Raw genomic sequence first — 57,671 nt, forward strand, 5'->3', positions numbered from 1 at the left:
GAACCTCCGGCGGGGATGCTGCTGCGCTCGCCGTTCACCGATCTCGCCGCCGTGGCCCGGCACCACTATCCGTTCGTCCCCGCCGCCGTGCTGAAGGACGAGTTCCCGGTCGCCGAGCTCGCCGCCCGCATCGACGTGCCGATCACGGTCGTCTACGGCACCGCCGACACCATCGTCCCGCCGGCACAGAGCGCGGCGGTCGCCGATGCCGCCCGGCAGTTGTCCGAGCGGGTGCAGCTCGACGGTCTCGAACACAACGACCCGCCGATGTTCGGCGCTCCCGTGGTGGAGGCGCTGATCCGGCTCACAGCAGGCCTGTGAGCCGCGCCGCGCCGGCGTGATCGCTCGTGCGCGGAGCGCCCCTACAGGTCCTCGAGGTACGGGATGTCGAGCACCGCACGATCACTCATCCACTCGCGCAGCACCTTCGTCGCGATCACGTCGTCCTCGTTGTACTCGAGCAACCGCAGGCGCTGCGCCGGATCGGGCTCGCCCGCCATGCCCACGGCTTCGCGGTACCAGCTCATCGACGCCTCTCCCCCGGCCTCGGCGTCGCGCCAGTGATGCCCCGCGATCGGCGCGATCTTCTTCAGCCCCTTGCCGTTCGGGCACACGAACTGGTCGGTGACGGCCTGGAAGATGTCGACCCACTCGTTCGAGCCGATGAACGCCTTGATCTCCGCGAGCTCCGGCACACCCGGGAATCCGTGGAACCGCCGTGCCGACGACAACAACCACTTGTCCTCCGCCGACCGCGAATAGCAGTAGGCCGCAAAGGTCTTCCCCCGCCGTTCGGCGGCGCGCCGCTGATCCGACAGCCAGCGCCAGAACTCGGCGAACGAGCGTGCCTCGTCGTCGGTCGGCACGGGCTCCCACGTCGCGAACGGGATGTACTCGGACGACGAGCCCGCATTGAGCAGCGTGCCCCACAGATAGGCGCCGTGCTCGTGGTAGCTCTCCATGTCGATGTCGACCTCGACGTCGGCGCGGTGGACGTGCACGTGCCGGTACCGACGCACGAGCGGCGCACCGGCGAGCCAGGCCCGCGCCGTGACGATCGCGTCCTCGAACGAGCCCTGCGGCCACGCCTCGGGTTCCTCACCCTCCCACCGGGCGAGTCCGTCGATGGTGTGGACGTCGAGTTCACGCAGCACGGCGGCGCGTTGCCCCGGCGCCACCAGCGACACGTCGCGGCTCACCGTGAGTTCGGCGCGGCAGCGATCCCACCACGGGCAGGTCTTGCACTCGCCGATCTGCGACGGGGAGGTCGGGGTGCGGCCCCGGGCGATCTCGAGACGGTCGGTCAGACGGGCGTCGTAGTCGTCGAGGATCGGGTCGAGGTCGTGCACGAGGATGCAGTCGCCGCCGTACCCGATCGCGCCGGCGACCTTCGCGGAGCTTGCGAGCCCGTGCCGCTCGAGCATGCGGTACAGGTGCGCGAGCCGCATCTGGTCGCGCACCTGACTGCGCACCTTGCGGGTCTCGTCCACAGCGGGTGCCCACGCGAACAGATCGGTGGTGAGCGCGCCGCGTCCGGGATCGGTGACCTTGTGGTTGACGACGATCACCGGGATGTACCCACCGTGCTCGGCGTCGCGCAGCAGGACCTCCGACCGTCCGCGGCGTCCGGTGTCGGGTTCGCTCGGTAGTACCGCACCCCAGATCCGGTCGGCGCCCGCGCGGCACGCATCGAGCGTGCGTTCGGCGCGCTGCCGCATCGGTCCTTCGGGAGCGACGAGCACCCACCCCTCCGGGTCGGCGTCGAACAGCTTCTGACGGATCGCCTCGCGGTGCGCAGCCGCTGCCTCCTGACGTTGCCGAGCACCGGGATTCTCGGGTGCACCTGCGAGTTCGTCGGGGAAGGTGGCGTCGAGATAGACCCGGTGGCGGCACCTCGTCAGCGCAGCGGCCTCGAGGGCGACGACTGTGCGCTGTGACACTCCGCGTTCGGGCCGCGGTAGTTCTCCGGTTGCGTCCACGACATTCCAGGGTATTCCCTGCACAGGCGACGGCTCGCAGCACCGTCACGTTAGGCTGACGCGGGGCGCCGGAGCGTCGTGTCGTACCGAATGGAGGGTGCTGTTCGATGGGGTTGTTCACACGGAAGCGTCGCGCGACTCGCAGGGCGGAAGCGAAGGCCTTGCGGACGAAGGCGAAGCTCGAGGCCAGACTGGTCGCGAAGAATCGGCTCAAGAACGACCGGCGGGCGGCGAAGGTCAGAACGAAGATCGACAAGAAGCTTGCGAAGTCGCAGGTCAAGCTCGATCAGGAACTCGTGAAGTCGCAGGCCAAGCTCGAGAAGGAACAGATCGCGACGCTCAAGGCGCAGAAGAAGGCCGCCGAGAGCCAGGGCCTCACCGCGGCGAAGGTGCGCCGTTATCTCGGCGTCGCACGCCTGCTCGCGCCGGTGCTCGTCCCGATCGTCTACCAGGCCGTCACGGCGCTGCGCGGTCAGCTCGACGCTCGTCGCGCGCAACAGCTCGGGGTGCCGATCGACGAGCTCGGTTCGTTCACCGGTCACGGTGCTCGTCTCAGTGCCCGCATCGCGGGGGCGGAGCACTCGCTCGCGAAGGTCGAGCAGCGCAACCCCAAGGACGCGGAGACGCAGAAGTTCGCCGCCGCGACCCGCGAACGGCTCACCGACCTGACCGCGGCGGTGCAGACGGCCGAGCAGATGCCGACCGCACGCCGGAAGTCGGCGCACGCGGCGATTGCCTCGGAACTCGACGGCATCGAAGCGGATCTCCTCGCACGCCTCGGCGTGCGCTGACCGAGCGGGATCGAGCACGACTGCAGTGACCAGGTACCCGACCGTTCTCGGCACCACCGCAGGCATCACCACCGCGGTGCTGGCGGTGGCCGCCCACGGCACCGCCGGCGGTGGTGTGCCGACGGGACCGGTCGCGGTACTGCTGGTCGCGGTCGCGGCGATCGTCGGGATTCTCGGCGCGCACCAGCCGTCGCTGCCTCCGCTGGTGCTCCTCGCCGGCGGACAGGCGGCCACACACGTCACGCTCACCGTGGTGGCTCCGGGCCACGAGCACATGTCGGTGTCCATGCTGGCCGCACACATGATCGCCGTGGTGGTGTGCGCTGTACTGCTCACCGCCGCGGTCCGCGTGTACGCGGCGTGCGGCACCGCGCTCCGGACGGTGCTGATGCGCGGTCCCGGTGTCGACGCGCCCGCCGTGCTCGCGCCGACCTCCTCGACCGACCGTCTCGTATGGGGACGCGCGCCTCCCGCCATCTCGAGGAGAGGACCACCGCTCGCCGCGACCGTGTCGTGACGATCGATCCTCTTACTACGAGAAAGACCCCATACATGTTCGAGTTCTCCCGTCGCGCCCTCGTGGGCGCGACAACGACCGCTGCACTGATGGTCGTGGGCGCCGGCATCGCCTCCGCCCACGTCACCGTCGTCGCACCCGGCGCCGAGCAGGGCGGCTACTCCGTTCTGACCTTCCGGGTCCCCACCGAATCCGAGACCGCCGGCACCACGGCCGTCACCGTGGAACTTCCGGGCCTGCGCTCGGCGCGCACCGAGCCGCTGCCCGGCTGGACCGCGACCGTCGAGAAGGATCCCGAGTCGCAGCTCGCAACCTCCGTGACGTGGACGGCCGGACCCGACGTGCAGGTCGGGCCGGGGCAGTTCCAGCAGTTCGTCCTGTCCGCCGGTCCGCTGCCCGAGGAGGACGAGGTCGCCTTCCCCGCGATCCAGACCTACAGCGACGGTGAGGTCGTGACGTGGGACGAGATCGCGACCGGCGACGCGGAGCCCGAGCGTCCTGCTCCGACCCTGACCCTCGCAGCGAGCAGCGGTGACGGCCACGGCGGCGGCAGTGGTGACACGCACGCCACCGACACCGGGCAGACCGTCGGCGCAGCGGAGACCGGCACCACCGACAGCACCGCGCGCTGGCTCGGTGGTATCGGCCTGGTGCTCGGCGCGCTCGGTGCCGCACTCGGCCTCGGCGCCGTGATCCGGGGGCGGCGGGCATGAAGCGCATCCTCGTTCTCCTCGCCGCGCTGACCGCGGCGCTGACCCTGTCCGTCGGTTCCGCGGCCGCCCATTCGGTGGTGCTGTCGAGTTCGCCGGAGGACGGCGCGCAGATCGCCGAGGCACCCGATCGGGTGACCGTGACGTTCAACGAGAACCTGCAGGAGCAGTTCGCGGCCCTGACCGTCGTCGGGCCCGACGGCAACCTGTGGTCGAAGAGCGACCCGATCATCGAGGGTGCGACCGCGGCCGTCGAACTCGACGGTCTCGGACCCGTGGGTGAGTACACCATCGCCTACCGGGTGACCTCCGCCGACGGGCATCCCGTCAGCGGAACCCGCACCTTCACGCTCACCCGGGAAGGAAGCGGAACGCCCGGTGATGCGGCGTCCGGTGACGCAGCATCCGGCGAGACCGGCTCGGAGTCGGGCGAGGGTGACGGCAGCGGACCCGCCGTGTGGTGGTTCGTCGTCGCAGGTGCCGTGGTGGTCGCCGCAGGTCTCGCCTTCGCGTTGCGCAAGCCGAAGGCCTGACCCGCATGATCCCGGAACGCCGGCAGTGGCTCGTCGTGGCCGCTGCCGGCGTCGCTTTCGGAACCGTCGCGGGTATCGCCGTGGCGGGTTCCCTCGCCCTGCCCGCCCCCTCGAGTTCGGTCCGGGCCGTCGGACTGTGTGTCGGCTCCACCGTGCTCGGACTCGCGGTGCTCGCCGTCCTGGTGCAACGGCAACGTCGGCCCTCGGTCACCCCCGAGACGCTGTGGCGGACGATCGCCGCGCTCGGCGGTGTCTGGCTCGCGCTCGCGAGCGTCGACCTCGCCTGGGCCGCAGCCGCGGCGGCCGACGTTCCCGCCGCGGAACTGGACGTGGGACGCTTCGGGCAGTTCCTCGGCACCCCCACGGGACGCGTGGATGCGGCGGCGTGGGTGTGTATCGCCGCGATCGTCGCCGTCGCCGCGGTGGCGTACCGCCGGTCGGCGTCGTGGTCCACCCTGCCGGTGCTCGTCGCCGCGGCGCTCGCGCTGATCGCCCGGCCCGTCACGGGCCACATGGCGCAGCAGCCGCTGGGGTCGCTGTTCAACGCGGTGCACGTGCTCGCCGCCGCAGTGTGGTTCGGGGTGCTCGTGGCGCTGGCCGTGACCGTCCGGGGCCGCGGAGCGTGGGCGGAGCTGCTGCCGCGCTATTCGCACCTGGCCCTGCGATGCGTGGTGGCGTTGGTGGTGACCGGCGTGATCGACGCGGCGGTGCGGCTCGGTTCCGTCTCGGCGCTGCTGGGCACCGGTTACGGACGCATCGTGCTCGCGAAGGCGATCGTGCTGTGCGCCCTGCTGGGACTCGCGTGGAACTGGCGACGGAACTGGATTCCCGCTGCCGCGTCCCATCGTCTCCCGGAGGAGGAGTCGCTGCGCAACGCCGTCCTCGAGGTGTGCGCGATGTCGGTCGCGCTCGGGCTCGCGGCCGGGCTCGCGACCACCGGCTGAGCCGTCACAATGTGGCCGCGCGTTCCAGATCGTGTACGAACGAGCGGAACATGTCGTCGCGTTGCGATTTCGCCCGCAGTACCGCCGACGGGTGCACGGTGACGACCACCGCCGGATCGCACGACCCGCACAGCTCCTCGGGCAGGTGCAGGACCTCCCCGCGGTGCTGTGTGAGCTTGAAATCCTTGCCGAGCAGCGACTGCGCCGCCGTGGCACCGAGACACACCACGACGTCGGGACGAACGGCGTCGAGTTCGGCCTCGAGCCACGGCCGGCACGCGGCGACCTGACCCCCCGACGGTTTCTTGTGGATCCGCCTGCGGCCGTTGGCGGATCGGTCGAAACGGAAGTGTTTGACGGCGTTGGTCACGTACACCGTCCCGCGGTCGATCCCTGCGCGTTCGAGAGCCTTGTCGAACAGATGCCCGGCCGGGCCGACGAACGGCTCTCCCGCGATGTCCTCCTCGTTGCCCGGTTGCTCGCCGACGAACAGGATGCGCGCGTCGCGCACTCCGGCGCCGAATACGGTGCGTTCGGCCGCCTTGTAGAGATCGCATCCCCGGCACCCCGCGGACGCGGCGGCGAGGTCGGCGAGGTCGCGGCTGTCGGGTACGTACTGCTGCGCGCCGGGATGGATCACCATGGCTGTCGCATACCCGGCTTCACCGCTGTTGCACCAGTCGCGCGATCCAGGTGCGACTGTCGGCGGGATCGATGACGTCGTCGAGTTCGAAGCTCGTCGCCGCCTGCAGCGCCTTTCCCTGCTGGTAGGCGAGGGCGACGAGCCGGTCGAACAGTTCTTCGCGTTCCCGGGGTGTCTCCGCGGCGTCGAGTTCCTTGCGGAATCCGAGCCGCACGGCCCCTTCGAGTCCCATCCCGCCGATCTCGCCCGTCGGCCACGCGACGGTGAATTCGGGTGCGTGGAAGGATCCGCCGGCCATCGCCATCGCGCCGAGCCCGTAGCCCTTGCGGAGGATGATCATGCCGAACGGGACGGTCAGACGTGCGCCGGCGACGAAGAAGCGCCCGAAGCGGCGCACGGTGGCGTCCTTCTCCGATTCGGGGCCGACCATGAATCCCGGTGTGTCGCACAGACTCACCACGGGAAGCCGGTGCGATTCGCACAGCTCCAGGAAGTCCGCGGCCTTGTCGGCGGCCTCCGCATCGATCGCTCCGCCGAGATGGGCGCTGCTGTTGGCGAGGACGCCGTAGGAGGCACCCTCCACTCGCATCAGGGCGGTGACGATGCCGACGCCGTAGTCCGGCCGCAGCTCCAGCACCGATCCGACATCGGCGATCGCGTCGATCGCCGACCGCACGTCGTAGGCGCGGAGACGGTTCTCCGGCACCACATGTCGCGTGAGACGCGGGTCGGGTGCCTGCCGGTCCTCGTGCGGCGCGGTGAAATAGGCGAGATATCTCCGGGCGACGTCCACGGCATGTGCCTCGTCGCGTGCTGCGACGTGCACGACGCCGTTGCGGCGTTGCACGTCGATGGGCCCGATGTCCTCGGGGCGGTGCACGCCGAGTCCTCCCCCCTCGATCATGGCGGGACCGCCCATGCCGATGTTGGCGTCGGGGGTCGCGACGAGCACGTCGCACACCCCCGCGAGTGCGGCGTTGCCCGCGAAGCAGCGGCCGGAGACGATCGCGACGGTGGGCACGCGTCCGCGCAGCGACGCCATCGAACGGAAGGTGGGCAGTTCGAGGCCCGCACCGGGACCGGCGTCGACGTCCCCGGGTCGTCCGCCGCCACCCTCGGCGAACAGCACGAGCGGCACCCGCCGCCGGGCGGCGAGTTCGAGCAGCCGATCGGTCTTGCGGTGGTTGTTCCGGCCCTGGGTTCCCGCGAGAACGGTGTAGTCGTAGGACATCACGACCACCTCGGCCCCACCGATCCGCGCGGTACCGCCGACGAGCCCGTCCGCCGGGGTGTTCGCGATCAGGTCCTCCTCGCTGCGGCGGCTGCGCTGGGCCGCGAGGACGAGCGGCCCGTACTCGACGAACGTGCCGTCGTCGACGAGATCGGCGATGTTCTCCCGTGCCGTGCGCCGTCCCTGCCGGTGCCGTCTCGCGATCACGTCCGGCCGCGCCGCGTCGGCAGTGGCCTCGTGACGGCGACGGACCTCGTCGAGATCGTCACGGCCGGTGTCGGGATCGACCGCGGCGACACCGCCCGTCGCGGTGTCCGCGTCGAGTACGCGGACCACCGCGAGCACCGTGCCCGGGTCGACCGTGCGGCCCGGTTCGACGAGTACGCGTTCGATCACGGCGTTGCCCGGCGCCCGGATCTCGTGCTGCATCTTCATCGCATCGAGCACGGCGATCGGCGCACCCGCCGGAGTCGTGTCGCCGGTGCGGGCGATCTCCACGACGGTGCCGACCATCTCGGCGCGTACCGCGTGTTCGTCGGCGCGCAGATCCGTGTACTCCACCGGAGCTGTCGTGGTGGTGTCGACGAAATCCGGGAGTCGCTCCCCCAGCCACGTGGTGTGGACGGTGCCGCACCGGAACTCCTTGTCGTCCACTATTTTCCGCAGAAGTTCGCGGTTGGTGCCGAGACCGTCGACGACGAACTCGCCGAGCGCCGTCGACGCCTTGCGCAGGACCGCCGCCCGATCACCGGACCGCACGTACGCCACGACCTTGGCGAGCAGCGAATCGTAGCGGCCGGTCACCTCGAGACCGGGCCGTCCGTGGGTGTCGACGCGGATCCCCGGACCGGTGGGTGGCGTGAACGCGGTGAGCGTCCCGGCGGTGGTCAGGGCGATCCCGTCGGCGCGCGGCGTCTCGGCGTTGACGCGCACCTGCACCGCGATGCCGTGTGCCGCAGCGGGACGTCCTGCGATGGTGTTGCTGTCGAGAGTGATTCCCGTCGGCAGACCGAGTTCCTCGAATGCCGCCCCACGGGCGATCGCCAGCTGGATCGCCACGAGGTCGACGCCCGTCACCTCCTCGGTGACGGTGTGCTCCACCTGGATTCGCGGGTTGACCTCGAGGAACACGAATCCGTCGTCGTGGACGAGGAATTCGACGGTGGACAGTCCGTGGCAGCCGACGTGCCCGATCAGCCGGACGGCCGCGCCGTGCAGCGCCTCCCGCAACGACTCCGGCAGGTCGGGCGCAGGCGCGATCTCCACCAGCTTCTGGTGCCGGCGCTGCACACTGCAGTCGCGGTCGCCGAGTGCGACCGCGCGAGTACCCGATTCCGATTCGGTGGCCACGACCTGCACCTCGACGTGCCGGGCACGCTCGACGAGCCCCTCCGCGTACAGCCTGTCGTCTCCGAAGGCAGCCAGTGCTTCGGCCGCGGCGAGCCGCAGCGCCTCGTCGAGGTCGGCGGCGTCGCGGACCACACGCATGCCGCGACCGCCACCACCCGAGAGCGCCTTGACGACGATCCCGTTCGGATGGTCGAGCAGGAAGGCCCGCACGGAATCCGGATCCCTGGCCTCGACGGCGGCGATCACCGGGATGCCGAGTTCGTCCGCCACCTCGCGGGCGGCGCGCTTGTCGCCGAGGACGCGCAGCGCCTGCGGGGACGGTCCGACGAAGGTGAGCCCGGCATCCGCGCAGGTCTGCGCGAAGGCGGCGTTCTCGCTGAGGAATCCGTAACCCGGGTGCACGAGCGTGCACCCGGTCGCCCGGGCGACGCCGACGATCGCGTCGGGGTCGAGATAGGCCGACGGACCGGTGCCCGGAAGGGCTTCGGCCCGCGTGGCGGCGCGAACGTGCGGAGCGTCGGCGTCGTCCGTGGCATGAACGGCGACCGTGTCGAGTCCGAGGTCTCCGGCCGTGCGGACGATCCGCAACGCGATCTCACCCCGGTTGGCTACGAGCAACATCGACGATCCTTCCCTCGGCAGCGGTTGTATCCACTCCTACTCCGGTCGGCACCCGCACCGCAGACCGCCGTCTCACGCGACGACCACGGGACGGTACCGCAGGGCGCGGCCGAGACCGAGCGCCATCGACACGGACGTGATGGAGGCCGTCGCCATGATCGCGGCGAGCACCACCACTTGGAACCGTCCGGCCTCGACCGGTGACAACCCGCCGAAGATCGCGCCGACGAAGGCTCCGGGCAGGGTCACCAGACCGGTGGTCCTCGTCTGATCGGTCGACGGGATCATCGCCGCGTGCACGGCGAACCGGGCGGATGAGAGCGTCGCCTGCCGCATGGTCGCGCCGAGCGCCAGCCAGCCCTCCACCTCGGACCAGTGGTCGTCGACGGTGTCGTGGAAGCGGCGACCGGCGAGGGTCGCGACCGTCATCGTGTTGCCGATGATGATGCCGCCGAGCGCGAGCGCGTAACGCGGGGTGGCCTCCACCGCGCCGGTCGCGAAGACGACACCCGCCGAGACGAGCACGCCGGTCAGCATCGCGGCGGCCGTCACCCCGCGCACGACGGCGTCGCTCCCGATGCGTCGGCAGGCCGTCCACCACGCGACGGTGAACATCACCACGAGCACCACGGCGACCCAGCGGGCGTCGGCGATGACACCGGAGAGCACGACGCTGATGAGTGCGAGCTGGACCGCGCCGCGGGCGATGGCACCGACCGGCGCGAATCGGTGCGGGGCGCGGAACGCCCACAGGACCGCCGTCGAGATCGCAGCAAGGGCGAGGACACCGACGATCGTGCGGATCAGGACGGACGGGTCGATCACGGGGTCGACGTTAACGACCCCGTTCACCGGATGCCGCCCTATCGACGCTCGGGCGCGGCGTGTGGAAGATCCGCGGCGGACGCCACCGGCCAGCGCCGCGGATCGGGACCGAGCTCCCGGAGCTGCCCGACCTGCTCGCGGCACCACACCGACACGTCACGGCGTCCCTCGACGACGTCCTCGGAGAACTCCCCCCAGTCGACCCATTCGGTGTCGTGCACCTCCGACGGCTCGGGGGTGGGCTCCGGCCCGTCGTACAGCACCCGGAAGACGGGGCAGATCTCGTTCTCCACGATGCCGTTGTCCATCACCGCCCGGTATCGGAAGGACGGCAGGACGACCTCGATGTCGTGCACCTCGAGTCCGAGTTCCTGACCCAGCCGGCGGCGCACGGCCTCGGTGAGCGGCTCGTCCGGAGCCGGATGGCCGCAGCAGCTGTTCGTCAGGACACCGGGAAAGGTCGACTTGTCCAGGGCCCGCCGGGTGAGCAGAACGTGTCCGTGGGGATCGAAGACGTACGACGAGAAGGCGAGGTGCAGCGGGGTGTCGGTGGTGTGCACCGTCGCCTTCGGCTCGATTCCGACCGCGCGGCCTGCGTCGTCGAGCAGCACGACCTGTTCCATGTGATGTCCTGTTCTGTATTCGTGTCCGAATGCCGGCTCGGCCGGGCAGGTGTCACCGGTCCTGCGGCGCGGTGACCACTCCCAGTCTCGACCGTGTGCGCAGTGTGGTCCAACCGGCCGAGGCCAGCTGGGGTGCCGCCACCGACAGGCGCCGGCACCGCGACACGCGTGCGCGCTGGTGGAGTACCCGGTATCCGCTCTCCTCCACCGCTCTCAGGATGTCGCCGTAGAGCACGAAGGCGGTGCGCATCGCGGGCCGCACCTCGGGGTCGAGCAGGTCGATGCCCGGTTCGGCCACACGGTAGATCGAGCGGGTGTGCGCGATCAGATGCGCCAGGGCGCGCTCGAGCCGCACGTCGCGCTGCCCGGTCCGCCGGCAGTGCCACAGCAGCTCCTCGTCCACGTCGAAGGCGGCGAGCACATCGGTGGGCAGGTAGATGCGGTCGCGGTCGAGGTCCTCCCCCATGTCGCGGATGAAATTGGTGAGCTGGAAGGCCTCACCGAGTGCGGCGGCGGGGGCCTCGGCCCGCTCGCGTTCCGTCTCGATCCCCAGGATGGGCAGCATCTGCAGTCCGATGACGGCAGCCGAGCCGTACATGTACTCCGACAGTTCGTCCATCGTGCGGTACCGCGAACGGAACAGCTCGGTGCCGGGGATGTCCATCCGCATCGAGCGAAGGAAGGCGTAGTAGTACTCGTGCGGGATGTCGTACCGCTGCGTGGTGTCGACGAGCGCTCGTAATACGAGACCGAATTCGTCGTAGGTCGGTGGTCGGCCGCCGAGCGCATCGGTGAGCCGGCGTTCGAGTGCGTCGAGAACCGGTGCCGCGTCGACCGGTTTCACGTCGACGATGTCGTCGACCATCCGCGCGAAACCGTAGAGCGCATGCACCCCGGCACGTTTGGACGCCGGGAAGACACGGGTCGCGAGGAAGTAGGTCTTGCCGTGGCGCCGGTTGAGTTCACGGCACAGCCGGTACGCCTCGTGCAGGCCGGGATCGATTGCGTCGAGTTCACCCATGAGCCGTCGCACCCATTTCCATCGGGACCGGCACCGGCGTGGAACCGGTGAAGTTGCTACCCGAGATACGTTCCGCGGCAAGCCGTCCCGAGATGATCACGGTCGGGACGCCGACTCCGGGCGTGGTGCCCGACCCGGCGAGAACGAGATTGTCGACCCCGGGCACGAGGTTGGGTCGGCGGAAGGGACCGGTCTGACGGAAGAGGTGTGCCGCCGAGAACGGGCTGCCGTCGAGCATCCCCTTGTCCGCCCAGGTCTGCGGGGTGTCGAGATGGTCGATGCGCATGGCACTCGTCAGATTCCGGTAGCCGCGACGCTCGAGGACCTGCTGGATCTCCCGCATGTACGGCCTGCCCAGACGGCCCCAGTCGAGAGGCGCGGACGCGAGATTCGGGCACGGTGCCAGCACCGAGACCGGCTCGCACTCGACGCCGCCCCGCACGATCCGCAGGGACGGATCGGTCACGGCGGGTCGCGTGATGAGCAGCGACGGATCCGCCATCAACCGGCCGTGACCGCGCGGCGCCGTGATCCGGGCGAAGGTCTCCGACCACTCGGCACCGAAATCGATGGTGTGGTGGGAGTCCGACGGCCAGGCCCGGGTCACGTCGGTGGGCACCGTGCCGTGGAAGACGACGGCGGACGGCGACGCGACCGTCGTGCTCCGGCTGCGTCGGCGTGGCAGGACCCCGGCGCGGAGGAGCAGATCGTCCACCACGGGCAGATCCGCGGTGAGGACGAAGGCGTCGGCGGTGAAGTACCGGCCGTCCGCGGATCGCACGCTTGTCGCGCGGCCGTCCTCGACGCGCAGTTCCGCCACGTCGATCCCGGTGTGCACCGTGCCGCCGTTGCGTATCAGGGCGTCCGTCATGGCAGCGGCGATGGCGGACATGCCGCCCTTCGGGAAGTAGACGCCGAGCGAGGTGTCCATGTGGGCGATGGCGCCGTAGACCGCGAGGGCCGTCGCCGGGGCGGTTCCCGCATAGAGCGCCTGGAAGGTGAAGATCCGCCGGAGCCGGTCGTCCTTCACGAAGGACCCGACGCGTGATCCGAGGCGACCGAAGCCCCCGAGCCGGACCAGGTTCGCGGTGTCCCGCAGCGCCGCGGGCGTCGATACCAGGTCGAGCGGCGAGTCGAAGTTGGAGTCGATGTAGCGGTCGAACTCGGCGTCGAAGATCGACGCGAGCCAGCGGCGCAACCGCCGGTATCCGCCGGCTTCGTCGGGGCCGCACACCCGCGCGATCTCGGCGGTCATCTCGTCCGGATCGGCGTACACGTTCAGGGCGGTGCCGTCGGCGAAGCGCGCGTGGTAGCCGGGTGCGAGCGGGGTGAGGGCGAGCGCCGGGGCGGTCGAGTCGAAGGATTCACCGACGGCGGCGAGCGCGTCGGCGATCAGGTCCGGCATCGTCAGCACACTGGCCCCGTTGTCGATGTCGTAGAGATGCCGGCCGTCCTCGAAGACCGGGTACGTACCGACGCGACCGCCGACCGTGTTCTCGCGTTCGAGGACGGTGACGCGTTTGCCGGCTCCGGTGAGATGGAGCGCTGCGGACAACCCCGCGAGGCCCGCCCCCACCACGACGACGGACTCGGCGGGGCCACTGACGAATCTCATGCCTTCCCTCCCTGTACGCGTGGCGTCACCTGCTCCACGCGGGTGCGCGCTTCCATGAACAACTGGAGAAAACCTACGGACGGATGCGGGTGCCGGTTGTCGTTCGGCCGGGCTTCGGATGGGTGCATGTCGGTGTTCCTCTGGTCGCCGCCGGAGCTGTTCGGATGTCGTATCGGTTCTTCTCGGTCGGTTCGGGTGACGGCCCTCACGCCGCCTCGTCCCGTATTCGGAGCCGGGTGCCGGGCGGATGGGTCCGGTTCCCGGATCTCTGCCCGACCGGTCCGGTCCCTTCCTTCGAACGGCGCGATACGGTCGACCTATGGCTGCCCGCAAGACCGCTGTGCTCCGACGCCCACCGGAGACCGACGACTATCTCTACGAACCCACCGATCGCCGGATCAGGGGTGAGTGGTTCGGCCGGACCGTGGTCGACAGCAGCCGGGCCGTACTGGTGTGGGCACCGGGCAAGCCCGTCCCGTTCTATGCCTTCCCCCGTGAGCACGTCCGGCTCGACCTGATCTCGGCCTCCGTGTCGCCCAGCCGTTCCCGGCAGGACGTGTGGCAGTGGTACGACATCGTCGTCGGCGACCGGCGGGCCTATTCACCCGTCTGCCAGCTCGACGTCGACGGGCTCGACGACCGCCTCGTCTTCCAGTGGTTCCGGTGGGGTGAGACGGGGCCGGGCGAGGACCTCGACGAGGGCGAGCGGTGGTTCGAGGAGGAGACCGAAGTGTTCACCCATCCGCGCGATCCCTTTCACCGAGTCGACGCATTGCGCAGCTCGCGCCACGTGCGCGTGACCATCGGCGACGTCGTGGTCGGCGAGACCCGCAATCCTGTGCTCGTGTTCGAGACCGGCCTGCCGACCCGCTACTACCTGCCGCCCGAGGACGTCGACTTCTCGGTGCTCGAGGAATCGGAATGGCGGACGAGCTGCCCCTACAAGGGCATCGCCCGGTACTGGTCGTTCTCCGGCACGCCGCCCGAGGACAACGTCGCATGGTCGTATCCCGAGCCGTTCCCCGGCATGGAGTTCATCGAGGGATACGTGTGCTTCTACGACGACGCCGCGGAGATCACGGTCGAGGAGTGAGGACGTGAGCAACCGTCATCGGCGCAACAGATGTGTGACCAGGCGGCCACCTTCCTCGAGCGACATGTGCGGCAGATAGGCACGACCGACCGCGATCCCGATGGCCGGCAGCGCCGCCGGGTCCGGGAACACCATGTACAGCGGCCGGTAGCGGGGCTGGAACTTCGCCTTGAACGCCAGCAGCGAGCGGAATCCGTAGACGGGTTCGAGAGTGCGGCCGAGCAGGTCGAGCAGGGCGTCGAAGGCCCCGCGGTCGAGTCCGGACGCACCGTCCACGCTCGCGAGCGGGGCACCCGACAAACTCAGGAATTCGAGGCCCTCCTCTGCGGCGGAGCGTGCCGCGGAGGCGATGAGGAATTCCATCGCGGGCCGGAACCCGTCCGAACGGCGCCGCATGAAGTCCAGTGTCAGACCCACAGCCTTCCCGTCCCGGTAGACCGGCATCCACGACGTGACGGCATGGACGTGCTCGTTCGCGTCGACCGCGAGCAGCAACCGGACTTCGGGGTCCCGCAGTTCGGCGAGTCCTCCGAGCGTGAATCCCATCTCCGGCAGTCCCTTGTCGGCCACCCATTCCTCGGAGATGTCGACGATCTGCTCGGTCACCGACAGCGGCGCGGCGGCGAAGGTGGTCCACTTCGCTTCGATCCCGTCCTTGGCGGCACGGTTGAGCGCGGTCCGTACGTCCTGGAACTTCTTGCCCTTGAAGGCGAGATCCGCGAGATCGACGACGGTCTCCTCGGCGACCTGCAGGCAGGTCCAGCCGTGCTCCCGGGCGATCGCTGCGGTGTCCTCGCCCACCGTGTAGAAGCACGGGGTCCATCCGTTGCCGAGGCAGTAGGCCGCGAACTCGTCGATCGCTCCGGTCAGCGACGAGCGCTCACCGATCGGATCGGTCGTGGTCAGCGCGACGCCCGAGTGCACCCGATACGCGACGGCGTGCCGGCCGTCGGCGCTGAACCAGTACCGGTTTCCTGCCCAGGTCGTCATCCACGCCATCGAGCCGCCGCCCGGACAGTGCAGGAGTTCTCGCACCCGCTGCTCGTCACCGAGGTCGACCCCGAGCGGCGGAACGAGGAAACTGCGCAGCATCAGGGCACAGAAGACGACCCAGACGATCACACCGGTCCACTCGAACAGCAGGGTGGCCGCGGTGTCGAGTGGCATCACGGGAGGCTCGAAGAGCTGGAGACAGACCGGTGGAAGGAGCCGGCGGGGAGCGTCGCGGAGCAAGGTGCCGACGCCCGGATCACGGTCGAATCCGTCGGCGGCCAGCGTGCCCGCCACCAGGTACGTCACGAGCGCGATGCCTGCGGTGGCCGCGGTTCCGGCCCAGACCCGGCGATAGGTTCCCCGCGGTGCGCGGACATCGAACAGGGTGCGGGTCAGCAGCAACACGGTGAGCACGGTGACCAGGGCGAGGAGCGGCGCGAGTTCCATGGCTACGGAGCTGTGCCGATGGATCCCGTACAGCAGCGACCGGGTCTCGTCCTGTTCGGCCACGCGCACGATCGTGCTCGCGGCGGCCACGGCGATCAGCACGATGTGTCCTCCCACCGAGAGGAACCATGCCGCCCGTCGCCCGCGGCGCAGTCCTTCGGCACCGATCAGCAGCAGTATCGACGGCAGGAGATCGGCCACCAGGGGACCGATTCCCGACAGGCGCAGGGCCTGCTGCCCTTTCCGGCATTCGTCGTGGAGCGCCGGATCGGCGCAGACGTCCACCAGTTCTCGCGGGCTGTAGGGAACCTGCTCGAACAGTTCGCGTAGCGCGGACAGCGGACCGATCGAATGTGGGGAGAACGCCGCGAAGATCGGGCCGAGCACGCTCGCCGCGACGACGAGCGCGACGAGCGTGCGGCGTTCCCGGATGGTGCCGCCGAGCGTCGGACGGCGCACACCGCGACCGAACAGGAGCGGGCCGACGAGCAACCCGGCGAGCGCGACCGTCACCCTGTTCACGTCCTGCAGGTGCCCCGCGAACAGAGCTGCGGTCACCAGGAACACCAGCAGAAGGGTTCGTATGCGGCGACGCCACAGGGTGCCCATTGCAGTGGTGGACGCGAGCAGGACGCCCAGCACCCAGGCCAGCGGGTCCTCGGTGAGATGGGTGTGCAGTTCCCGCCCCCACAGGTTCGGCACGAGCGAAGCGATCCGGGCCACGAGCAACGCCAGTGCCGCCCCCAGGCCCTGGGAGACGAGTGCGGCGAGCGTGAACCTGCGACTGCCGATGCGACGTTCGACCGGCACCGCGACGGCGAGGATCGCGATACTTCCGACCACGTATTCACCGAGGCCGGAAGCGAACAACCCCGAGGTCCACAGTGTCCACAGGTGCCCGTCCGCGATGTTCGGGATCCCGAGCGAGACCTCGGACGCCGTCGCGCGCGACGGGCCGCTCCGCGTCGAGCCGGTGGTGACCGCCAGGAACCAGAGCAGCACGAGGAGTCCGCACGAGACGGGTGCCCGGAGCACCGCCCTCCCGAGGCGGGACGTCAGTTGCCGAGCCCGAGCCGTTGTGCGAGCCATGGCAACTCCTTCTCGAGCGCTGCGGACCACAGGGCGAAGCTGTGGGTACCCGGCAGTTCGGTGAGGTGGACGTCCATCCCTGCCTCCCGGGCCGCCGCGGCGAGTTGTTCCACCCCGGCACGGTATTCGGAATCGTCGAGTCCCACCACGAAAGCACCGGCGGAGTCGGGATACCGGTTGCGGGCGAGCAGGTCGGCAGGATTGTTGCGGGCGAATGCTTCCGCATCGCCGCCGAACACGTCCCGGATCGTCGAGGCCCGATCACCGATGGTGGGTTCGGCCTGTCCCGACATGTCCAGGAAGGTCGGGTAGACGTCGGGGCGGGTGGTGGCCAGTTGCAGTGCGCATGTTCCGCCGTACGACAATCCGCCGACGGCCCACGCCTTCGGATCGTCGTCGACCTGCAGGCCGTCCCGTATCCAGGACGGCACGTCGACGGCGAGATAGGTTGCCGCATTGCCGAGATGCGAATCCGTGCACAACGGGTTGTCGAACCGGCCTCCGGTACCGTCCGCGAGCACGACGACCGGTGCCAGGCCCCGGTGCTCGGCGGCGTAGGCATCCATGGTCTGTGCGAGACGCCCGCCGACGAGCCAGTCCTCCGGGCTTCCCGGTTGTCCGGCGAGCAGGACGAGCACGGGCAGTTCGGGTCTCGGATCCGAGAAGTACGCGGGCGGAAGGTAGACGCGTGCCCCCCGTGCCCGGAATCCGGAGACCGTCCCGGGAATCGTCACCGAGGTGACCGCTCCGGTCGCGGGCTGGTCGGCCGGCGCCGACCAGTTCTCCAGCGGTACGGTCCGCGACGCCCGGACGGACGGATCGTCGAAGGGGACGCTTCGGTAGTCGCTGATGCCGAGTGCCGCCCGCACGGTCGGATAGGCGTCGTAGACCGCGTTGATCCGGCCCGCGGCCGCGATCACGACGAGCACCGCCACCACCACGAGTGTCACCGCGACGAAGGGCCGACGCCGATCGCGCCGCCGTACGAACCATCGTCCGATCAGCAGTGAGACGGCGAGCAGTGCCACCGCCACCCATCCGTACACCACCCATGGCAAACGGTCCGGGAAGGGTTTCCACACCTTCTCGACCAGGAGTGCTGCCACGGCGGTGAGGGCGACAGCCGTGAGCGCTGCGACGGGGGCGCCGCGCACGAACCACGAGCGGTGCCTGCGGGCGAGCAGCACGACCAGGCCTGTCACCACGAGAACGGCGAAGATCGCGACCGCTGGTCGCGTGGTCAGCGGTGTACCCAGCACCGACTCCTCGATCCCGGCCCAGGACATGACGATCAGTATGCGCGACGCCCCGGGTCGATCGATCGGATCTCTAGCGCCCCGGCAGCCACTGCATCGACTCGACGAAGGGGGCGAGCATCTTCGCCCACACCCGCCGCGGGAGCCCGCGCGGACCGTCGAGGTTGAGCAACCGTGTCGTCGCGATCGTCTGTGCCTCGGTGTACTTGTACAGGCCTTCCGCGCCGTGGCGGCGGCCCATGCCGGAGATGCCCATGCCGCCCATCGGGGCATCGGTGCTCCCCCACGCCGGTGCGTACCCCTCGTCGACGTTCACCGTGCCGGCACGCACCCGCGCCGCCACGGCCTCGCCCTGCGCCTTCGTCGCGGCCCACACCGACGCGTTGAGTCCGTACTCGGTGTCGTTGGCCTCGCGGATCGCTTCCTCGACGTTCTCCACCGGGTAGATCGACACCACCGGCCCGAACGTCTCGCCCCGGTAGCACTCGGCGTCCTCGGGCACGTCGGTCAGCACCGTGGGTTCGAAGAACAGCGGGCCGAGATCGGGCCGTGCCTTTCCGCCCGCGACGACGGTCGCGCCCTTGGCGACGGCGTCCTCGACGTGCCGGGTCACGGTCTCGACCTGGCTCTCGCTGATGAGGCATCCCATCTCGGTGCCGAAGTCGTAGTCGGCACCGAGCGCCATCTCGCGCACCCGGGCGCCGAACATCCGGACGAACTCCGGCGCGATGGACTTCTCGACGTAGATCCGCTCGATCGAGATGCACAGCTGGCCGGAATTGGAGAAGCACGCCCGCACCGCGGCGTTCGTGACCTCGCGCAGGTTCGCCCCGGCCGTGACGATCATGGGGTTCTTGCCACCGAGTTCGGCGGAGAACCCGATCAGGCGCCGGCCGGCCTGCTCGGCGAGCAGACGTCCCGTCTCCGACGAACCTGTGAACATCAGGTAGTCGGCGTTCTCGACGATCGCGGTGCCCACCACGGTTCCGGGACCGGTGACCACGGCGAAGACGTCGCGGGGAACGCCGGCCTCGTAGAGGAGTTCGACGACGGCGAGCGCACAGTACGGGGTCTGGCTGTCGGGCTTGAGCACCACGCTGTTGCCGGCGAGCAGGGCGGGGATCGCGTCCGACACCGCCAGCGTCATCGGGTAGTTCCAGGGCGCGATCACGCCGACGACGCCCTTGGGATGGTGCAGGACGGTGGTCTTCGTCAGGATCGGCAGCATGCCCGTCGCCTTGCGGGGACGCAGCAGCTTCGGCGCGACGCGCGCGTAGAACCGCGCGGTCATCGAGATGTCGAGCACCTCTTCCTGCGCGGAGACACGGGACTTGCCGGTCTCGGCCTGCGCCATGTCCATGAGCTGCTCGCGCCGGGAGAGCACGAGCTCGCGGTACCGGTGCATGATCGCGGCGCGCTCGTCCACGGGCAGCTTCGCCCAGGCGACCTGCGCGGTGCGGGCCCGGTCGATCGCGGCCTTCGCGTCCTCGGCCGTGCCGACCGGGACGGTGGCCAGTTCCCGGCCGGTGAAGGCCTCGACGACGGGGCGGGTGGTCCGCTCGGCGGCGTCGGGGATCGCGATGAGGTCGGCAAGACGCTGGAAGGTCGCAGCGCTCGGAGCTGGCATGATGCACCCCTACCGGTGAGTAGTACTTGCAGTTTCACCAAACCTACCCGGGTGGGTGTGTGCTGTCACACAGGCGTGACGTCGATGCCCGTCTCCCGATCGTCGCGTCGCTCGGGACCCGCTTCGACGATTCCCTGGGCGACCTCCGCGAGGGGGACGTTGCTGTCCTGCGAGAGCCGGCGCAACAGTTCGAAGGCCGCGACGGCATCGACACCGAAACGCTCCATGATCATGCCCTTGGCCTGCCCGATGATGTCGCGGGTCGCCAAGGCGGACGCGAACTGCCCCTGACTGCGTGCCGCGCTCATTGCCATCGCCGCGTGAGCGGCGAGGACCTCGGCAGTCGCCTCCGCCGGAGGACCGAACGCCTCGGCTCTCGCAGAGAACATGTTCAGCGCTCCCATGCTCTCCTGATCGAGATACAGCTGGAAAGACAAGGCACTGAGTACACCCGCGTCCACCGCGGCCTTCGCGAAACGCGGCCACCGGGTATCCGTCCGCAGGTCTTCGGAGCGCACCACGAGGTACTTGAAGCTCGCATCGAGGCACGGACCCTCCCCGAACTGCTCCTGGACGTCGTCGAGGTGCTCGGCGAGTTCCGACGTCGCGGCGAGGGAGCGGAAATGCTTCCTTCCGGTCACGATGAGGATGTCGGCACAATCGGTCCCCTCCACCAGTTCGACCGCGGCCGAGGTCACACCGCGCAGGGTTTCGTCGAGATCGGACGGGCGGTAGAAACCGCGCGCGAGCTGCGCCATACGGCGTCCGATATCGCTCGCTTCCGGTGAACGTGTCATAGGAACATCCTCCCTCCCGCGGAATCCGTCACCCGACGGATCCGACGACCGGATCACCCGGTTCCGCGAGTCTTGCACGGCCGCCCCACCTTCGGAACACGACCTCTTCCGTTTCACCCCGTTAGGCTGTACGAGTGGATCCACCGGTCACCCGGTACCTGCCCCGCGACGGTCACAACCTGGCCTACGGGGTGGTCGGCGCGGGTCCCGCCGACGTCGTGTGGTTCTTCGAGGTCCAGATGCACCTGGATCTGCTGTGGACCGATCCGTACATGCACTCGCTCTTCGAACGCCTCGCGACCTACTCGCGCGCCGTCTACTTCCAGCGCCGCGGTTTCGGGCTCTCCGATCCCGTCGATCACGTGCCCACGATCGAACAGCAGGCGGAGGACGTCCTCGCCGTCATGGACGCCGAGCAGATCCGGCACGCCACACTCGTCGGGATCCACAGCACGTGCGGACCGCAGGTGCTCGTCGCGGCGACCGCTCCCGACCGTGTCCACGCGTTGATGCTCGTCGCGCCGTACTGCGAACCCCTGCTCGACTACGACCGGCCGCCGCACGGATGGACGGAGCCCGGGATCACCGATTTCGTCGAGTCGTGGCGCGACGCCGTCCGGCATTGGGGTGAGGGACTGACGGTGCCGTTGACCGACGCGCACGTCGACAGTCCCTACAACCGCCGGTTGATGGCCATGCTCGAGCGGTGCTCGGCGTCGCCGAGCACGATGAGCGCGCACCTCGAGGCGAGTCTGCGGATCGACTATTCGCACGCCCTCGGGTCGGTGCAGTGCCCCACGAAGGTGGTGCTGGTGTCCGGAGGTTCGATTCCGGTGGCCCCGGCGAGATATCTGGCCGGCCTGGTGCCGCACGGAGAGCTGGTGATCACCCGGCCGTCCCCGCGCGGCGCCGCGCTCGGCGAAGCATGGTCACAGGTCCAGACCATGGTCGAGGAACTCGTCCGCGGGTCCGTCCCACCCGTCGACGCCGGCCGGCGTTTCGCGGCAACCCTGTTCACCGACATCGTCGGGTCGACCAAGCTCCTCGCACGCATCGGCGACACCTCCTACCGGGCCCTGCTCGCACGTCACGAACGCGACGTCCGGTTCGCGGTGACCGAAGCGGGCGGGCGGCTGGTGAGCACCGTCGGGGACGGCACCTTCAGCCTGTTCGACGGGCCCGTGGCCGCCGTGCAGTGCGCGGCACGGATCGTCGAGGAGGCGCACCGTCTCGGATTCGAGGTCCGTGCCGGGGTACACGCCGGCATCGTCGAGCCGACCGGCACGGACGTCACAGGCATGACCGTGCACGTGGGCGCGCGGATCGGCGCCGCCGCCCGCCCGGGGGAAGTGCTCGTCTCGCGCCACGCGCGCGAGCTGGCCGGCGGATCGGGCCTGTGGTTCGCCGACCGGGGGTCGCATCGGCTCGCCGGCGTGCCGGGCAAGGTCCGTCTCTTCGCCCTCGTCGGCGGGCAGCCGACCCTGCAGGCGCCCCGCAGACGCGTCTCGCTCAACCCCTTCGACCGTGCCGTCCTGCGGGCGGCGCGACGCACCCCGCAGGTGTTGCGTTCCGCTGCCGCGCTTGCCAACGCCCGGCAGCGACGTCGCTCGGAGGAGAACTGAAGGGCCGGCCGGCTCGTCAGCCGCCGGTGTAGAACGCGCTCGTCCGGCCGGCGGCAGCGCGTGCCTGTTCGGGGTCCTCGCCGGCGGCGATATCGGCTTCGCACCAGGCCGCGCTGCTGTCTCGGACGAACTGCAGTCCCTCCTCCGACATCGACCAGGCTTCGAACTCCTTCGGATTCACCGATTCTCCCGATTCGAGGTGCAGACCGAGTCCGAGAAGTGCCAGATCCCAGCCGATACCGACCGCACCCGGACCGTACTGCTCCCAATGCTCGTCGGGGCGGGCGATGTGTGAGAGTTCCAGGCGCGCACGGCCTCCCGGTTCGGGGAGGATCGACACCTCGATCCAGCTGACCTGTCCCGCGAATTCCCAGGTGGCCGTGAACATCCGCGGCGGATCGCAGGTGAGGATCTCGCCGGCGGCGTTGCCTTCGAGCCGGTACCGGCCACCGACCTGGAGGTCGCCCTCGACGGGCAGGAACCAGCGGGGGATGCGCTGCGGATCGGTGCACGCCTCCCACAGGTCCTCGGCGCTCGTGCGGTAGCTGCGCGAGACCGTGACGACCTCGGCCTCGCGCCCCTCGACGGTGCGGCGCCCGACCGTGCGGCGATTCGTCTCGTTGCTCGTGATCACGTTCTTCATGAGGATCTCCTTCTCTCGTCGGGTCGGCGGATCGTGGGCGGGACCACATCCCGGCTCCGCCGCTCGCGCTTGCCGCGCGCGATCTCGGTCTCCAGGGCATCGAGCGCCGCGAGGACCGGCGGATGCAGGCCCGCGAGCCAGTCCTCGAGTTCCACGAGGACCGCGGGATCGAGTTCGTAGTAGCGCCGGGTGCCGTCCTTGTGGACGACCGCGAACCGCTGGTCGCGCAGGATCTTGAGATGTTGCGAGACTGCAGGCTGGGAAATCGAGAACTCCCGGCCGATCACCGCGACGATCTCACCCGCCGTCTGCGCACCGCCCGCGAGCAGTTCGAGAATGCGGCGTCGGACCGGATCTGCGAGGACCTCGAACCCGTGCACGAACCCCACTATATAAGTTTCTACTTATATTGACCAGAAGCACGGTTTTGCTCCCTAAACTTCGAGGCATGCCGACAACGACGCGCGTCTCCGAGGAAAAGGTCGACCGAGCGGTCATCGACAACCGCGCTCCCTCGGTCGCCCGTCTGCTGCTCGACCGAGTGTCCGCCACCCCCGACGAGGAGGCCTTCCGCTTCCCCGACGGGGCCGACGGATGGACGTCGGTCACCTGGGAACAGACCGGAGACCGGGTGCGGCTGCTCGCGGCCGGCCTGATCTCCCTGGGCATCGAATCCGAGGACCGCGTGGCCCTCGCCTCGTCCACCCGGTACGAATGGGTGCTCTCCGATCTCGCCGTCATGTGCGCGGGCGCGGCGACGACCACCGTCTACCCCACCACCCACGCCGCGGATGTCGCGTTCATCGTCGCCGATTCCGGCAGCCGAATCGTCATCGCCGAGGACGCAGCGCAGGTGGAGAAACTCGTCGGTCACCGTGGGGATCTCACCGAGGTCATGAAGGTCGTCGTTCTCGACGGTCCCGGCGACGGCGACTGGGTGATCGGCTTCGACGAACTCGCCGAGCTGGGCCGCGGCCTGCTCGCCGAGGACGCCGGAACCGTGCTCGACCGGATCCACAGCATCCGGGCCGAGCACCTGGCCACCCTCATCTACACCTCGGGCACCACCGGCAAACCCAAGGGCGTGCGCCTGCCGCACTCGGCGTGGACCTACGAGGCCGCCGCCATCGACGCGCTGCACATGCTCACCTCCGACGACCTGCAGTATCTGTGGCTGCCGTTGTCGCACGTCTTCGGAAAGGTGCTGCTCACCCTCCCCCTGCAGATCGGCTTCCCCACCGCGGTGGACGGCCGTGTCGACAAGATCGTCGAGAATCTTGCGGTCGTTCGCCCGACCTTCATGGGCGCGGCCCCACGCATCTTCGAGAAGGCGCACGCACGCGTCGAGGGGATGATGGAGGAGGAAGGCGGCGCCAAGAAGAAGATCTTCGACTGGGCCGTGGGTGTGGGCCGGAAGGTGTCGAAGGCACGACAGGCCGGCAGGTCGCCCGGCCTGCTCGACAATCTGCAGCACGGTCTCGCCGACAAGCTGGTCTTTTCCACCGTTCGCGAACGTTTCGGCGGCAGGCTGCGGTTCTTCATCTCCGGTTCGGCGGCACTCAACCCGGACGTCGGCGAATGGTTCGACGCCGTCGGCATCCCCGTCCTCGAAGGTTACGGTCTCACCGAGACCTCGGCGGCGACGTTCGTCAACCGTCCCTACGCCAACCGGATCGGCACGGTGGGCTGGCCCGTCCCGGGCACCGAGGTCCGCATCGCGGAGGACGGTGAGGTGCTCGTTCGCGGTCCCGGCGTGATGACCGGCTACCACAACCGGCCCGACGCGACCGCGGAGTCGCTCTCCGACGACGGGTGGTTCCGCACCGGCGACATCGGCAGCCTCGACGACGAGGGCTACCTGCGCATCACCGACCGCAAGAAGGACATGTTCAAGACGTCGCAGGGCAAGTACGTCGCGCCGTCGTCGCTGGCAGCGACGTTCAAGGGCATGTGCCCCTACGCCTCGGAGATCGTCGTCTACGGCGAGGGCAAGCCCTACTGCGTGGCGCTCGTGGCCCTGGATCCGGAGTCCGTCGGTGAGTGGGCGAACAGGAACGATGCGGGCGGTTCGTTCGAGGAGATCGCGCGGCACGAGAAGACCCACGGGCTGATCTCCGGGTACATCGACGAGCTGAACCTGCAGCTCAACCGGTGGGAGCAGATCAAGAAGTTCACGATCATCGAACGCGAACTGTCGGTCGAGTCGGGCGATCTGACGCCGAGTATGAAGCTGCGCCGGAAGGTCGTCGTCGACAACTTCGCGGACAGGCTGACCGGCCTGTACGAGAGGTGACGGCCTATCCTGGATCTCATGATGAGTAGTGCACGACCGAATTTCCCGCGGCGGATCGGCTACATGTTCGGTCGCACGCTACCGCCCGAGATGCGGGAGTGGGTACGCGACGACATCCTGGGCCCCGGCGGATCACGCCGGTACCTGCTGCGATGGAATCTTCCGGCGATCCCCTTGCTCCTGCTGTTCCTGCTGATCCCGGGACCGGTGTGGATCCCGATCTCGATGATGCTGTTGCTGCTGCTGCCGTGGACGTACTTCTCGGTGGCGTTGATGCCCATCTGGCAACGGCACCGGCTCCAGCAGCACGGCCTCGACCCGGAGCTGCTCAGCGCGAAGGCACGCGCACGCGCCGACCGCGAACGAGAGGACTACGAGCGTCGTTTCGGTCGCGCGTCCTGACCGGGCCTCCCACCGTACGGGGCACCGCGTCCGCCTATCCTCACACCATGAGCGACGCCACTGCCTTCACAGCCACCGCCGACCTCGCCGACGAGATCGGCCCGGACATCCGCAGCTGCGACACGCAGTTCATCCAGTTCGGCGGCCGCACCGAGTTCGTCGGCCCCATCACCACCATCCGCTGCTTCCAGGACAACCTGCTCGTCAAGCAGACCCTTTCCGAGCCGGGCAACGGCGGCGTGCTCGTCGTCGACGGCGGCGGCAGCATTCACACCGCGCTCATCGGCGACATCATCGCCGGTCGCGGTGTCGACAACGGCTGGGCCGGAGTCATCGTCAACGGCGCGGTCCGCGACTCCGCGATCCTGCGCACCCTCGACATCGGTATCAAGGCCCTCGGCACCAACCCGCGCAAGAGCACCCAGACCGGTTCGGGCGAGAAGAACGTGCCCGTCGAGATCGGCGGCGTGACGTTCAACCCCGGCGAGATCGTCTACAGCGACTCCGACGGCGTCGTCGTCCGCGCCGAGAACTGATCGCCGGGCGCGCGGGTCACCACATCATTCGTGCGCGACCCGCGCGCTCGCACCGGCGATCTCCACCACGTCGCCCACCTTCAGCTGACGGCCGCGACGCTCCTCCACCTCACCGTTGACCGACACGAGGCCGTCGGCGATCACTTCCTTGGCTTCTGCACCCGATTCGATGAGGCTCGCGAGCTTGAGGAACTGACCGAGCCGGATCGACTCGTCACGGATCGGTACATCGAATGCGTCGGACATGGCACCCATTGTCCCCGACACTGGATCCATGGCCCGCCCCAGCATCATCTGGTTCCGTCGTGATCTCCGGCTGAACGATCTGCCCACTCTGCTCACCGCCACCGAGGCCGCCGACGAGGTGCTCGCTCTGTTCGTCCTCGACGACGCACTGCTCCGGCCCTCCGGGGCGCGTCGTCGCGACTTCCTCACAGGTTGCCTGCGAGCACTCGACCGGGATCTCGGCGGGCGCCTGCTCGTCGTCCGGGGGGACCCCGCGACGGTCGTGCCGTCGGTGGTCGCCGAGTTCGACGCGACCGCAGTCCACATCAGTTCCGACCACGGCCCGTACGGCACGCGACGCGACCGCGCGGTGGCCGATGCTCTCGGCGACGTTCCGTTGGTGGCCACCGGCTCCCCCTACGCCGTCACCCCGGGCCGCGTGAAGAAACCCGACGGCACTGCCTACAAGGTGTTCTCGGCCTTCCGGCGCGCCTGGAACGACCACGGCCGGCACACGCCCGCAGCGACCGGCCCGGACACCGCCGACTGGGTGGACCCGACCGGCTGCTCCGCACGTGTCCCGATTCCGGACGAGGGTGACGAGCCCACGCCGCCCGCCGGTGAAGCAGCTGCGGTGGAGCGGTGGCAGGAATTCCTCGACGACGGTCTCGAGCGGTATGCCACCGACCGCGACCGGCCGGCCTTCGACGGCACCAGCGGACTCTCCCCCTATCTGAAGTTCGGCTGCATCCATCCGCGGACCCTGTTGCACGACCTGCGGAACCGCTCGGACGAGGGTGCCGCCACCTTCCGCAGCGAACTGGCGTGGCGCGACTTCTACGCCGACGTCCTGTTCCACCGCCCCGAGACCGCGCGCACCAACTACAACGGCAACTTCGACGCCATCACCTACGATTCCGGGCCCGACGCCGACGCCCTGTTCACCGCGTGGTGCGAGGGCCGCACGGGATTCCCGATCGTGGATGCCGGGATGCGGCAGCTCCTCGCCGAGGGAGTCATGCACAACCGGGTACGGATGATCGTCGCGTCGTTCCTCACGAAGGACCTTCACCTTCCGTGGTGGCGCGGGGCACGACATTTCATGGAGCATCTGGTGGACGGCGATCTGGCATCCAATCAACACAACTGGCAGTGGACCGCGGGCAGCGGCACCGACGCCGCCCCGTACTTCCGGGTGTTCAACCCGACGCGGCAGGGCGAGAAGTTCGATCCGACGGGTGAATACGTGCGCAGATGGGTACCCGAACTGCGGAGCGTCGACGGCGCTCGTGTGCACAGTCTGCCCGACGGCCCTCCGGACGGATATCCCGAACCGGTCGTCGATCACGCACACGAACGTCGGGTCGCTCTGGACAGATACGAGCGAATTCGCTCACCCCGATGAGAAAGACGGCGAAGCGACCCATCCGATCGTATCGGTGCTCCGAACACCTTCTGGACGGACACCGTGTTCGCCGTAGAACCAACGAAAGGACACCGCAGTGCGCGCACTCGTCGAAACCGCTTTCATGGCCATCCACACCCCGCTCGTCGAGGCATACACCTTCCTGATCAGCGTCCTTCCTGCTTGAGTGGATACGGCGCCGGAGCCCGCTCCGGCGCCGTGACCACAGGGACGGCATCGGCAACGGGAGGCACAGTATGGGGATCGAGTTCTCGAGTGTCGTCGACGCACCGCGCGACGACGTGTTCGACTGGCACTCCCGTCCCGGCGCCATACTCCGCCTGATCCCACCCTGGCAACCCATGAACGTCATCGCCGAGGCCGATTCCCTCGAATCCGGCACGGCCGTCCTCGGTCTCCCCGGTGGACTGCAGTGGATCTCCCGGCACGATCCCGAGGATTACGATCCGCCCGCACGTTTCGTCGACGAACTCTCGCACGACGGTCTGCTGTCGCGTCCCGCCACCGCGATCGGTTCGTGGCGGCACGAACACCTTTTCGACGCCGTCGGCGAGTTCCGTACCCGCGTCACCGATCGCGTCGTCACACCGGTGCCGGGTCGCTTCCTCACTCAGACCTTCCGTTACCGCCACCGCCAGCTCGCCGATGACCTTGCGAGCCACCGCTGGTCGCACGCGCAGGGCATCCGGCCGGCGACCGTCGCGGTGACCGGGTCGAGCGGCCTCGTGGGCACCGCCCTGACGGCCTTCCTGTCCACGGGCGGATATCACGTGATCCGGCTCGTCCGCCGACCGTCGCGGCGACCGGACGATCGACACTGGGATCCCCACGATCCGGCGCCCGACCTGCTCGAAGGTGTCGACGCCGTCGTCCATCTGGCGGGTGCCTCGATCGCCGGCCGGTTCACCGACTCGCACAAGGCCGCAGTCCGCGACAGCCGGATCGAGCCGACACGACGGCTCGCCGAACTCGCCGCGAGAACACCCAACGGCCCCGCGACCTTCGTCTCCGCGTCCGCGATCGGCCTCTACGGCTACGATCGCGGCGACACCCCGCTCGACGAGCACGCCTCCCGCGGAACCGGTTTCCTCGCCGACGTCGTCGCCGACTGGGAGGCCGCCACGCGTCCCGCGGAGAAGAAGGGCCTGCGGGTCGTGCACGTACGCACGGGCATCGTCCAGACACCCCGCGGCGGCACACTGCAATTGATGCGGCCACTGTTCGCGAGCGGTCTCGGAGGCCGGCTCGGCGACGGCCGGCAATGGTTCTCCTGGATCGACATCGACGACCTCGTCGACGTCTACCACCGCGCGCTCACCGATCCCGCCCTGGCCGGACCGGTGAACGCCGTTGCGCCGCAACCGGTGCGCAACGAGGAGTACACGCGGGTGCTGGCATCGGTGCTGCACCGTCCGGCGCTGCTGCCCGTCCCCGGTTTCGGACCCCGATTGCTGCTCGGCGAGGAGGGCGCGCGGGAGGTCGCCCGGGCCGACCAGTTCGTCGTCCCGAAGGCCTTGCTCGACATCGGGTATCGATTCCGGCGTCCCGATCTCGAAGCATCGCTGCGCCATCAACTCGGCCACATCCTGGAGGAGACGTGATCCCAACCCGCATCCTCGTCACCGGGGCGACCGGTTACATCGGTGGCAGGCTCGTTCCGCGACTGCTCGAGGCGGGTTACCGCGTACGGGTCTTCGTCCGCAGCCCCGACAAGTTGCGCGACGTACCGTGGGCGAGCGACGTCGAGATCACCCGCGGCGACCTCGACGATCCCGAATCCCTGCGTGAGGCCTGCCGCGATATCGACGTCGTGTACTACCTTGTGCATTCGATGGGCGGCCGCGACGAGTTCGTCGATGCGGAGAAACGGGCCGCGCAGAACGTCGCCGATGCCGCACGCGATTGCGGTGTGTCCCGCATCGTGTACCTCGGCGGTTTGCACCCCGATGCGACCGAACTCTCGCCACACCTGTACTCACGGGCTCAGGTCGGACGGATCCTGACGGAGTCCGGAGTGCCCACACTCGTGCTGCAGGCCGGTGTCGTGATCGGTTCGGGTTCTGCGTCGTTCGAGATGGTCCGGCACCTGAGCAATCGACTGCCGGTGATGACGACCCCGCGGTGGGTGAACAACCGGATCCAGCCCATCGCGGTACGCGACGTCCTGCACTATCTGGTCGCCGCCGCCGAGGCTCCTCTTCCCCGCAGCGGCGCCTACGACATCGGTGGGCCCGACGTCCTGCGGTACGGCGAGATGATGCAGCAGTACGCGGAGGTCGCCGGGCTGACGAAGCGACGGATCCTCGTCCTTCCGGTTCTCACACCGAAACTCGCCGGGCTGTGGATCGGCCTGGTCACGCCCATCCCTCCCGCGCTCGGGCGCGCACTGCTCGAATCGCTGTCCACCGACGCGGTGATGCGCAACCACGACATCGATACGATCATCCCCCCACCGGAGTCCGGCCCGACCGGTTACCGCGACGCCGTCCGTCTCGCTCTCGGCCGCCTCGAACGGGGCGAGGTGGAGACGACGTGGACGAACGCGTCCCCGGTCGGTGCACCCGCCGACCCGCTGCCCTCCGACCCCGACTGGGCCGGAGAGGTCGTCTTCACCGACGAACGTTCGCTCGAGTCCGATTCCCCGCCGGAGAAGGTGTTCGCCGTCGTGGAGAGCATCGGAGGCGAGAACGGTTGGTACTCCTTCCCGTTGGCATGGACGATCCGCGGCTGGCTCGACCGGTTCGTCGGTGGCGTCGGACCCGACCGGGGACGCCGGCACCCGAAGACGTTGCATACCGGTGACGCCCTGGACTTCTGGCGCGTCGAACGCATCGAGCGCCCGACGCTGCTGCGCCTGCGCGCGGAGATGCGGGCACCCGGCGGGGCCTGGCTCGAGTGGCGGGTCGAACCCCTGGAGTCGGGTCGCTCGCGAGTGCACCAGCGCGCGATCTTCTTCCCGCGCGGACTCGCAGGACGGCTCTACTGGTACGCGCTGGTTCCGTTCCACGGCATCATCTTCCGGGGCATGCTCGAGAACATCGCCGGTACCGCCGGCCGCTAGGGCGATCTGCTCATTCTTCGCCATTCGCTGCAGCACATTGCCGTTGCAGATGGTCGATTCGTGAGCGGATGGTACAGATACGACGAATCGGGGTGGTGTGCGGATCTTCCTCTGGATCCGCACACCACCCCGATTCGTCCCGAGAGTCACACAGTGCAGAGCGGTCTGATCTCCTGCAGTCCCTCGGTGGTGGGTGAGGTGAGCATCAGGCACGAGTTGTACCCACTCGCCTCGACGACACCCCGGATCTCGCGCCACGCGTCGGCGCCGACGACGGGCGAACGCGACAGGACGAATCCGGAGATGCGTGTCGGGTCACCGACCAATGCCCACGAGTAATCGTCCGCGAGATACGTGACGATGTAGTTGCTCGGCCCGTCGAGCGAATCCTGGAACGGGACATCGGGGAACGACACGTGCAGCGAGGCTGTGTCGTTCACACGGGCGTTCCCGACGATACCGCGGCGGTCCCCGGTGATCGTGGTGCACGAGTTCTCCACACGCACATTGCGTTCGTCGAGCAGTGTGTAGAACGCGGTCGTGTCGCGCACGCAGTCGATATTGTAGGGGGCAGGATTGGCGGCGAGCTGATACCACTGCCCCACATACCGATTCACGTCCAGCTGTGAAACCGGGGTGAGAGGCGCTGCGGCGGCGGGCGTGGCGAACAGGAGCGCGCCCGCGGCGGCGATGAACGCCGCCGCAAGCCCCCGACCGCCGTGTCGGGACCAACGCATGTCTTCTACCTTTCCGTCGAGCGGGTAATGGTGGTTACTGGGGCTGGAGGACGCCGTCGATCAGGTACACGGTGGCGTTCTCGGTCTCGATACCACCGCAGATGACGTTGGCGTCGTTGACCTTCAGCATGTCGCCTTCACCGGAGACCTCGACGGTGCCGCCTTGCACGGTGGTCTGTGTGCCGACGACATCGGCCGGGGCCAGCTCACCCGGAACCACGTGGTAGGTGAGAATGTCGGTGAGCAGGGCCGAATCGGTCTGGAGGGTCTGGACGGTCTCGGGTGGCAGGGCCGCGAAAGCATCGTCGACCGGCGCGAATACGGTGAACTCGCCGCCGTTGAGAGTCTCGACCAGGTTCACGTCGGGATTGAGCTGCCCGGAGACGGCCTGCGTGAGAGTGGTCAGGATCGGAACATTTCCGGCGGCTTCGGCGACCGGCTGGTTCGCGAGTTCTTCGACGGAGGAGGGCCCGCTCGGATTCGCGGCGACGTAGTCGGCACACCCCGGGCCGACCGGGCCGGCAGCGGGGGCTGCGGTTCCGGTTGCAGCCGTGGTGGTTTCCTCCATGGTTTCCTGCGTGGTCTGCATGGTGGTGGTGTCGGTGGTGTCCGTGCCCGAATCATCCGAACACGCCGCGACACCCAGCAGGGAGATCGCACCGATTCCGACGGCGGCCAGGCTCTTGCGCGCAGTGACGTTCATGACTGTGATTCCCTTCGTAGGCCGTGACCGGAAACGGCCACGTCGATCAGGTGTGTCACCGGTCATTCGAACCTCGGGGCCGCGCGGATGGGTCGGGATCGAGAGAATTTTTTCCGGATCGGTATCCGCCGGGAACCCATCCGCATCGCCCTTCGCTCCGAATGGCGGTCATGGACAAGTTCTCGGATCCCCGACCGGCACACGTGCTCGTGCTGCCCGACGGGTGTCCGGTCGGTGCCACCCCACCACGGCCGTGGCATCTGTCGCAGATTCGCATGCGTCTGTTCGCCGACGCACTGCGCCTGCGACTGAGTCGGTACGACATCGCGGTCGATCTCGTCGACTACCGCTGTCGCGGATGGAACGGCGATCACATGAGCCCGGTCCGCGACGGCCTGCGGGCGATCGAGTCGGTGACGCGGCGCCGCGGGGACGTCCGGCTCGGACTGGTCGGGCACGCGATGGGCGCGAGGGCGATCGCGCATCTCGCGGCCCAGCACGGAGTGGAGGCCCTCGTCGCCCTGGCGCCGTGGTGGCCGGCCGACGACGCCGATCTGATTCCCGCCGGTCGGCACCTGCTGGTCGCGCACGGCACGGAGGACACCCGGACCGATCCCCGGATGGCGCAGAGCCAGGCGATGGCGGCCGGAGACCGCGGTGTGCGCGCACGGTGGCGGCCTCTGCCCGGAGCAGGACATTTCCTCCTCACCGACCCTCGATGGTGGGCCGACACCACGGCCGATTTCCTCACGTGCACACTGTCGGGGAAACCGACCACGTGCCCCGGAGACGACCATGCATCCTGACCTTCCCCGCGCAGTCGCGATGATCGGAGACGATGTCGAGTTCCCGGGTGGCCGGGTCGTGGTCACGCCGGCGATCTACCGCACCTTCGTGCGCCACGCGCAGGGATCGTCCGAGCGCCCGTCGCTCGAATATCGCGGCTTCAGCTGGGTCATGGACGTCGACGAGACACCGTCGTCGCCGTGGTGGCTGCGCATGCTGACGCGGTTCGATCCGTGGGATCACTTCGTCGCGAGTGATTCCGACACCTTCCGCGGACGCGTCGAGGACCACCTCGTCGCCGACGGAGTGAGAGTGCCGGGAGGACGGATCACGGCGCTGCTGAACATCCGGCGTCTCGGTCGCGGATCGGATCCGCTGAATCTGTTCTGGTGCCACGATCCGAGCGGCTCGCTGGCCTGCGTCGTCGCCGAGATCCACACGCGCCGGAGCGGACGGCACTGCTACACGCTGCGCTCGGACGAGATCGACATCGTCACCCGCGCCGGCGCCGGCGACATGTTCGCCCTCTCGGTCGCCCTGCGGCGGCCCGGCGTGCCGATGTTCACCGCGACCGTCAGTGGCGAACGGATGCCCGCCGACCTCGCGACGGTCCTGCGCGCACGGATGTGGATGGGGTGACGCTCGTGGTCGACACGGTTGCCTTGAGCGGAGGAAAGGTCCCGGCTAGGCTTTCCCCCGATGAGCGGACTGAGCCGATGACCGGCGTCGGAGGCCATACCGATACCCTCGGCGCACTGCTCGAGCGGGTGGCCCGGCAAGACCCTACGGCGTTCGCCGAACTGTACGACGCGACGCGTTCCCGAGTCTTCGGCATGGTGCTGCGGGTCCTCCGGGATCCCGGCTACAGCGAGGAGACCACTCAGGAGGTCTACCTCCAGGTGTGGAGGTCGGCGGACAAGTACGACCCGCATCAGGGCTCCGCACTGTCGTGGATCATCACGCTCGCCCATCGGCGCGCCGTCGACCGGGTCCGCAGCGAACAGTCCGGAGCCGACCGCGAGGCGCACTACGGTTCGGCGAACGTCGACGCGGCCTTCGACTCGGTGAGCGAGGAGGTCGCGCAGCGCGACGACCGCCGCCGGGTGAACGAGTGCCTGGGTTCGCTCACCGAACTGCAGCGACGCTCGGTCGAGCTCGCCTACTACAGAGGCTTTACATATACCGAAGTGGCAGAAGAACTTTCGTCACCGTTGCCGACCGTCAAGTCGCGGATCCGGGACGGCCTGAAACGACTGAAGAATTGTCTGGGGGTGACCGTCGATGGCGAATGAGGCGAACGATTCCTCGCGCGATCTGCTCGACATGGCACCCGGATTCGCATTGGATGCCGTGACGCCCGGCGAGCGCCGGGAGATCGCCGAGCAACTCGCGGAAGCCGATGCGGAGGTGGTCTCGCGATTCACCGCCGAGGTCCGCGAGATCCACGAGACTCTCGCGGCGATGTCGGCCGGCACCGCGACCGAGCCGCCGCCCGCGCTCAGGGTGCGACTGCTCGATCTGGTTCACGCCGAACTCGCCGCGAAGACTTCCGTCGAGGAATCCGGGGCACCGGAGGCGACCGAGGCACCGGAGACGGTGGAGGACGACGCCCTTCCCCCGCCGGTGTCCCTCGACGAGCGTCGCCGGGCGCGCCGCCGGAACTTCCTGCTCGCCGCAGCGGCCGCAGTGATCGTCGCGATCGGCGGTGTCGTGGTGGCCGGTCAGTGGTCGGCACCGTCCGGGCCGGCCACGAGCGAGCGGGTGTTCGCGGCCGAGGACGTACGGACCTCGTCGGGCTCGCTCGAGGGTGGCGGTACCGCGACCGTGGTGTTCTCCAAGGAAGAGGACGCGGGCGTCCTGGTGATGAACAACGTCGCCCCGCCGGCCGAGGGCAGTGTCTATCAGATGTGGCTGGTCGGCCCCGAGGGCATGGAACCCGCCGGCACGATGACGCCCGCCGATGTCGCGCCGTCCACGACGGCGGTGCTCGAGGACATCTCCGGCGCTACCGCACTCGCCTTCAGCGTCGAGCCGACAGGCGGGTCGACCCAGCCGACCGCGATCTTCGCCCAGCTCCCACTCGACTGACATGTCCGAGGCAGCGATCACGTCATCGGCGGGTGCCGATGACGACCGTCGCATCGAATTCCTCCGACCTTCGTGCGGCCGGGTCGAGACCGGCGCGGGCGATGAGGCCCTCCACCACGGGTGCCTGCGCCGCGGCCGACTCGACGAGCAGCGACCCGCCGCCGGTGAGCCATCGGATCGCGTCCGCGACGAGTCGGCGATGGACGTCCAGGCCGTCGGGCCCACCGTCCAGCGCGCGACGCGGCTCGCTGCAACGTGCCTCCCGCGGCATCGATCCGATCGCCCCGGACGGCACGTAGGGCGCATTGGCGACGAGCACGTCGACGCGTCCGCACAGCGTCGCGGGCAGGGCGTCGAACAGATCACCGTCGAACACCCGCTGGGACGGCAGGTTCAGGCGTGCGCAGGCCGTGGCGACGGGATCGATGTCCGCCGCGTAGATCTCGGCCGCCTCCACTGCGATGGCGAGCGCGGAGCCGACCGCGCCGCACCCGCAACACATGTCGACGATCACGGCGCCGGGCCGCGCGAGGTCGATCGCGCAGTCCACCAGGTACTCGGTGCGTCGACGAGGGACGAACACCCCGGGCCGCACCGCGATGCGCCGGCCGTGGAAGAAGACGTGTCCCAGCACGTGTTCGAGCGGTTCGCCGGAGACCCGCCGCGCGACCAGCCGTTCCAGATCCGAGGGCGTGCGAGCGGCTTCCACGAGGAGCTGCGCCTCCTCCTCGGCGAACACACAACCGGCTGCTCTCAATGCGGACACGACGTCGGCGTGGGTCCGGTGGGCGGAGACCATGCGGCACCTTACCGCGCGCTCATCGGGCGAACCTCTCCGTTTTCCGTGGCGGGGGGCGACTCACACCCCGTGGAGGGGTGGGATCTCCCGATCATGGGTATTCCCCGGGCCGGCACGAGGAGCACTGTGGGAACGAACGATCTCGGGCAGGAGCCTGCCCGGGGTCGCCGGGTCCGAGACCGCTCATACGAGGAGGAATCTTGAGCACTGCTACCGCGCCCCCGCGCAGAACCGGCCGATGGCGGTGGCTGCTGCCCGCCCTGTTGCTCATCGCGTGGCTCGTGGCCGCCGGTGGCGGCGGTCCGTTCGCAGGCAAGCTCAACGAGGTCGCCTCCAACGATGCGAGCACCTTCCTCCCGGCCTCCGCCGAATCCACCCGCGCCGACGAGCTGTACGCGCAGTTCAACGAGAGCGAGTTCATCCCCGCGATCGTCGTCGCCGAACGCGACGGCGGAATCACCGACGAGGATCTCGCCTTCCTCGCCACCGAATCGGCCGGCCCGCCCCCGATCCCGTCGGAGGACGGTGAAGCGGCGCAGATGATCGTTCCGCTCGACGCCTCCGGGGAGGTCCAGGACGCCGTCGAGGAACTCCGGACCTCGCTCGAGGGAGCACCGGACGGGCTGACCGTCTACGTCACCGGACCGGCCGGTCAGGCCGCCGACCTGTCGTCGGCCTTCGGTGGAATCGACGGACTGCTGCTGCTCGTCGCAGGCGGTGTCGTCCTCGTGATCCTCGTGGTGGTCTACCGCAGCCCGATCCTGCCGTTCGTCGTCATCATCTCGGCGGTATTCGCACTCGCCCTCGCGAGCCTGCTCGTCTACGTGCTGGCCGACGCCGGGGTGATCGCACTCAACGGGCAGAGCCAGGGCATCATGTTCATCCTGGTGTTCGGCGCCGCCACAGATTACGCACTGCTGCTGGTCTCCCGGTACCGCGAGGAGCTGCGGCTGCAGCAGGACAAGTACGCCGCGATGCGCAGCGCGCTCCGCGGCTCGATCGAACCGATCGCAGCCTCGGCCGGCACCGTCATCCTCGGCGTGTTGTGCCTGCTGCTGTCGGACCTGAACTCCAACCGTGGGCTCGGCCCCGTCGCCGCCATCGGGATCGCCACCTCGTTCCTCGCCTCGGTGACCTTCCTGCCCGCGGCCCTCGTGCTGCTCGGCCGCGTGGCCTTCTGGCCCACGCGTCCCGCCTACGACGCGAACGCCGACGTGGACGACATACAGAAGTCCCACAAGGTGTGGGGCCGCGTCGCCGCCTTCGTCGGGTCGAAGCCGCGCCCGATCTGGATCGTGTGCAGCCTCGTCCTCATCGCCTTCGCACTGCTGGCACCGCAGTTCAAGGCGAGCGGTGTCGCGTCGTCGGATCTGTTCCTGCTGCAAACGGATTCGAAGTCCGGGCAGGAGGTGCTCGGTGATCACTTCGATGCCGGCACCGGCTCGCCCACCATCGTCGTCGCCCGGGAAGGAGCGCTCGACGATGTCGTCCGGACCACCGAGGGTGTGGACGGCGTGACGACCGCTCGGCCCGTCCCCGGCCCGGGCGGTACACCCCGCGTGGTCGACGGACTCGTCGCCGTGCAGGCGACTCTGTCGGATCCGGCCGACTCCCTCGCCGCAGAGGAGACCGTCGAGCGCATCCGCGAGGCGGTACGCGCGGTACCCGACGCGGAGGCCCTCGTCGGCGGGCCCACGGCCGTCGACCTCGACACGAAGGACACCGCAACCCGCGACCGCACCGTCATCATCCCGGTGGTGACTCTCGTGGTGCTGCTCGTGCTCATCGCGCTGCTCCGTGCGGTCGTCGCGCCGGTCCTGCTGATGCTCACCGTGATCGTGTCGTTCGCGGCGACGCTCGGTGTGTCGTCGCTGCTGTTCAACCACGTGTTCGGATTCCCCGGCGCCGACCCGGTGGTGCCGCTGTTCGGATTCGTCTTCCTCGTGGCGCTGGGCATCGACTACAACATCTTCCTCATGACCCGCGTCCGTGAGGAGACGAAGAAGGTCGGTACCCGCGCGGGCACGCTGCGGGCGCTGACCGTCACCGGTGGCGTCATCACGTCCGCCGGCGTGGTGCTCGCGGCGACGTTCTCGGCGCTGGCGGTGATCCCGCTGCTGTTCCTGGCCCAGCTCGCGTTCATCGTCGCCTTCGGTGTCCTGCTCGACGCACTGCTCGTGCGGTCGCTGGTGGTGCCGGCGCTGACCATCGACATCGGCAGGAAGATCTGGTGGCCGAGTGCGCTTGCCCGGACCGAGCCGTCCGAACCGGATCCGACCGAGGACGTGGCGATCGCAGGAGCACCGCGCTCGTGAGCGCGCAGGGTGTGTGCAGCGTTCGTGAGCACACAGGGTGTGCAGCGCTTCTGCCAGGTTCGTAGCTGCAGGAACGACGGCCGCGGGACCGGAGGTGTGATCCGGCCCGCGGCCGTTCGTCCCACGGCTGCCGCGTCTGCCCGTTACCGTCTTGTTCCATGTCTGCGGATCCCACCGCCCCTGTCGAGCACCCGCGTCCGGTGGAGGACACCCGGCCACCCTCCCGGCCTTCGCTGACCGACCGCGTCGGCGGACGTCTGTCCGCCGTGCCGCACGTCGTCGGCCTGGCCTTGGGCATCTACGCGTTCGTGGTGGCGCTGTGGTCGATCTCCCCGACCTTGCGCTACTGGATCCACATTCCTCGCGAGTACATCGACGAGTACTACTTCGACGCTCCCGACACGAGCCTGTCGTTCGCTCTCGTCATCGGCCTGCTCGCCGGTGCGATCGCCGGTCGCAAGCGCATCGCGTGGTGGATCCTGACGATCTATCTCGGCGGGTTCGCCATCACCAATCTCGTGATGAGCATCGTCGACCGCGACCCGAATCACCTCGTCGCATTGGTCGTCCACCTGGTGCTGGTCGCGATACTGCTGCTGTCCTATCCCGAGTTCTACACGCGGGTGCGGCGCGGAAACGTCTGGGCCGCACTCGGTGTGCTGGTGGGCGGTCTGGTCGTCGCGACGCTGATCGGCTGGGGCCTGGTGGAACTGTTCCCCGGCAGCCTGCCCGCTCCCGACCGGTTCCTGTGGGCGCTCAACCGTGTCACCGCACTGACGTTCATCGACAACGACCAGTTCGGTGGCCGGCCGAACGGGCTGGTCAACACACTGCTCGGCCTGCTCGGTGCGCTCGCCGTCCTCGCGGCCGCCGTGGTCCTGTTCCGGTCGCAGCGGGCGAGCAACGCTCTCACCGGCAGCGACGAATCCGCCATCCGCGGTCTGCTCGCCCACAGCGACGATTCGCTGGGCTACTTCGCGACCCGCCGCGACAAGGCCGTCGTGTTCGCACCCAGCGGGAAGGCCGCGGTGACCTACCGCGTCGAACTCGGGGTGTGCCTCGCGAGCGGTGATCCGATCGGCAACCCCGAGGCGTGGTCGCACGCCATCGACGAATGGCTCGATCTCGCCCGCGCCTACGGATGGACACCGGCGGTGATGGGAGCGAGCGAGGACGGTGCGACCGCCTACCACCGTGCGGGCCTGAACGCGCTGCAACTCGGCGACGAAGCCGTCCTGCACACCCGCGACTTCAGTCTCGGCGGACGCGACATGCGAGCGGTGCGGCAGGCCGTCAACCGTGCCCGCAAACACGGTGTGACCGCACGGATCATGCGCCACCGCGAACTGTCGCCCATCGAACTGTCGGCCACGATCCAGCGCGCCGACGCCTGGCGCGACACCGAGAACGAGCGCGGATTCTCGATGGCCCTCGGCCGGCTCGGTGATCCGCTCGACGGCGACTGCCTGCTCGTCGAAGCGGTCTCGGACGGCAAGGTCGTCGCGATGCTCTCGCTCGTGCCGTGGGGAGCGGACGGGGTGTCGCTCGACCTCATGCGCCGCGACCCGCAGGCCCCCAACGGGGTCGTCGAACTCATGGTGTCCGAACTCGCCTCACGGGGCACCGAGTTCGACATCGAGCGGATCTCGTTGAATTTCGCGGTCTTCCGATCGGTGTTCGAGGAGGGCGCGAGGATCGGCGCCGGGCCGATCCTGCGGTTGTGGCGGTCGATCCTGTTGTTCTTCTCCCGGTGGTGGCAGCTCGAGGCGCTGTACCGGTCCAACGTCAAGTACCACCCCGAGTGGGTGCCGCGCTTCCTGTGTTTCCGCGACAACCGGCTCATCCCGCGGGTCGCGCTCGCTTCGGCGATCGCCGAGGGCTTCCTCACCCTTCCCACCTTCGGCCGCCGGAACACCCGGCAACACACGGGAACACATTCGGCGTTCCCCGAGGACCAGGAGGTCGCGGCCGCACTGCACGACGACGGCAGCGCACCCGACGGCGGGCTCGGCGACGGTACGCCGGTCGTCGCGCACGGGCGGCGCCGTCCCGAGCAGGTCCAGGTGCGTATGGACACCCTGCAGCGGATCGTCGAGCACGGGGTCGATCCCTACCCGGTCGCACATCCTCCGACCCACACCGCGGCCGAGGCTCGGGTCACGAAGTCCGGCACCGCCGTGACCGTGGCGGGACGGCTCCTGCGCATCCGCAACTTCGGCGGTGTGCTGTTCGCGGTACTGCGCGACTGGTCGGGCGACATCCAGATCCTCGTCGACCGGCACCGTGTTGCCGGGCAACGCTTCCTGTTCGACCTCGGCGACCTCGTGGAGGTCTCCGGGGAGATGGGACGCAGCCGCACCGGGGAGATCTCGGTGCTCGCCGATTCGTGGCGCATCGACGGCAAGTGCCTGCACCCGCTGCCCGACAAGTACCACGGCCTCGTCGACCCCGAGGCCCGCGTACGGCAGCGCTATCTGCACCTCGCGATCGACCGCGGGGCACGCGATCACCTCGCGGCCCGCAGCGCCGTCGTGCGATCGTTGCGCGACGAACTGCAGACACGTGGTTATCTGGAGGTCGAGACCCCCATCCTGCAGTCGGTGCACGGCGGCGCGAACGCGGCACCGTTCGTCACGCACATCAACGCCTACGACGCCGACCTGTACCTGCGGATCGCCCCGGAGCTGTACCTGAAACGACTGTGCGTCGCCGGCATGGCGAAGGTCTTCGAGATCGGCCGGGTGTTCCGCAACGAAGGTGCGGATTTCAAGCACAACCCGGAGTTCACGATTCTCGAGGCATACGAGGCGCACAGCGACTACGAGAAGATGCGGGTCCTCGCGCGGGAACTGATCCAGGCGGCGGCACGCGCGGCGCACGGTCGCGAGATCATCCTGCGGCCCGGACCCGACGGCACGCCGGTCGAGATCGACATCTCCGGCGAGTGGCCGGTCGAGACCTTCCACGATGCGATCTCCGAGGCACTCGGAACGTTCGTCGACGCGCAGACTCCCGTCGAGGTCCTGCGACGCCTGTGCGACGAGCACGAGATCCCCTACAACCCCGCCTGGGACGCCGGTGCCACCGCGCAGGAGATGTACGAGCACCTCGTGGAATCGAAGACGACCTTCCCCACCTTCTACACCGACTTCCCGACCTCGGTGTCGCCGCTGACCCGCCCCCATCCCCGCAAGCCGGGTGTCGCGGCGAAGTGGGATCTGGTGGCGTGGGGTGTCGAACTGGGAACCGCCTACAGCGAACTCACCGATCCCCTCGACCAGCGTGCCCGCCTCACCGAGCAGTCGCTGCTCGCCGCGGGCGGCGACGAGGAGGCGATGGAACTCGACGAGGAATTCCTCGGAGCACTCGAGTACGCGATGCCGCCCACCGGTGGCCTCGGTATGGGTGTCGACCGGATCGTGATGCTCGTACTCGGCGGCAGCATCCGCGAGTCGCTGGCGTTCCCCTTCACGAAGCCGAGACGCTCCTGACGGGTGGTTTCACGTGAAACCGGGACACCTGGCATCGTGAGGTCGTGCAGCTACTCCTGATCCGCCACGCCGAGCCGAACAACGCCCGCGCCGAGACCGGCGTCGCCGATCCGCCGCTCACCGAGTCCGGTCGCCTCCAGGCTTCGCGGTTGCCGGATGCGCTGTCGCCGTACGCCATCACGCGATTGTTCTCCAGCCCGCAGCTACGGGCCCTGCAGACCGCGGAACCCGTCGCCGACCACCGCGGCCTCGACGTGAAGACGACGGAGGACATCGCCGAGTACGACTACGGGCACGACCACTACTTCACCATCGACGCCGCGAAGGACGTCGCACCCGCCGCGTACAAGCGCATCCTCGCAGGTCACCTGCCCGACTTCGTCGATGCGGACGACTTCCGCACCCGCGTGCTGCGAGGGATCGACCACGTGGTGGACACGTGCGACCATTCCGAGACCGTGGCGCTGTTCGTCCACGGTGGGGTCGTGAACATCGTGCTGCAGCACCTGCTCGACCTGCCCCGGCCCCTGATGTTCCCCATCGAGTACGCGTCGGTGACGCGCATCCTCGTCTCACGCAGCGGAGCGCGCCGCGTCGCCTCGATCAACGAGACGGGCCACGTGCGCGACACCCTGCGGGTCTGATCGGGCAGGACCAGAACGCCGACGTGATCTTCGGCGTACAGGATTGATACGGTCACCGCCGGAGGTGGCACCGGATGGATGCGGACAGGATCGACGAGCTCGTGCAGGGCGGCATACGGACACAGGACGAGCTCGAAGCCGTCCTGGGCATTCCGCACCCGGCGATCGTCGACAAAGCACGACCCCACCTCACCCCGCTGATCAGGAATTTCCTGTCGCTGGCGCGGTTCTTCACGATCGCCACGGCCGACGCCGTCGGCAACTGCGACTGCTCTCCGCGCGGCGATCTCGAGTCGGCGGTACTCGTGCTCGACGACCACACCATCGCGTTGCCCGACCGGCCCGGCAACCGACGTGCCGATTCCTACCGGAACATCCTCGAGAACCCCCACGTCGGGCTGCTGTTCTTCGTCCCCGGCGACGAAGAGGTCCTGCGGATCAACGGCCGCGCCACCCTGTCGACGGACCCGGACCTGCTCGGGAAGCTGTCGCTGCAGAACAAGCCGGCGCAGCTGGCCGTGATCGTGCAGATCGACGAGGTCTTCCTGCACTGCGCCCGGGCACTGCTCCGCGCCAGGTTGTGGGATCCGTCGACCTATCCCGACCGCGCGGCGGTGCCCTCGATGCGCGACATGCACGCCGAACTCCACTCGATCGAGATCCCGGCCGACGCCGAGCAGGGCAAGCGCGAACTCTATCGCGAGTTCCTGTACTGAGTGCTCCTGTCATGCCCATACGCGCCGAGTGCGTCACGATGGTGTGGTGACCTCTCGGATCGCACAGATGCGCCGCTGGCGCGCCGGCGCTGCACTACGCAGCCGTCTGCGCGACCTGACCGGCACCCTCGTCGTCGTCACCGGCGGCGGTAGCGGGATCGGACGGGCCTCCGCGCTGGCCTTCGCCGCCGAAGGTGCCATCGTGGTCGTCGCCGACAAGGATCTCGACAGCGCCCGCGAGACGGTGGCGCTGGTGAACGTCCCGGCTCCCGGCGCCGGAGGCTCGGAGGCCGTCTTCGGCGGTGGCGCTCACGCCTACGAACTCGACGTCTCCGACCAGCAGCAGGTCCGGGAGTTCGCGCAGACCGTCCGCGAGCGGCACGGGGTGGCGGACGTTCTCGTCAACAACGCCGGTGTCGGTGTCATCGGCGCGTTCGCCGACACCCCGCAGAGCGTTTTCGAGCACGTGATGGACGTGAACTTCTGGGGCGTGGTCTACGGCTGCCGCGCCTTCGCGGAACAGATGACCGAACGCGGTACCGGGGGGCACATCGTGAACGTCTCGTCGGCGGCGGCGTTCATGCCGCAACGCAATCTCGCCGCCTACTCGACGAGCAAGGCCGCAGTGTTCATGTTGTCGGAGTGCCTGCGCGCCGAGTTTCTCGAACACGGCATCGGCGTGACCGTGGTGTGCCCCGACCTGGTCGACACCGACCTCGTCCGGACGGCCGAGTACGTCGCACCGAACCGGGACGTGCGGGCCGCGCGTCGCACCCGCACGCTCGCGATGTACCGGCGCCTGCATATCGCGCCGGAGAAGGTGGCCGAGGAGATCGTCGGGGCGGTCCGTCACAATCGGCCAGTGGTGACCGTCGCTCCGGGTGCGAAGGTCCGTAAGTGGCTGATGCGCTTCGCACCCCGAGTCATGCGCGTGGGCGCCCGATTCGACATCGACTGATTGTTCGATGTCGACCGGGCGGCCGATGGTCAGGCCTTCGAAGCGATCCAGTCGCGCAGCCACCGCGTGGCGGTGGTTCCGCGATCGTCGACCACGTAGTTGGAATAGTCCTGGTGGATCTGCGATTCGTAGAAGGTGCGGATCTTCGTCTCGCGCAACTCGTTCGCCTCGGGTGTGAGCTGCAGCTGCAGCATCGGGATACCGCCGGCGGTCATGATGTCGTCGTAGAGGGTGCTCGCCTCGTCGCGGTAATTCTCGAGCTGCTCGAACGGGCTTCCCGCCGACATGGCGAGGAAGCCGGCCATACGCGTGACGAAGTCCTCCGGCGGAGTCGAGCAGTAGAGGTCGCCCACCGCACAGATGGTGCGCACGTTGGGCGTGACGAATCCGAAACCTCCTGCGCGGGCGCCTCCCGCACCGGCGCCGGCGGCGGGCGGGCCGACGAACGGGTCGAGTTCGGAGCGACGCGGGTCGGACAGCAGGCCCACCGCGACGAGCCGGTGCGGACCGACCACTCCCAGGCCGGTGCCGATCTCGGCGGCGAGATCGCCTGCGGCGTCGGCACCCTGGCTGTACCCGACGAGGGCGAAGTTCGTGAGCGGGCACCGCTCGGCCGTCGCCGCGATGATTCCGCGGGCATTGTCGACGGCGCGGTTGCGGGAGGCCGCGTACATGTCGCCTTCCCACGGGAAGGCCGTGGCCGGATATACGACGTAGTCGACGCGGGATCCGGCGGGCAGCCCGGACGTGACCTGGGCGAGCATGCCGTTTCCGCGAGCGGGGTCGGGAGTATTCGAGGTCTCCCAGGTTCCCGGTACCGCGATCACGTTCAACGTCGGACAGCCCGACGGATTCGCTTGCGCCGCAGGCATTGCCACGAACACTGCTGCGCACGCCGCCACTGCGGCCACCGTTGCCGCCCACGCTCTTCTCATAGCCATGTCCCCGCCCCGCTACTGTCCTGGTGCCGAACCCTCCCCGGCAGTATCGAGTAGAAGGATGACATACTCGTGAACTGCGTGTGATGTATCCGAGTCCGGAACGTTGTGACGACGATTCGAGCGGTGTCAGCCGCGGACGACCGTCACCTGTCCCCCGCCGATGTTCGTCACGAAGACGTTGCCCGTCCCGTAGTCGATCGCGGTTCCCGGCACGGGACGCTCGACCACGCTCCCACCGGCGGTCGGCACGGGTTCCGCAACGACGATGTCGGGCCCGAAGAGGTTTGTCACATAGATGTTTCCGCTGAACGGATCGGTGATCACCGCACCCGGCGGAGGCGGCGGGGGTGCCGGAAGCTCCGGGGGCGCGACCGCACGATCGACGACCGTGACGCCTCCCGTCCCGACGTTGGTGACGAACACGCCGTCGGTTCCCGCGTCGAGGATCATCTCGGGCACACCGGGGACCGGCGCCGGTGCGGCGGCCTCGGAGGGCTCGGGCGTGACCTCCGTCCGGCGCACCGTGACCGCACCGGTACCGACGTTGGTGACCGCGACGTTGCCGAGACCGCCGTCGACCCGCATCTCGACGATCGCGGTGGAGACCTCCGTGCGGCCCGGGACACGTCCCTCGGGATGCGTGACGGTCACCGTGCCGGGGCCGACATTGGTGATGCACGCGTTGCCGGCGCCGCCCTGCAACCCGAGGAGCCGGGGGCCGTCGAAGCCGAACACCGGTGGGACGGGGTCGGCTCCGTCGACGGAGACCAGACCGCCGCCGTTCCGGATGCATGCGTCCGCAGGGTCGGCGGCCGCAGCAGGAGCCGCCGCGACGGCAGCAACGGCGGCACCCACACCCATCACGACCGTCGCCAGTGCACGTCTCGTAGCCGTCATGCGCAGAACCATAACGGGTGCGACGCCCGGCGACACGGAAATGTCACAAGCGCAGAGCGTCCTCCGGGCGGTCGGTGGTGCGCCATCCCGGAATCTCCGCGCCCGCCGCCCACGTCGAGTGGGTACCGGAGCTGATCCGCTCGGGCAGCCGGATACGCGCCAACGGTCCGTCGGCGAGTCGCTGTGCGTCGAAGACGAGGCATTCGGACAGGTCGCGGTTCATGTCGACGGTCATGGTCACGAGATAGCCGTCGTCCTCACCCGTCGATCCGCTGCGGGGTGCCATCACCGTCTCGCTGCCGAACACGCCGTCGCCCAGCGGGTAGTACTCCTCGGCTCCGGTCTCGGTGTCGTGCTTGACGAGACCGTCGAACAGGAACTTGCCCGGCACCCCGGTGGGGGCGTAGACGTAGCGGTTCCGCCGGCCCGAGTGGAGGGGATTGATCATGCCGAACTCGGTGATCCGGTCCGAGAGCCGTTCCTCGGTCACCGTGCCCGTACGCATGTTCAGGCGCCAGCGGTGCAGATGGGTCCCCATGTGGTCGAGGGCCAGGAAGCGGAACATGCGGTCGTAGAGCGAGCCGGTACCGGGATCCGGCGGCTCCGGAGTCTCCTGGTGGAAGCCCTCGAGCACGACCTCGTCGCCCTCCTCGTAGGCGTTGGTCCAGTGCAGGACGTAGGTCGGGTCCGCATCGAACCACACGATCCCGCTGCCGTCCCCTCGCCGCGGGAGGACGCCGAGCCGCATCGGCATGTCGGGGTGGAAACGGGTGACGTACTTTCCGACCTCGAGGGCCTCGGGGAGCCAGAACAGGGGGCAGTCGTTGAGGATCGCGTAGTTCTCGGTGAACGCGATGTCGTGCGGCAGGCGCGGACCGGGCAGGTCGATGTCCGTGTAGTGGACGAGCTTGTCGGACGAGTCGACGACGCCGTAGTGCATGTACGGGGCGTCGGTGCCGTAGTTGAAGAACAGCATCTCCCCCGTGTGCGGATCCGACTTCGGGTGCGCGGAGACACCGAGGCCGAATGGGAAGGCACCGTTCCAGTCGGCCTTGCCGAGAGTCTCGAGGGAGATCGGGTCGATCCGGTAGAGATCGCCGCACTGCCAGAAGCTCGTCAGCGCGACACCGTTGTGGAAGACGACGTCGGTGCTCGAACCGTCCTTCATCCTGCCCCGGGCACCCCAGCCGTCCTGACGCTCCGACTTCGCCGGGTTCTCCGCGATACCGGCCCACAGGGCACGGCCGGCCTCCTGTTCGGCGAGAAAACCGTCGGTCCTGACGAACCTGTTGCGGTAGAACGCCTCTCCGTCACGGAATCCGACGAGGTGAACCATGCCGTCCCCGTCGAAGGGGTGGTAGAAGCCCTGCTGGGCCGGGTGCACCGGGTTCTCGGTGTTGCGGATGTACACGCCGTCCAGGTCGTCGGGAAGCTCCCCGATCACATCCAGGTCGTCGGCACGGTGTTCCGTGACCTGAGGTCGCCACGGTCCGGTCCGATAGGGGTGGTCGTCGTCGGCCGGGAGCGTGGACAGTGCCCGGCCGAGGATCTCGAGGTCCATCGCTACTCCTTGGGGAATCAGCCGATGATGAGGGACACGGTGGTGGTCGTACTGCCACCGAAGTTGAGGGTGGCCGCGCGCCGGGCGCCGTCGACCTGGTAGCCACCGGCGGTACCGGTGACCTGTCGGTGGCAGTCGAGAGCCATGCGCACGCCGGTCGCGCCCACGGGATGCCCGCCGCCGAGGAGACCGCCGCTGGGGTTGACCGGCATCCGGCCGCCGATCTCGAGGTCGCCGGATTCGACGGCACGCCGGCTTTCGCCCGGCGCGGTGAGACCGAAGTGGTCGATCGCGAAATACTCGCTGATGCTGAAGCAGTCGTGCGTCTCGATGAGGTCGAGATCGTCGACACGATCGATGCGGGCCCGGTCGAACGCATCGTCGATGGTGGCTCGCAGGTGCGGGAACATCAGGCCGTCGGCCGAGGTGCGGGCGAGCTTGTCGTCGAGGCCGAGCCCGACGGTGCGGTGCCCCCAGCCGAGAATCCGCGAGCGGGCCCGCGAGTCGAAGTCGGGGTGACGGGCGACGTAGCGGGCGCTGACGAGCACGAGTCCCGCAGCACCGTCGGTGAGCGGGCCACAGTCGATCTTGCGCAGGCTGCCCTCGACGATCGGGTTCGCGGTGTCGTCGGCGGTGAAGCATTCCGGCGCGTAGTCGCGGATGCGGGTCTGGGCGTGGGGATTACGCCGCGCGTTGCGGATGTTCAGCTCGGAGATCGCCCACAGATGCGCCGGGTCGAGCCCGTAGCGGGCCGAGTACTCGTCGGCGATACGGGCGAACATGTAGGGCCAGATGAACTTCGCGTCCTGCCCCTCGTGCCCGACCCAGGAGGCGGGGCTCATGTAGTTCGATCCGATGTCACCGGGTACGGATTTCTCGATCTCCACGCCGAGGACGAGTGCGCAGTCGTACCGCCCGGATTCGAGGTCGGCCATCGCGGCGAGGATCGCCAGCGAACCGGACGCACAGGCGCCCTCGTGGCGGCTCGCGGGGACGTGCCACAGCTCGGGGATCACCGAGGCCGGCATCGCACCGAGATGTCCCTGCCCGGTGTAGAGCTGCCCGAAGGCGTTGCCGACGTGGACGACGTCTACCTCGTCCGGTTCGATACCGGCGTCCGCGAGGGTTCCTCGTGCGACCTCGGCAGTGAGGTCACCGATGTCGAGGCCCTCTCGGGTGACGTTCCGCGCGAAGTCGGTCTGGTGACCACCGGCGATCCACACCTGGGTCGATGTCATGTCGTCTCGCTTTCCGTATCCGGTCGACGTGGCGAGGTTCGATGTTGGAGAGTGGGTTTCTGCGGGGCACTGTCCCGCCGCACCATTTAGTACAGTTATTGAAGCATTTAGGTGTGCGGCTCGCAAGAGTCGCGAGGAGGCCCGGACGTGTACCGCAACGACGCAGCGCCGAAGGACACCGACACGAGGTCGGCCGTCAATCCGCTCGCGGCGACACTCGATCTCCTCGGCGACCGGCTGACGCTGGCACTGCTCGGGCACGCCTTCGTGAGCGGCACGACCCGCTTCACCCGCTGGCTCGAACTGACCGGTGCCCCGTCCTCGGTGCTGGCCGACCGGCTGAACGCACTCACGGAAGCGGGCGTCCTGGTGCGATCACCCCAGTCCGCGGGCTCCGACCGGCACGACTACCTGCTCACCGAGCTGGGCCACGCCACCTGGCCGATCCTGGTGTGTGTCTGGGGATGGCAGCGGGAGTGGACCCCGGAGGGTGCCTGGCAGCCCGATCTCGTCCACACTCCGTGCGGCCACCGCGGACCAGCGCTCGTGCGGTGCGGGACGTGCCTCGCCCCGGTGACCGCGCACGAGACCGACATCGACATGGACGCCGAAGCGGTCTGGACGGTGACCTCGGGTGCGCGACGCCGGTCGAAGCGGGGGCCGGCACGCGGTGCAGCCGACGAGGACATCCAGTTCAACGCCGTCATGGAGGCCCTCGGTGACCGCTGGAGCGGGGCGATCACGGGGCTTGCCCTGGCCGGAACCCGCCGCTTCGCGCGGTTCCGGTCGGCACTCGACATCTCCCCCACAACCCTCACGGACCGGCTCGGCCGGCTGTGCGACGCACAGATCCTGGAACGGCCCGACGACTCCGGTCGCGAGTACCGCCTGACCCATCGCGGCCGTGCTCTGTTCGGGGTGTTCGTCTTCCTGATCCGATGGTCCGTGCTGGCGTTTCCCCAGGCCCCCAGCCCCCTCCGGGTCCGCCATCCGACGTGCGGAAACCTTCTGATTCCGGAACTCCAGTGCCGGGGTTGCGACGGTCCGGTCGATCGGACGTCGGCGCGAATCGATCCGATCACCCCACCTCCCCGATCGGCGGTCACCGACCCTCGGCCTTGACAGCATCCGACACCGGCCGGTATCACTTCGTTATCTGTAGTGACTGAGGTCACCAATCACCGTCCGTCGGAGTCGATGCCAGTGAACAGCAGCACACCCGCCTACATCTACGACGCCGTCCGGCTCCCCCGGGCCCGCGTGCGCCGGAGCAGCGGCACCCTCGCCGGGACCCGCCCCGTCGAACTGGTCGCCCACCTGCTCGAGGCACTCGACGAACGATGCGGGGCTTCCGAGATCGTCGACGACGTGCTTCTCGGCATCAGCACCGTCACCGGTGAGCAGTCCGGCAACATCGCCCGCGCCGCGGTGCAGTGGGCGGGTTGGCCCGATCACGTTCCCGGTGGCGTGGTTTCGCGGATGTGTTGCTCCGGACTCGACGCCGTGGAGACCGGGGCGATGCGGGTGGCCGTGGGTGCCGCCCGCGCGGTGGTTGCCGGCGGAGTCGAATCGATGTCGCGGGTACCGATGTTCGCGGATTCGCCGCCGATCACAGCCGATCCGGACCTCGGTGAACGCACCGGTTTCGTCACCATCGGTGTGTCCGCCGATCTCACCGCCGCCCGTTACGGTTTCGGCCGGGACATGCTCGATTCCTATGCCGTCGCATCACACCGACGCGCCGCTCGGGCACCCGCCCTCCCCTCTGTGATCGCCGTGAAGGTCGGCGACATCGCCCTCGAATCCGATGAAGGGGTCCGCCCCGACGTGACACTCGGGGAACTCGCGGCGTTGCCCGCCCTCTTCGGTGAAGATCCGTCCTGGGAGCGGGTGGCCCGCCGGTTGCCGGGTGCGCCGCGTCCGGTGGGGGGTCTCCACACGGTGGCCACCGCGCCGCAACTCGCCGACGGGGCGTCCGCCGTGCTCATCGGTGACGCCGAAACCGGCGACAGGATGTCGCGGAAGCCGCGCGCGCAGATCGTCGGCACCGCTCGGACCGCCGTCCGGTCGCCGCTTCTCACCGCTCCCGTCGACGCCTCGAAGCGGGCTCTCGAGCGGGCGGGGATCTCGGCACGGGATCTCGACGTCGTCGAGGCCAACGAATCCTTCGCTGTCACGCCGCTCATGATGATCGAGGAACTGAACCTGGCCCCGGACTGCGTCAACGCGTTCGGCGGGGCTCTGGCGGTCGGCCACCCCCTCGGTGCCACCGGCGGCATCCTCGTCGCCCAGGCCCTCGACCGGCTCGAGCGGACCGGCGGTGAACACGCACTCGTCACCATCCCCGCCGCCCTCGGTCTCGGGGCGAGCCTCGTCCTGCGCCGCGTCTGAGCAGATCCGGCAATCCCCCCGAAATCGGATACTCCTGAGAAAGGCCGACCGATGTCCCAGTTGCCCCTGACCCGCTCACGCCGCACCTGTCACCCCGCCGACAAGGTTGCCGATCATCTGGCACGTAGCTGGTGGCGGCCCGAAACGGTGACGGATCTGTTCGCCTCCTGGGTGGAGCGCCGACCCGATCGGCCCGCCACGACCGATCCCACCAATCTCGGGGATCTGACCGGTGCGGCGCCCCGATCATCGACCTGGCGCGAGCTCGACGACTACGTGCGGCAGATCGCAGCCGTACTGTACGCGCACGGCGTGGGAACGAATGACGTTGTTTCCGTTCAGGTTCCGAATTCCATATCGCTTGTCGCGACCTACCTCGCGCTGTGGCGTCTCGGCGCCGTGGCGACACCGATGCCCGCCTCGTACCGTCGTCACGAGCTGTCCGGCATCGTCGCTGCCACGAAGGCGGCAGCCGTGGTCACCGTCGGCCGGCTCGGCGACCGGGAGTTCGCGTCCGACGCCCTCGATCTCGTCGGTGAATACGACAGCCTGCACACAGTCTTCGCGTTCGGTCCGCACGTACCCGACGGCGCGGTCGAGATCGGGGACGTACCGGTCTCGGCGGATCAGGCCGACGCGGCCGACGCCCATGCCGCCGGCCTCGAGCACACGATCGCCGACGAGATCACCATCTGCTGGACCAGCGGTACCGAAGCCTCCCCCAAAGGGATTCCGAGGTGCCATGCCGACTGGCTCGCCGTGGGCTACGGCGTCCAGGACGCGATGGAGACGAACGAGGACTCGGTTCTGCTCAACCCCTTCCCGCTGGTGAACATGGCCGGTTTCGCGGCCGCGCTGCTGCCCTGGCTGATCGGCGGCGGGCATCTCGTCCACCATCACCCGCTCGACATCGGTGTCTACCTGGCACAGATCCAGCAGCACCGGGCCACCCACACCATCACGGCCCCGGCGATCCTGACGATGTTGCTGCAGAACGACAAGCTGCGCACAGCCTTCGACCTGTCGTCGCTCCAGCGCGTCGGCGCCGGTGGTGCTCCCCTGGCGCCGTCCGTCGTCGCGGCGTGGCAGAACGACCACGGGATCGAGGTGATCAACTTCTTCGGGTCCAACGAGGGTCTCTGCTTGCTCGGTGCGCCCGATGACATTCCCGATCCCGAACTGCGTGCCGAGCACCTCCCCAATTATGCGGCGCGGAACAAGGAGTGGGTCGCGCATCTCGCCCGCCACACCGAGGTGAAACTGGTCGATCCCGAGACGGGAGGGATCGTCACCTCGACCGGCGGTCGCGGCGAACTGCGACTGAAGGGACCGACGGTGTTTGCCGGATACCTCGAGGGCACCGCGGCGTCGTCACCGTTCGACGAGGACGGATTCCTGTGCAGCGGTGATGTGTTCGAGTTGTGCGGCGAGAACGGCGAGTACCTGCGGTTCGTCGACCGCTTCAAGGAGATCATCATCCGTGGCGGCATGAACATCGCGCCCGCGGAGGTCGAAGGACTGCTGCAGGAACATCCCACCGTCGCGGAGGTCGCGGTCGTGGGTGTCCCCGACGAGGTGCTCGGTGAGAAGTGCTGTGCCGTCGTGGTTCCGGCCGAGGGCGCGAATCCGAAGCTGGAGGATCTCGTCGAGCATCTCCGTCGTCACGACATCGCGTCGTTCAAGCTGCCCGAACAGCTGAGGATCGTGGACACGCTCCCACGCAACGCCGTCGGAAAGCTGCTGCGCCGCCACATCCGCACCGAACTACTGGAGACCGAGCGGTGACCGTCACCTCTCGATCCGACCGCACGGCCCCGCTCACGGGACTACGGCTGCCGATCGTCGCGGCACCGATGTTCCTGGTCTCGAGCCCCGATCTCGTGATCGCCGCCGCTGCATCGGGAATCGTCGGGGCATTCCCGACACCGAACTGCCGGACGACCGCAGAACTCGACGAGTGGATGGGCACGATCTCGGAGGGGATCTCCTCCTCGGTATCGCCCACGGCGCCGTGGGCGGTGAACCTCGTGACCCACCGCACCAACGCCCGTCTCGCCGACGACCTCCGGCTGGTCGCGGAATACCGTCCACCCGTGGTCATCACGGCTCTCGGTTCTCCGGAGCCGGTCATGGACACGGTCAAGGGCTACGGCGGCCTGGTGTTGGCGGACATGGCCTCGGTGCGTCTCGCCCGCAAGGCCGCCGGGTTCGGGGTCGACGGTATGGCCTGTATCTCGGCCGGGGCGGGCGGACACACCGGCCATCTGTCCCCGTTCGCGTTCGTCTCGTCGGTACGCATGTTCTTCGACGGGATCGTCGTGATCGGCGGTGGGATCGCCGACGGATGGGGTGTGGCCGGTGCCGTGGCGGCCGGGGCGGACCTCGTCTACATGGGCACCCGGTTCCTCACCACCGCCGAGAGCATGGCTCCGCCGGAGTACAAGCGGATGGTCATCGAGCGCGGACCCGACGATCTGGTGGTGAGCGCCGGGATCACGGGAACCCCCGCCTCGTGGTTGCGGCCGAGCCTGATCGCCAACGGCCTCGATCCGGACGCTCTCACGGCACCGGCGACCCGCGACTACGACGCCACGAAGAGCGTGCAGGGCCGATGGAAGGACGTCTGGGCGGCAGGCCAGGGCCTCGGGGTCATCGACGGAATGGGGACGGTCTCCGAGGTCGTCGACGAGCTGGCGGCCGAGTACGACGCCGCGCGAGCACGGTTCACCGATCTGCCGGCGATGCGGACCCGATCGGGAAGGTGAATCTTCCGAGCACCCGCTCGTCGACGCCTGACCTCCGAAGCATTCACACCGCATGCGGAAGCGGGACCGCACACCCTTTCGGTGTGCGGTCCCGCTTTCTCACCGCATCAAGCGCTACGACGCCGGAGCACTCGATCTCTCGGAGCTCAGCGCTCCACGTACCCGGTGTTGCTCAGCGCTGTGGAACAGTGCTGGTCGTGATCGGCACCGGCAGCGCCGACTCGCCTTCGAGGAAGCTGTCCACCGCAGCGGCGCACGCGCGACCCTCGGCGATCGCCCAGACGATGAGCGACTGCCCGCGTCCCATGTCGCCGGCGACGAAGACACCGTCGACGTTCGTGGCCCACTCCGTCGAGCGGGCGACGTTGCCGCGCTGGTCGAAGTCGACACCGAGATCGGTGAGCAGGCCCGGCTTCTCGGCACCCGTGAAGCCCATCGCGAGCAGCACCAGGTCGGCCTCGAGCTCGAAGTCGCTTCCTTCGACCTTCTGGAAGCGACCGTCGACCATCGTCACCTCGTGCGCCTTCAGTGCGGTGACCTTGCCGTCCTTGCCGAGGAATTCTTCGGTGTTGACGGAGAAGACACGTTCGCCGCCCTCCTCGTGTGCCGACGAGACGCGGTACATGAGGGGGTAGGTCGGCCACGGGGTCGAGTCGGCTCGCTGTTCCGGCGGCCGCGGCATGATCTCGAACTGGTGGACGCTCGCCGCACCCTGACGGTGCGAGGTGCCGAGGCAGTCGGCACCGGTGTCGCCGCCGCCGATGATGACGACTTTCTTGCCCTCGGCCGTGATGGTCGGGGCCGGCAGGTCGCCGAGCTGCACGCGGTTGGAGATCGGCAGGAACTCCATCGCCTGATGGATGCCGTCGAGTTCGCGGCCGGGGATCGGCAGATCACGGGCGACGGTCGCTCCGCCGGCGAGCACCACGGCGTCGAACTGCTCGCGCAGCTCGTCGGCGGTGATGTCGACACCGACGTTCACGCCCGACTTGAAGACGGTGCCCTCGGCCTCCATCTGCGCGAGACGGCGGTCGATGAAGTGCTTCTCCATCTTGAACTCGGGGATGCCGTAACGGAGCAGGCCGCCGATACGGTCGGCCCGCTCGAATACCGTCACCGAGTGACCGGCACGCGTGAGCTGCTGTGCCGCAGCCAGTCCCGCAGGGCCGGAACCGACGACGGCAACCTTACGACCGGTGAGCTTCGACGGCGGGACCGGCTTGACGCGGCCCTCGTCGAATGCCTTCTCGATCAGCTCGACCTCGACCTGCTTGATGGTCACCGGGTCCTGGTTGATGCCGAGCACGCACGACGCCTCACAGGGCGCCGGGCAGAGCCGGCCGGTGAACTCGGGGAAGTTGTTCGTGGCGTGGAGACGCTCGATGCCGTCCTCCCACTTGCCCTTGTAGGCAAGGTCGTTCCACTCGGGGATGAGATTTCCGAGCGGGCAACCGTTGTGGCAGAAGGGGATACCGCAGTCCATGCAGCGGCTCGCCTGGGTCCGGAGGGTCTCGAGCGGGAACGGCTCGTAGACTTCCTTCCAGTCGAGGAGCCGCAGCGGGACGGGCCGGCGAACCGGCGTCTCGCGGGAACCGTGCTTGAGGAAACCGGTGGGATCAGCCACGAGCAGCCTCCATGATCGCCTCGTCCACGTTCGCACCACGGATGGTGGCGTCCTTGATAGCCATGAGTACCTTCTTGTAATCGCGAGGCATGACCTTCGCGAAGTGGCTGACCTGTTGTGACCAGTCGGCCAGGATGCGGGCTGCGACCTCGGAGCCCGTTTCGTCACGATGCCGTTCGACGGCGCCCTTGAGCCAGGCGAAGTCCTCACCCGCGAGATCCTCGAGGTCGACCAGCTCGGTGTTCAGGTTGTTCTCGAAGTCCTTGTCCGGGTTGTACACGAAGGCGACGCCACCGGACATACCCGCACCGAAGTTGCGGCCGGTCTTGCCGAGGATGACGACCTTGCCACCCGTCATGTACTCGCAGCCGTGGTCGCCGACGCCTTCGACGACGGCCGTGGCTCCGGAATTACGGACCGCGAAGCGCTCGCCCGCGATGCCGCGGATGAGGACCTCCCCCGCGGTGGCACCGAACAGGATCACGTTGCCGGCGATGATGTTGTCCTCGGGCACGAAGCCCTCGGCGGCGTTGTGCGGCGGACGCACGACGATGCGGCCACCCGACAGGCCCTTGCCGACGAAGTCGTTCGCGTCGCCGTTGAGCCGCATCGTGATACCGCGCGGGACGAACGCACCGAAGCTGTTGCCGGCCGAACCCGTGAAGGTGATGTCGATCGTGTCGTCCGGCAACCCTTCCGCACCGTACTTCTTGGTGAGCTCGTGGCCGAGCATCGTGCCGACGGTGCGGTTGACATTGGTGATCGGGGTGTCGAACGAGATCGCCGTACCCGACTCCAGAGCCGGCTGCGCCTTTGCGATCAGCTCGTTGTCGAGCGCCTTGTCCAGGGCGTGGTACTGCTCCTTGGTGCAGTACATGTCCTGCTCGCCGAAGATCGGGGAGGTGACCTTCTCGAGCAGCGGCGACAGATCGAGCTTCGACGCGCGGTAGTGCTCGACGGCCTTGCGGGTGTCGAGGACGTCCACCTGGCCGATGGCCTCGTCGAGGCTGCGGAAACCGAGCTCGGCGAGGTACTCGCGCACCTCTTCGGCGATGTAGAGCATGAAGTTCTCGACGAACTCGGGCTTGCCGGTGAACCGCTTGCGCAGCACCGGGTTCTGCGTCGCGACACCCACGGGGCAGGTGTCGAGATGGCAGACGCGCATCATGATGCAGCCCGAGACCACCAGCGGTGCGGTCGCGAAACCGAACTCCTCGGCACCGAGGAGCGCGGCGACGACCACGTCGCGGCCGGTCTTCATCTGGCCGTCGACCTGCACGACGATGCGGTCGCGCAGACCGTTGAGCATCAGCGTCTGCTGGGTCTCGGCCAGACCGATCTCCCAGGGAGCACCCGCGTGCTTGAGGGAGGTCAGCGGCGACGCGCCGGTACCACCGTCGTGACCGGAGATGAGCACGACGTCGGCGTGTGCCTTCGACACACCCGCGGCGACCGTGCCTACACCGAGCTCGGAGACCAGCTTCACGTGGATACGGGCCTGCGGGTTGGCGTTCTTCAGGTCGTGGATCAGCTGCGCGAGATCCTCGATCGAGTAGATGTCGTGGTGCGGCGGCGGCGAGATCAGGCCCACACCCGGCGTCGAGCCACGCACCTCGGCGACCCACGGGTACACCTTGTGCGGCGGGAGCTGACCACCCTCACCGGGCTTCGCACCCTGCGCCATCTTGATCTGGATGTCGGTGCAGTTGCTCAGGTAGTGCGCGGTCACACCGAATCGACCCGACGCGACCTGCTTGATCGCCGAGCGCCGCCAGTCACCGTTCTCGTCCGGGACGAAGCGGCTGGGATGCTCCCCGCCCTCACCGGAATTCGAGCGGCCACCGAGACGGTTCATCGCGATCGCGAGGGTCTCGTGCGCTTCGGCCGAGATGGAGCCGTAGCTCATCGCGCCGGTGGAGAAGCGCTTGACGATCTCGCTCGCCGGCTCGACCTCGTCGAGCGGCACCGGCGGACGCACGCCCTTCTTGAACTCGAACAGACCTCGCAGCGACGCGAGCCGCTCCGACTGGTCGTCGACGAGCTTGGTGTATTCCTTGAAGATCGAGTACTGGCCGGTGCGGGTCGCGTGCTGGAGCTTGAACAC

The 57,671-nt window shown here is 68.7% G+C and carries 50 protein-coding genes (2 of these 50 cut by a window edge); 27 read left to right on the forward strand and 23 right to left on the reverse strand.

The genetic code is table 11. The features are described 5' to 3' along the window. Positions 1-321, forward strand: the 3' end of a protein-coding gene (locus EQ874_RS00520) for an alpha/beta hydrolase (RefSeq protein WP_129974912.1). 489 nt of this gene lie to the left of the window's left edge; only the last 321 of its 810 coding nucleotides appear in the window; the start codon falls outside the window, past its left edge; its stop codon occupies positions 319-321. 41 nt (positions 322-362) lie between these two features. Here the strand turns inward: EQ874_RS00520 and EQ874_RS00525 are convergent, their stop codons facing one another. Further along, positions 363-1,940, reverse strand: a complete 1,578-nt coding sequence (locus tag EQ874_RS00525) for a TM0106 family RecB-like putative nuclease (protein WP_064064185.1) — start codon at positions 1,938-1,940, stop codon at positions 363-365. 146 nt (positions 1,941-2,086) lie between these two features. Between EQ874_RS00525 and EQ874_RS00530 the strand changes: the two genes are divergently transcribed. From EQ874_RS00530 to EQ874_RS00550, 5 genes are read left to right on the forward strand one after another with little or no spacing between them, the layout of a single operon-like run. Beyond that, on the forward strand, positions 2,087-2,770 hold the full coding sequence (locus EQ874_RS00530) for a DUF6474 family protein (protein ID WP_016933497.1): 684 nt from the start codon (positions 2,087-2,089) through the stop codon (positions 2,768-2,770). 25 nt (positions 2,771-2,795) lie between these two features. After that, entirely contained in the window at positions 2,796-3,287 is a 492-nt protein-coding gene (locus tag EQ874_RS00535; protein WP_129974914.1) for a hypothetical protein, read from the forward strand. Between the two features lie 35 nt (positions 3,288-3,322). After that, positions 3,323-4,000, forward strand: coding sequence for a YcnI family protein (locus EQ874_RS00540; RefSeq protein WP_129974915.1), 678 nt, complete (start codon positions 3,323-3,325; stop codon positions 3,998-4,000). Next, on the forward strand, positions 3,997-4,530 hold the full coding sequence (locus EQ874_RS00545) for a copper resistance CopC family protein (RefSeq protein ID WP_129974917.1): 534 nt from the start codon (positions 3,997-3,999) through the stop codon (positions 4,528-4,530). Before EQ874_RS00540 ends, EQ874_RS00545 begins: the two co-directional genes overlap by 4 nt. A gap of 5 nt (positions 4,531-4,535) precedes the next feature. Beyond that, positions 4,536-5,474: a CopD family protein gene (locus EQ874_RS00550; RefSeq protein ID WP_064064189.1), complete on the forward strand. Its 939-nt coding sequence runs from the start codon at positions 4,536-4,538 to the stop codon at positions 5,472-5,474. Positions 5,475-5,478: 4 nt separating this feature from the next. Here EQ874_RS00550 and EQ874_RS00555 read toward each other — a convergent pair whose 3' ends face one another. The 6 genes from EQ874_RS00555 to crtI form a co-directional block, all read right to left on the reverse strand. Beyond that, positions 5,479-6,117, reverse strand: coding sequence for a UdgX family uracil-DNA binding protein (locus EQ874_RS00555; protein WP_129974919.1), 639 nt, complete (start codon positions 6,115-6,117; stop codon positions 5,479-5,481). Between the two features lie 19 nt (positions 6,118-6,136). Further along, positions 6,137-9,319: a carboxyl transferase domain-containing protein gene (locus EQ874_RS00560; protein WP_129974921.1), complete on the reverse strand. Its 3,183-nt coding sequence runs from the start codon at positions 9,317-9,319 to the stop codon at positions 6,137-6,139. A gap of 72 nt (positions 9,320-9,391) precedes the next feature. Then, positions 9,392-10,144, reverse strand: coding sequence for an ABC transporter permease (locus EQ874_RS00565; protein ID WP_129974923.1), 753 nt, complete (start codon positions 10,142-10,144; stop codon positions 9,392-9,394). Between the two features lie 38 nt (positions 10,145-10,182). Then, positions 10,183-10,767: an isopentenyl-diphosphate Delta-isomerase gene (gene idi / locus EQ874_RS00570; RefSeq protein WP_129974925.1), complete on the reverse strand. Its 585-nt coding sequence runs from the start codon at positions 10,765-10,767 to the stop codon at positions 10,183-10,185. Between the two features lie 52 nt (positions 10,768-10,819). Continuing rightward, positions 10,820-11,788, reverse strand: coding sequence for a phytoene/squalene synthase family protein (locus tag EQ874_RS00575; protein WP_129974927.1), 969 nt, complete (start codon positions 11,786-11,788; stop codon positions 10,820-10,822). Further along, complete coding sequence (gene crtI, locus EQ874_RS00580) at positions 11,781-13,403, reverse strand: phytoene desaturase family protein (RefSeq protein ID WP_129974929.1); 1,623 nt, start codon at positions 13,401-13,403, stop codon at positions 11,781-11,783. The genes EQ874_RS00575 and crtI overlap by 8 nt, the downstream gene beginning before the upstream one ends. A 319-nt stretch (positions 13,404-13,722) precedes the next feature. Between crtI and EQ874_RS00585 the strand changes: the two genes are divergently transcribed. Further along, the gene (locus tag EQ874_RS00585) at positions 13,723-14,496 is read left to right on the forward strand and encodes a DUF427 domain-containing protein (protein ID WP_129974930.1); all 774 of its coding nucleotides are present in this window, start codon (positions 13,723-13,725) and stop codon (positions 14,494-14,496) included. Between the two features lie 15 nt (positions 14,497-14,511). On the opposite strand, the gene EQ874_RS00590 is transcribed toward EQ874_RS00585, so the two are convergent. The 4 genes from EQ874_RS00590 to EQ874_RS00605 form a co-directional block, all read right to left on the reverse strand. Further along, positions 14,512-17,025, reverse strand: coding sequence for a DUF2156 domain-containing protein (locus EQ874_RS00590; RefSeq protein WP_242496586.1), 2,514 nt, complete (start codon positions 17,023-17,025; stop codon positions 14,512-14,514). After that, on the reverse strand, positions 16,992-18,311 hold the full coding sequence (locus EQ874_RS00595; RefSeq protein WP_129974932.1) for an alpha/beta hydrolase-fold protein: 1,320 nt from the start codon (positions 18,309-18,311) through the stop codon (positions 16,992-16,994). Before EQ874_RS00595 ends, EQ874_RS00590 begins: the two co-directional genes overlap by 34 nt. Positions 18,312-18,354: 43 nt before the next feature. Further along, complete coding sequence (locus EQ874_RS00600) at positions 18,355-19,908, reverse strand: succinic semialdehyde dehydrogenase (protein WP_129974934.1); 1,554 nt, start codon at positions 19,906-19,908, stop codon at positions 18,355-18,357. 65 nt (positions 19,909-19,973) lie between these two features. Next, positions 19,974-20,705: a GAF and ANTAR domain-containing protein gene (locus EQ874_RS00605; RefSeq protein ID WP_129974936.1), complete on the reverse strand. Its 732-nt coding sequence runs from the start codon at positions 20,703-20,705 to the stop codon at positions 19,974-19,976. Positions 20,706-20,839: 134 nt separating this feature from the next. On the opposite strand from EQ874_RS00605, the gene EQ874_RS00610 reads away from it, so the two are divergent. Then, positions 20,840-22,327: an adenylate/guanylate cyclase domain-containing protein gene (locus tag EQ874_RS00610; RefSeq protein WP_129974938.1), complete on the forward strand. Its 1,488-nt coding sequence runs from the start codon at positions 20,840-20,842 to the stop codon at positions 22,325-22,327. Positions 22,328-22,343: 16 nt separating this feature from the next. Here EQ874_RS00610 and EQ874_RS00615 read toward each other — a convergent pair whose 3' ends face one another. Then, positions 22,344-22,970 carry an SRPBCC family protein gene (locus tag EQ874_RS00615; protein ID WP_129974940.1) on the reverse strand — a complete coding sequence of 209 codons (627 nt, stop codon included), beginning with the start codon at positions 22,968-22,970 and terminating at the stop codon, positions 22,344-22,346. Then, entirely contained in the window at positions 22,967-23,350 is a 384-nt protein-coding gene (locus tag EQ874_RS00620; protein WP_129974942.1) for a metalloregulator ArsR/SmtB family transcription factor, read from the reverse strand. The genes EQ874_RS00615 and EQ874_RS00620 overlap by 4 nt, the downstream gene beginning before the upstream one ends. Positions 23,351-23,418: 68 nt before the next feature. Between EQ874_RS00620 and EQ874_RS00625 the strand changes: the two genes are divergently transcribed. From EQ874_RS00625 to rraA, 3 genes are read left to right on the forward strand one after another with little or no spacing between them, the layout of a single operon-like run. Continuing rightward, complete coding sequence (locus tag EQ874_RS00625; protein WP_129974944.1) at positions 23,419-25,263, forward strand: long-chain fatty acid--CoA ligase; 1,845 nt, start codon at positions 23,419-23,421, stop codon at positions 25,261-25,263. Positions 25,264-25,281: 18 nt separating this feature from the next. After that, positions 25,282-25,665 (forward strand): DUF5313 family protein, encoded by a 384-nt coding sequence (locus tag EQ874_RS00630; protein ID WP_026003270.1) that lies wholly within the window; start codon positions 25,282-25,284, stop codon positions 25,663-25,665. A gap of 47 nt (positions 25,666-25,712) precedes the next feature. Further along, positions 25,713-26,201, forward strand: a complete 489-nt coding sequence (gene rraA, locus EQ874_RS00635) for a ribonuclease E activity regulator RraA (RefSeq protein WP_129974946.1) — start codon at positions 25,713-25,715, stop codon at positions 26,199-26,201. A gap of 24 nt (positions 26,202-26,225) precedes the next feature. Here the strand turns inward: rraA and EQ874_RS00640 are convergent, their stop codons facing one another. Beyond that, positions 26,226-26,447: an RNA-binding S4 domain-containing protein gene (locus EQ874_RS00640; RefSeq protein ID WP_064064212.1), complete on the reverse strand. Its 222-nt coding sequence runs from the start codon at positions 26,445-26,447 to the stop codon at positions 26,226-26,228. Between the two features lie 28 nt (positions 26,448-26,475). On the opposite strand from EQ874_RS00640, the gene EQ874_RS00645 reads away from it, so the two are divergent. From EQ874_RS00645 to EQ874_RS00655, 3 genes are all read left to right on the forward strand, one after another. Beyond that, entirely contained in the window at positions 26,476-27,831 is a 1,356-nt protein-coding gene (locus EQ874_RS00645) for a deoxyribodipyrimidine photo-lyase (protein WP_129974948.1), read from the forward strand. Between the two features lie 257 nt (positions 27,832-28,088). Then, positions 28,089-29,453 (forward strand): TIGR01777 family oxidoreductase, encoded by a 1,365-nt coding sequence (locus EQ874_RS00650; protein WP_129974950.1) that lies wholly within the window; start codon positions 28,089-28,091, stop codon positions 29,451-29,453. Next, a complete protein-coding gene (locus EQ874_RS00655; protein ID WP_129974952.1) occupies positions 29,450-30,913 on the forward strand; it encodes an SDR family oxidoreductase in 1,464 nt (487 codons plus the stop codon). The genes EQ874_RS00650 and EQ874_RS00655 overlap by 4 nt, the downstream gene beginning before the upstream one ends. 146 nt (positions 30,914-31,059) lie before the next feature. On the opposite strand, the gene EQ874_RS00660 is transcribed toward EQ874_RS00655, so the two are convergent. Beyond that, on the reverse strand, positions 31,060-31,650 hold the full coding sequence (locus tag EQ874_RS00660) for a lipocalin family protein (RefSeq protein WP_129974954.1): 591 nt from the start codon (positions 31,648-31,650) through the stop codon (positions 31,060-31,062). Between the two features lie 34 nt (positions 31,651-31,684). Further along, positions 31,685-32,353, reverse strand: a complete 669-nt coding sequence (locus tag EQ874_RS00665; protein ID WP_129974956.1) for a fasciclin domain-containing protein — start codon at positions 32,351-32,353, stop codon at positions 31,685-31,687. 170 nt (positions 32,354-32,523) lie between these two features. Between EQ874_RS00665 and EQ874_RS00670 the strand changes: the two genes are divergently transcribed. The 4 genes from EQ874_RS00670 to EQ874_RS00685 all read left to right on the forward strand — a co-directional run bounded on the left by EQ874_RS00670 (position 32,524) and on the right by EQ874_RS00685 (position 35,227). Next, complete coding sequence (locus EQ874_RS00670) at positions 32,524-33,159, forward strand: alpha/beta hydrolase (protein ID WP_129974957.1); 636 nt, start codon at positions 32,524-32,526, stop codon at positions 33,157-33,159. Continuing rightward, positions 33,149-33,778: a DUF1365 family protein gene (locus EQ874_RS00675; RefSeq protein ID WP_129974959.1), complete on the forward strand. Its 630-nt coding sequence runs from the start codon at positions 33,149-33,151 to the stop codon at positions 33,776-33,778. The genes EQ874_RS00670 and EQ874_RS00675 overlap by 11 nt, the downstream gene beginning before the upstream one ends. 77 nt (positions 33,779-33,855) lie before the next feature. Beyond that, a complete protein-coding gene (locus EQ874_RS00680; RefSeq protein ID WP_129974961.1) occupies positions 33,856-34,431 on the forward strand; it encodes a sigma-70 family RNA polymerase sigma factor in 576 nt (191 codons plus the stop codon). Beyond that, a complete protein-coding gene (locus EQ874_RS00685; protein WP_129974963.1) occupies positions 34,421-35,227 on the forward strand; it encodes an anti-sigma factor in 807 nt (268 codons plus the stop codon). The genes EQ874_RS00680 and EQ874_RS00685 overlap by 11 nt, the downstream gene beginning before the upstream one ends. A 22-nt stretch (positions 35,228-35,249) precedes the next feature. Here the strand turns inward: EQ874_RS00685 and EQ874_RS00690 are convergent, their stop codons facing one another. After that, entirely contained in the window at positions 35,250-36,026 is a 777-nt protein-coding gene (locus EQ874_RS00690) for a putative protein N(5)-glutamine methyltransferase (protein WP_129974965.1), read from the reverse strand. 200 nt (positions 36,027-36,226) lie between these two features. On the opposite strand from EQ874_RS00690, the gene EQ874_RS00700 reads away from it, so the two are divergent. The 5 genes from EQ874_RS00700 to EQ874_RS00720 all read left to right on the forward strand — a co-directional run bounded on the left by EQ874_RS00700 (position 36,227) and on the right by EQ874_RS00720 (position 44,150). Next, on the forward strand, positions 36,227-38,341 hold the full coding sequence (locus EQ874_RS00700) for an MMPL family transporter (RefSeq protein ID WP_207213454.1): 2,115 nt from the start codon (positions 36,227-36,229) through the stop codon (positions 38,339-38,341). Positions 38,342-38,574: 233 nt separating this feature from the next. Then, positions 38,575-41,832 carry a bifunctional lysylphosphatidylglycerol synthetase/lysine--tRNA ligase LysX gene (lysX, locus tag EQ874_RS00705; RefSeq protein ID WP_347400862.1) on the forward strand — a complete coding sequence of 1,086 codons (3,258 nt, stop codon included), beginning with the start codon at positions 38,575-38,577 and terminating at the stop codon, positions 41,830-41,832. A 44-nt stretch (positions 41,833-41,876) separates the two neighbouring features. Further along, on the forward strand, positions 41,877-42,476 hold the full coding sequence (locus EQ874_RS00710; RefSeq protein ID WP_129974967.1) for a histidine phosphatase family protein: 600 nt from the start codon (positions 41,877-41,879) through the stop codon (positions 42,474-42,476). A gap of 74 nt (positions 42,477-42,550) precedes the next feature. Continuing rightward, a complete protein-coding gene (locus tag EQ874_RS00715; protein ID WP_129974969.1) occupies positions 42,551-43,192 on the forward strand; it encodes an MSMEG_1061 family FMN-dependent PPOX-type flavoprotein in 642 nt (213 codons plus the stop codon). A gap of 46 nt (positions 43,193-43,238) precedes the next feature. Further along, complete coding sequence (locus tag EQ874_RS00720) at positions 43,239-44,150, forward strand: SDR family NAD(P)-dependent oxidoreductase (RefSeq protein WP_129974971.1); 912 nt, start codon at positions 43,239-43,241, stop codon at positions 44,148-44,150. A 29-nt stretch (positions 44,151-44,179) separates the two neighbouring features. On the opposite strand, the gene EQ874_RS00725 is transcribed toward EQ874_RS00720, so the two are convergent. From EQ874_RS00725 to EQ874_RS00740, 4 genes are all read right to left on the reverse strand, one after another. Next, positions 44,180-45,085: a cutinase family protein gene (locus EQ874_RS00725; RefSeq protein WP_165369201.1), complete on the reverse strand. Its 906-nt coding sequence runs from the start codon at positions 45,083-45,085 to the stop codon at positions 44,180-44,182. 132 nt (positions 45,086-45,217) lie between these two features. After that, positions 45,218-45,988: a hypothetical protein gene (locus EQ874_RS00730; protein ID WP_242496587.1), complete on the reverse strand. Its 771-nt coding sequence runs from the start codon at positions 45,986-45,988 to the stop codon at positions 45,218-45,220. Positions 45,989-46,031: 43 nt separating this feature from the next. Further along, positions 46,032-47,549 (reverse strand): carotenoid oxygenase family protein, encoded by a 1,518-nt coding sequence (locus tag EQ874_RS00735; RefSeq protein ID WP_129974975.1) that lies wholly within the window; start codon positions 47,547-47,549, stop codon positions 46,032-46,034. Positions 47,550-47,566: 17 nt separating this feature from the next. Continuing rightward, on the reverse strand, positions 47,567-48,787 hold the full coding sequence (locus tag EQ874_RS00740; protein ID WP_129974977.1) for an acetyl-CoA acetyltransferase: 1,221 nt from the start codon (positions 48,785-48,787) through the stop codon (positions 47,567-47,569). 147 nt (positions 48,788-48,934) lie between these two features. Here EQ874_RS00740 and EQ874_RS00745 point away from each other — a divergent pair, with 147 nt between their 5' ends. The 4 genes from EQ874_RS00745 to EQ874_RS00760 all read left to right on the forward strand — a co-directional run bounded on the left by EQ874_RS00745 (position 48,935) and on the right by EQ874_RS00760 (position 53,943). After that, the gene (locus tag EQ874_RS00745) at positions 48,935-49,909 is read left to right on the forward strand and encodes a helix-turn-helix domain-containing protein (protein ID WP_129974979.1); all 975 of its coding nucleotides are present in this window, start codon (positions 48,935-48,937) and stop codon (positions 49,907-49,909) included. Between the two features lie 75 nt (positions 49,910-49,984). Further along, positions 49,985-51,178, forward strand: a complete 1,194-nt coding sequence (locus EQ874_RS00750; protein WP_165369170.1) for an acetyl-CoA C-acyltransferase — start codon at positions 49,985-49,987, stop codon at positions 51,176-51,178. Positions 51,179-51,229: 51 nt separating this feature from the next. Further along, positions 51,230-52,963 carry a class I adenylate-forming enzyme family protein gene (locus EQ874_RS00755; RefSeq protein ID WP_129974983.1) on the forward strand — a complete coding sequence of 578 codons (1,734 nt, stop codon included), beginning with the start codon at positions 51,230-51,232 and terminating at the stop codon, positions 52,961-52,963. Next, a complete protein-coding gene (locus EQ874_RS00760; protein WP_242496588.1) occupies positions 52,960-53,943 on the forward strand; it encodes a nitronate monooxygenase in 984 nt (327 codons plus the stop codon). Before EQ874_RS00755 ends, EQ874_RS00760 begins: the two co-directional genes overlap by 4 nt. A 172-nt stretch (positions 53,944-54,115) precedes the next feature. Here EQ874_RS00760 and EQ874_RS00765 read toward each other — a convergent pair whose 3' ends face one another. Both EQ874_RS00765 and gltB read right to left on the reverse strand, forming a co-directional pair. Then, positions 54,116-55,567, reverse strand: a complete 1,452-nt coding sequence (locus EQ874_RS00765) for a glutamate synthase subunit beta (RefSeq protein WP_129974985.1) — start codon at positions 55,565-55,567, stop codon at positions 54,116-54,118. Beyond that, on the reverse strand, positions 55,560-57,671 hold the 3' portion of the coding sequence (gene gltB / locus EQ874_RS00770) for a glutamate synthase large subunit (protein ID WP_129974987.1). 2,484 nt of this gene lie beyond the right edge of the window; the window shows 2,112 of its 4,596 coding nt (coding positions 2,485-4,596); its start codon lies off the right edge, out of view; it ends in the stop codon at positions 55,560-55,562. The genes EQ874_RS00765 and gltB overlap by 8 nt, the downstream gene beginning before the upstream one ends.

It is taken from the genome of Rhodococcus sp. Q1 (assembly GCF_004153645.1).
In the GTDB taxonomy this organism is placed as follows: domain Bacteria; phylum Actinomycetota; class Actinomycetes; order Mycobacteriales; family Mycobacteriaceae; genus Rhodococcus; species Rhodococcus gordoniae.

Excerpts from the sequence above, each read along its gene's own strand:
- EQ874_RS00555 (WP_129974919.1), bottom strand. The coding sequence starts at position 6,117 with ATGGTGATCCATCCCGGCGCGCAGCAGTACGTACCCGACAGCCGCGAC.
- EQ874_RS00690 (WP_129974965.1), bottom strand. The coding sequence starts at position 36,026 with ATGGTCTCCGCCCACCGGACCCACGCCGACGTCGTGTCCGCATTGAGA.
- EQ874_RS00590 (WP_242496586.1), bottom strand. The coding sequence starts at position 17,025 with ATGGCTCGCACAACGGCTCGGGCTCGGCAACTGACGTCCCGCCTCGGG.
- EQ874_RS00665 (WP_129974956.1), bottom strand. The coding sequence starts at position 32,353 with ATGAACGTCACTGCGCGCAAGAGCCTGGCCGCCGTCGGAATCGGTGCG.
- EQ874_RS00630 (WP_026003270.1), top strand. The coding sequence starts at position 25,282 with ATGATGAGTAGTGCACGACCGAATTTCCCGCGGCGGATCGGCTACATG.
- EQ874_RS00615 (WP_129974940.1), bottom strand. The coding sequence starts at position 22,970 with ATGAAGAACGTGATCACGAGCAACGAGACGAATCGCCGCACGGTCGGG.
- EQ874_RS00650 (WP_129974950.1), top strand. The coding sequence starts at position 28,089 with ATGGGGATCGAGTTCTCGAGTGTCGTCGACGCACCGCGCGACGACGTG.
- EQ874_RS00605 (WP_129974936.1), bottom strand. The coding sequence starts at position 20,705 with ATGACACGTTCACCGGAAGCGAGCGATATCGGACGCCGTATGGCGCAG.
- EQ874_RS00755 (WP_129974983.1), top strand. The coding sequence starts at position 51,230 with ATGTCCCAGTTGCCCCTGACCCGCTCACGCCGCACCTGTCACCCCGCC.
- EQ874_RS00550 (WP_064064189.1), top strand. The coding sequence starts at position 4,536 with ATGATCCCGGAACGCCGGCAGTGGCTCGTCGTGGCCGCTGCCGGCGTC.
- EQ874_RS00675 (WP_129974959.1), top strand. The coding sequence starts at position 33,149 with ATGCATCCTGACCTTCCCCGCGCAGTCGCGATGATCGGAGACGATGTC.
- EQ874_RS00530 (WP_016933497.1), top strand. The coding sequence starts at position 2,087 with ATGGGGTTGTTCACACGGAAGCGTCGCGCGACTCGCAGGGCGGAAGCG.
- EQ874_RS00545 (WP_129974917.1), top strand. The coding sequence starts at position 3,997 with ATGAAGCGCATCCTCGTTCTCCTCGCCGCGCTGACCGCGGCGCTGACC.
- EQ874_RS00725 (WP_165369201.1), bottom strand. The coding sequence starts at position 45,085 with ATGAGAAGAGCGTGGGCGGCAACGGTGGCCGCAGTGGCGGCGTGCGCA.
- EQ874_RS00540 (WP_129974915.1), top strand. The coding sequence starts at position 3,323 with ATGTTCGAGTTCTCCCGTCGCGCCCTCGTGGGCGCGACAACGACCGCT.
- EQ874_RS00740 (WP_129974977.1), bottom strand. The coding sequence starts at position 48,787 with ATGACATCGACCCAGGTGTGGATCGCCGGTGGTCACCAGACCGACTTC.
- rraA (WP_129974946.1), top strand. The coding sequence starts at position 25,713 with ATGAGCGACGCCACTGCCTTCACAGCCACCGCCGACCTCGCCGACGAG.
- EQ874_RS00730 (WP_242496587.1), bottom strand. The coding sequence starts at position 45,988 with ATGACGGCTACGAGACGTGCACTGGCGACGGTCGTGATGGGTGTGGGT.
- EQ874_RS00575 (WP_129974927.1), bottom strand. The coding sequence starts at position 11,788 with ATGGGTGAACTCGACGCAATCGATCCCGGCCTGCACGAGGCGTACCGG.
- EQ874_RS00715 (WP_129974969.1), top strand. The coding sequence starts at position 42,551 with ATGGATGCGGACAGGATCGACGAGCTCGTGCAGGGCGGCATACGGACA.
- EQ874_RS00750 (WP_165369170.1), top strand. The coding sequence starts at position 49,985 with ATGCCAGTGAACAGCAGCACACCCGCCTACATCTACGACGCCGTCCGG.
- EQ874_RS00560 (WP_129974921.1), bottom strand. The coding sequence starts at position 9,319 with ATGTTGCTCGTAGCCAACCGGGGTGAGATCGCGTTGCGGATCGTCCGC.
- EQ874_RS00735 (WP_129974975.1), bottom strand. The coding sequence starts at position 47,549 with ATGGACCTCGAGATCCTCGGCCGGGCACTGTCCACGCTCCCGGCCGAC.
- EQ874_RS00640 (WP_064064212.1), bottom strand. The coding sequence starts at position 26,447 with ATGTCCGACGCATTCGATGTACCGATCCGTGACGAGTCGATCCGGCTC.
- EQ874_RS00660 (WP_129974954.1), bottom strand. The coding sequence starts at position 31,650 with ATGCGTTGGTCCCGACACGGCGGTCGGGGGCTTGCGGCGGCGTTCATC.
- EQ874_RS00645 (WP_129974948.1), top strand. The coding sequence starts at position 26,476 with ATGGCCCGCCCCAGCATCATCTGGTTCCGTCGTGATCTCCGGCTGAAC.
- EQ874_RS00585 (WP_129974930.1), top strand. The coding sequence starts at position 13,723 with ATGGCTGCCCGCAAGACCGCTGTGCTCCGACGCCCACCGGAGACCGAC.
- EQ874_RS00670 (WP_129974957.1), top strand. The coding sequence starts at position 32,524 with ATGGACAAGTTCTCGGATCCCCGACCGGCACACGTGCTCGTGCTGCCC.
- EQ874_RS00685 (WP_129974963.1), top strand. The coding sequence starts at position 34,421 with ATGGCGAATGAGGCGAACGATTCCTCGCGCGATCTGCTCGACATGGCA.
- idi (WP_129974925.1), bottom strand. The coding sequence starts at position 10,767 with ATGGAACAGGTCGTGCTGCTCGACGACGCAGGCCGCGCGGTCGGAATC.
- EQ874_RS00595 (WP_129974932.1), bottom strand. The coding sequence starts at position 18,311 with ATGTCCTGGGCCGGGATCGAGGAGTCGGTGCTGGGTACACCGCTGACC.
- EQ874_RS00625 (WP_129974944.1), top strand. The coding sequence starts at position 23,419 with ATGCCGACAACGACGCGCGTCTCCGAGGAAAAGGTCGACCGAGCGGTC.
- EQ874_RS00600 (WP_129974934.1), bottom strand. The coding sequence starts at position 19,908 with ATGCCAGCTCCGAGCGCTGCGACCTTCCAGCGTCTTGCCGACCTCATC.
- EQ874_RS00680 (WP_129974961.1), top strand. The coding sequence starts at position 33,856 with ATGACCGGCGTCGGAGGCCATACCGATACCCTCGGCGCACTGCTCGAG.
- crtI (WP_129974929.1), bottom strand. The coding sequence starts at position 13,403 with ATGAGATTCGTCAGTGGCCCCGCCGAGTCCGTCGTCGTGGTGGGGGCG.